The organism is uncultured Dietzia sp. (assembly GCF_937873725.1).
Lineage (GTDB): Bacteria > Actinomycetota > Actinomycetes > Mycobacteriales > Mycobacteriaceae > Dietzia.
The window spans coordinates 1-56,416 of record NZ_CALMYY010000077.1; the positions used below are offsets into that span (position 1 = coordinate 1).

Below are 56,416 nucleotides of genomic sequence, written 5' to 3' on the forward strand. Positions count from 1 at the left end.
GGGGGACGCGCCCCCGGCCGCCGGCGTGACCCCGAACTCCCGCCCACCCCCCCCCCCCAACCGCCCCAGCCCCCCCCGCGGATCGCCGCCGGACGGGACCCGCCAGCCGGCGATCCGCCCCTCCAGCCGCCGGATCGCCGGGCCGGCGGAGAGCGCGAAGGCGGAGAGCCGGATGGTGTTGCCCAGCCTGCGCAGGAACGGCTCGGGCGGCGCGGGGACCAGCTCCTCCACCACCCGCCCGCAGATCGAGGTGGAGAACTGCTCCAGGGAGTTGCCCACCATGCCCGAGCTCAGCGCCGTCCCCTCGGTGAGGTCGAGGAACAGGTGTCCGGAGAAGTAGCCCACCTGCAGCCACGGCCGCTCGTAGCCCGGCTGCGCCCGCGCCACCACCTGGATCGCCTGCATGGCGTGGTCGATCGCGAACCCGGAGACCGACGCCGTCAGGGGGCAGAACGCCCCCGGCATCATCTCGCCGATGTTGCAGCGCGTGTAGACGTGGTCCGCCCCGGCGACCGGGGAGTCCATCGCGCCCAGGTCGCCGGGCAGGGTGGTGATCGGCCGGGCCTGCAGCCACCACAGCCGCCCGTCCCGGTCGATCGCCCACTCCAGATCCATCGGCCGGCCCCAGTGGAGCGCCGCGCCCGAGGCGCCCGCCCGGATGGCCGCGATCTCCTCCGGCCCCAGCACCACCTCGTCGTCGTCGGGGGACTCGTGGACCACCACCTCGCCCCGGGCGTCCAGGACGAGGTGCTCCGGCGGGCGGGTGCCGTCCACCAGGGCGTCCCCGAGCCCGGCCACCGCGTCGATCACCATGAGGTCGCGACGCCCGGTCGCGGGATCGGCGGTGAACACCACCCCGGCGGCGCGGGCGTCGACCATCTGCTGCACCACCAGGTGCATCGCTGGCGTGGCGCCCCCGCCGTACGCCGAGGCCCGGCGGGAGTGCGTGGACCCGACGCAGGTCCGGACGGCGTCGGCGAGGGCCTCGGCCGAGTCCACGCCCAGGACCGTGTCGTACTGGCCGGCGAAGGACTGCTCGGCGCCGTCCTCGCCGACCGCGGAGGACCTCACGGCCACGGGCGTGGCGCCCGCCTCGGCCATGCGGGTGAACCACCGGGAGAGGTCGACGACGACGAGGTCGGCCGAGGCGTCCGCGATGACGAATCCCGGCGGCACATCCAGGCCGAGGCGCCGGAGCTCGGCCAGGCCCGCCGCCTTCCCGCCGTAGCGTCCGTCGCGGACGTCGTCGAGGTCGACCGCCGTCGGCGTCACCGGTCGGCCGCCAGCGCGTCGACGATCTGGGCCAGCGCGTCGGTCGCGATGGGGCCGGTCTGGTAGAGGCAGAGCCGGTCGGACACCCCCTCGACGCGGTCGCGGACGTGCGCGGCCACCTCCGCCGGGGTGCCGCACGCGGCGATCGTGTGGAGGATGTCGTCGCTGATCAGCGAGGTCATCTCCTGCCAGCGGCCCTGCTTGGACATGGCGTTGAGCTCGGGCTGCAGGTCCCCCCAGCCGTGGGCGTCCAGGACCGGCCTGTACGCGGGTGTGGAGCCGTAGAAGGCGAGCAGCCGGCGGGTGGACAGGTGGTCGTCGTCCCGGCCCGTGGCCACGGACACGATCACCTCGGGCACCACCTCGAAGTCCTCCTCGCGCCGGCCGGCGGCCGCGAGCCCGGCGCGCACGGCGGGCAGGGTGTGCTCGCGCAGGAACCTGGTGGTCCCGAACGGCATCACCAGCAGCCCGTCGGCCACCTCCGCGGCGGCGCGGGTCAGGCGCGGCCCGAGCGCGCCGAGGTAGATCGGCGGCGGCCCGTACGGGGTGGGCCCGGGGACGAAGGTCGGGGTCATGAGGGTGTGCCGGTAGAACTCGCCGCGGAAATCCAGCCGCTCGCCGGTCGCCCAGGTGTCGAAGACCGCCCGCAGCGCCCCCACCAGCTCCGTCATCCGCTCGACCGGGCGGTCGAACGCGGCGCCGTAGCGCTTCTCGATCTGCGCGCGCACCTGCGTGCCCAGGCCCAGGATGAACCGGCCCCCGCTGAGCGTCTGGAGGTCGTGGGCCTGGTGCGCGAGCTGGATGGGGTTGCGGGGGAACGCGATCGCCACGTTGGACATCACGTCCAGGCCCGCCACCTGCGAGGCCAGGACCAGCGGGGTGAACACGTCGTGCGGGCCCTCGAACGTGAAGACCCCGGAGGCGCCGGCCTCGCGCAGCGCCTCCGCGCGGTGCACCGCGTCGGTGGGCCCGAACAGGGCGGTCATGACCTTCATGGGGCTCTCCCTGGAGATACGATTCGCGCTGTATTGGAACTAGGGTGAGCCCATGACAGCAGATGCGGGCGCGGACCGCGGGGAATCGGCCGAGACGGCGCGGCCTCGTCCCGCTTCCGGCCGGTCCGGTTCGGGCCGGCCGCGCGACGGCAGGATCGACGCCGCGGTCATCGCCGCGACCCGCGAGCTGCTGCTCGAGACGGGCTACCCCGGGCTGACCCTCTCGGCAGTCGCCGTCCGCGCCGGGACCACCACCGCCGCCATCTACCGGCGGTGGTCGGGCAAGACGCAGCTGGTCCACGAGGCGGTGTTGTCCGCCGAGCCGATCCCCGCCCCCGACGAGTCCGGTGACGCCCGGTCCGCGATCAGGGCCCTGGTCGAGGCGGTCCGGGCGATCTTCGACCGGCCCGAGGTGCGGGTGGCGCTGCCGGGCCTGATCGCCGACACCGTCGCCGACCCCGACCTGCACGCGCGGATGATCACCCGGTTGTCGGGCAACCTCACCGCGTTCGACACCCGCGTCGGCCGTGAACACCGCGAGGGGGATCACCTGCCGGTGCTCGTCGAGGCGGTCGCCGGCGCGGTGATCTTCCGCATCCTCGTGCGCCGCGACGCCGCGCTGGACGAGGCCTGGGTGGACGAGCTGACGGAGCTGCTCACCGGGGGACGGCCGGCGGACCCCCCGCCCGACGCGGCGGGGCGCCGGTAGGTCCCACCTCGTTGCGCCCGTAGACCGTGCCCGGCGCGCGTGCCGGGTTCGGTTCACGGTGAACAAAACACTTCGCGGTCCGTGTCCGGTCTCGTTACCTTCGCCTGACGATGCCGCCCGGCAGACACGGCGAAAGTGGACAGCACATGATCAGCAGAAGGACCATCACGAGGCTGGGGACCAGCATCCTGGGTGTGGGGCTCACCGCGGCCCTCGTGGCAGGGTGCGGCGGGTCCGCGTCCGGCGACGAGTTGTCGATCGTCGGGTTCGCCGTCCCGGCCGAGGGCAACGCCGCCGTGCAGGCCGCGTTCGCCGAGACCCCGGACGGCGAGGGCACCAGCTGGCTCACCTCCTACGGGGCCTCGGGCGACCAGTCCCGCGCCGTGGCCAACGGGCAGCCGGCTGACGTCGTCCACTTCTCCGTGGAGCCCGACGTCACCAGGCTCGTCGACGCCGGCCTGGTGGACCAGGGCTGGAACTCCGGGGAGAACAAGGGTTTCCTCACCGACTCCGTGGTGGTGCTGGTGGTCCGCCAGGGCAACCCCAAGAACATCACCGACTGGGAGGACCTGGCCCGCGACGACGTCGAGATCGTCACCCCCAACCCCGGCTCCTCGGGTGCGGCGCGCTGGAACATCCTCGCCGCGTGGGCGTCGGTCCTGCAGAAGGGCGGCACCGAGGCGCAGGCCGCCGAGTTCCTCGAGGCCGTGATCGGCAACGTCGCGGCGTTCCCCGGCTCGGGCCGCGACGCCACCACCGCGTTCCTCGACGGCACGGGCGACGTGCTCATCTCGTACGAGAACGAGGCCATCCTCGGGAAGCAGCAGGGCCAGGAGTACGAGTACATCGTCCCGGACCGCAGCCTGCTCATCCAGAACCCCGCGGCCGTGACCACCTCCGCGCCGGAGACCGCGCAGCGCTTCCTGGACTTCGCCCTCAGCGCCGAGGGGCAGCAGATCTACGCGCGGTACGGGTTCCGGCCCCTGGCCTCGGTCGCCGACCGGGTCGACACCAGCCAGATCGACGGCGTGGCCGACCCCTCCGACCCGTTCCCGGAGGTCCCCGAGCTCTACACGGTCGACGGCGACTTCGGCGGCTGGAAGGCCGTCGTGGACACGTACTTCGACGACGACGGGATCATCACCGGGATCATCCGGAAGTCGGGCCTGAACTGACGATGACCGCCGTCGTCCCACCATCCGTCACGTCGCCGACGCCGGTCCCCCGGCGTCGGCGACGCGGGGCCCGCACCACGCTCACCCGGCCGGCGTCGGTCGCGCTCGGCGTGTCCGTGCTGTGGTTCAGCCTGCTGGTCCTCATCCCGCTGGCCCTGGTGGTTCTCTCCTCGGCGGAGGGCGGCTGGCAGGCCTTCTGGTCCACGCTGACCAACGTCCAGACCGCCAACGCGATCAGGCTGACGCTGCTGTCGGCGCTCGCGGCGACCGTGGTCAACGTGGTGGTCGGCACCCTCATCGCCTGGGTCCTGGTCCGCGACCGGCTTCCCGGCAAGCGGGTGATCGAGCTCGTGATCGACATCCCCTTCGCCCTGCCGTCGCTGGTGGCGGGTCTGGTCCTGCTCAGCCTCTACGGGCCCAACAGCCCGATGGGCCTGACCATCGCCGGCACGCCGTACTCGGTGTTCCTCGCGGTCCTCTTCGTCACCCTGCCGTTCGTCGTCCGCACGGTCGAGCCGGTGCTGCTCGAGCTGGACCCCCAGGTGGAGCAGGCCGCCCGGTCGCTCGGGGCGTCCCGCGCCACCACGTTCCGGCGGATCGTCCTGCCCACCCTGACCCCCGCGATCGCCGCCGGGGCCACCCTGTCCTTCGCCCGCGGGGTCGGGGAGTTCGGCGCGCTGGTCCTGTTCACCGGCAACCGGCCCAACATCTCCGAGGGCGCCCCGATCCGCATCCAGAGCTACATCGAGATCGACGACGTGGCCGCCGCCGCCACCGTCGCGGTGGTGCTGCTTCTGGTGGCGCTCCTGGCCATCGGGATCCTCGACCTCATCTCGCGACGGGTGGCACGGCATGGCTGAGCACGGCCCGACCGCCATGACCCCGGCCGGCGAGCCGGTTCGGCGGCGCCGGCCGGTGCCGACGTGGGGGCTCGTGCGCCTCGTCGTCGTCGTCACCTACCTGTTCCTCCTCGTCGGCTGGCCGCTGGCGATGATCGTGCAACGCACCTTCTTCGACGGCAACAACCACCTGGTCTCCGCGCTGGGCGACCCGTCCGTGCAGAACGCCCTGCTCGTCACGCTCTCCAGCGCGCTGTGGGCGGTGGTGCTCAACACGGTCTTCGGCATCACGCTGGGGATCCTGCTGGTGCGGCACGAGTTCCCCGGCAAGCGGCTGCTGAGCTCGTTCATGGACCTGCCGGTGTCGGTCTCGCCGATCATCGTGGGTCTGGCGCTGCTGCTGGCCTACGGGCCCGCGCACGGCTGGCTCGGCCGGCCACTGGCCGAGATCGGCGTCTCCGTGGTGTTCTCCTACACCGGCATCGTCCTGGCCGTCACGTTCGTCTCGCTCCCGCTGGTCCTGCGCGCCGTGGTGCCCGTGCTGCAGGAGATCGGCGACGACCAGGAACTCGCCGCGCGCAGCCTCGGGGCCTCCGGCCGGCAGACCCTGTGGCGCATCACCCTGCCCGCCATCAAGTGGGCCGTGGCCTACGGCGTGGTGCTCACCTTCGCCCGCGCGATCGGGGAGTTCGGCGCGGTGCTGATCGTCTCCGGCGGCATCGTCAACCGCACCGAGACCGCCACGATCGCCGTGCAGCGGCTCCACCAGGGGTTCGACACCGGCGGCGCCTACGCCATCGGCTTCCTGCTCGCGCTGATCGCCGTGGCCGCCCTGGTGATCGTCATGATCCTTCGACCGAAAGAGGACCCCCGTGGGGATTGAGATCTCAGGCGTCGGCAAACGCTACGGCGACTTCGTGGCGCTGGACGACATCAGCCTCTCCGTGCCCTCCGGCGGGCTCACCGCGCTGCTCGGCCCGTCGGGATCGGGCAAGACCACGCTGCTGCAGATCCTCGGCGGGCTCGAGACCGCGGACACCGGGACCGTCGAGATCGACGGCCGCGACACCACCGGGGTCCCCGCGCAGAAGCGCAACGTCGGGTTCGTCTTCCAGCACTACGCCGCCTTCAAGCACCTCACGGTGGCGAGGAACGTGGCGTTCGGGCTGGAGATCCGCAAGGTGCCCAAGCACGAGATCCGCCGGCGCGTGGACGAGCTGCTGCAGCTGGTCCAGCTGGCCCAGTTCGGCGACCGGCTGCCCGCGCAGCTGTCCGGCGGCCAGCGGCAACGCATGGCCCTGGCCCGGGCCCTGGCGATCGAACCGAGCGTCCTGCTGCTCGACGAGCCGTTCGGCGCGCTGGACGCCAAGGTGCGCAAGGAACTTCGGGACTGGCTGCGGCGGCTGCACGACGAGGTCCACGTGACCTCGGTGTTCGTCACCCACGACCAGGAGGAGGCGCTCGAGGTGGCCGACACGATCGTGGTGATCAACCACGGTCGGATCGAGCAGGTCGGCTCCCCGGAGGAGCTGTACGACCGCCCGGCCAACGAGTTCGTCTTCAGCTTCCTCGGCCCCACCACCCGGCTGGGCGGGGTCCTGCTGCGCCCCCACGACGTGCGGGTCTCGCGGGGCCCGGAGTCCGGCGGCGAGCCCGGCCGCGTGGTGCGGTGGAAGCGGGTCGGGTTCGAGGTCCGCTACGAGGTGGAGCTCGACGGCGCGCCCGGCGCCGAGCGGGTGCACGGGCAGCTGACCCGGACCGAGGCCACCGCGACCGGCATCGGCCCGGGCGACCGGGTCTGGGTGCGCGCGCACCCCGGCGCCGACGTGCTCCGGTCCTGACCCGGCCGTGACCGGACTCCTGGTGGCCTTCACCGCCGGGCTGGTGATCGCGACCCTCACCACCCCGGTGGGGATCTCCGGCGCGGTGTTCCTGCTGCCGGTCCAGCTCCAGTTCCTGTCGGTCTCGAGCCCGCAGGTGACCCCCACCAACCTGCTGTTCAACATCGTCTCCGCGCCCGGCGCCCTGTGGAAGTTCCACCGGCGCCGGGCGTTCTCCGACTCCGCAGCCCTGACCGTGCGCCTGCTCGCGGGCACCGTCCCGGGCGTGCTGCTCGGCGCCGCGGTCCGCGTCTTCCTGGCCCCCGGCGAGGACGTCGCGCGGCTGCTGGCCGTGGCGTTGCTCGCGCCGATCGGCTACGGCCTGGTGCGGCCCCGCCGGGCGGGCGACGCCGCCGGCCCCGGGCGGGTGTCGAGGTGGGTCACCGCGCACCAGCGGACGGCGGCGTTCGTCGTGGGCGCGTTCGGCGGCGTCTACGGCATCGGAGGGGGGTCGATCCTCTCGCCCCTGCTGGTCGCCGGTGGCCTGACCGTGGGGCTGGTGGCGCCCGCCGCCCTGGCCACCACCTGGATCACGTCCGTGGTCGGGGCGGCCGCCTTCACCGCGCTCGCACCGTTGTCCGCCGGGACCGTCTCCCCGGCGTGGGGGATCGGCCTGGCCTGTGGGCTGGGCGGGCTGATCGGCGGGTACCTGGGGGTGATGCTGCAGCCGCGGATCCCGGAGCGGGGACTGCGGGCGGGCCTCGGGGCGGCGGCGCTGGCCGTCTCCGCGCTGTACGCGGCCCAGCTCCTCACCTGACCCCCGCCCGCCGCGCCTTCTCTCCCCACCCGTGGGGGTGGGCGGGCTCCGGATGGAACGGCAGCGGCCCGTCGTGGTCCGCCGCGCCGGATCGGCGGGCGGGTCACGACGGGCCGCGGTGTAGCGTCGCGGAGCGGGGCTCAGTCCTTCATGGAGAAGCCGCGCACCACGTTGAGCGCGCCCAGGACGATGAGGGAGATGCCGGCGAGCCACCAGAGGAAGCCCGCGCCCCACAGCGGGGTGCTCACCAGCGAGATGCCGGCCAGCACGGAGATGATCGCGAAGAAGATCGTCACGCCCTTCGAGCTGGCCTCGCTGAGGGTGAACAGCGCGGTGAAGCCCTCGAAGATCCACATCACGCCGATCAGCACGGTGATGAAGATGCCGAGGAACGCGGCGGACTGCTGGAGGGAGGCGAAGGCGTAGATGCCCGCCACGATGTAGAGCAGGCCCAGCAGCCCGTGGCCCACGCGGCTGCCCGCGGACTGGCTCTTGGCGACGAAGGACATCGTGATGTAGACGATGCCGGCGACGATGGCGTAGACGGCGATGACGCCGGTGACGGCGACGGCGGTCTTGCCGGGCCAGAAGAGGACCGCGATGCCGAACGCGATGGCGATCAGGCCGCCAGCCAGCAGCGCGAATCGCACACCCCTGGCGACCGGGGTGAAGGTGGAAGTGGTCATTTCCGACAGACCTCGCTTGAGTGGGTCGTACGGACACGGTTGCGCCCAGCTCAAATTATCTTAATCTCGGCGTGTGCACCACGTGTCGCGGGGTGCACACGGTCAGTCGCGGGTGACCTCGCGCAGTGCGCCGGTCGAGACGTCGTAGACGAACCCGCGCACGGCGGCGCCGTGGAGCAGGAACGGATCCGACTCGACCCGGGCGAGCGACTGCCGGACGTCCGCCTCCGGCTCGGGGAACGACTCCGGCGCCCAGCGGGGCCGCAGGCCCGTGTCGGCCTGGATCTGGTCCTTGAACTCGTCGTCGCGGAAGGTGAGCATGCCGCAGTCGGTGTGATGGATCAGGACGATCTCCTCCGTGCCCAGGAGCCGTTGGCTGATCGACAGCGACCGCAGGACGTCGTCGGTGACCACGCCGCCGGCGTTGCGGATGACGTGGGCGTCGCCCTCGGTGAGCCCGAGGAGGCCGTACGGGTTGAGGCGGGCGTCCATGCAGGCCACCACGGCGATCCGGCGGCCGGGAGGCATGGGGAGGTGGCCCTTGTCGAAGTCGGCCTGGTAGGCCTTGGCGGCCTCGAGCAGTTCATCGGTGACGGTCATGTCCACCATCAAACCCACCTCACCGCGGGCCCGCCAGCATTCCCGCCACGCCGACCGGATTCCTTGCGGTGGGGCCGCGACCTGACCTCGCCCAATCCGGCCCGCTCCCAGCCCGACCTGGGTAGAACTTGCTCTTGTACGCGGGGTTGAGCAACTGACACAGGAGTGCGGAATGGGGACTCTGGACGGCCGGGTGGCGGTGGTCACGGGCGCGGGGATGGGCGTCGGTCGCGGCATCGCCGGGGCGCTCGCGAGGGAGGGTGCCTCGATCGTCGTGGCCGAGATCGACGAGGCGGCCGGCACCGGGACCGCCTCGTGGCTGCGCGACGAGTGGGGTGCGCAGGCCGAGTTCGTCCGGACCGACGTGACCGACAAGGCGCAGGTCGTCGGCATGGTCGACGGGGCGGTCAGTCGCTTCGGTCGACTCGATGTCCTGGTCAACAACGCCTGGAAGGGCTCGGGCTTCGCCCGGCTCGAGAACATGACCGACGACAACCTGCGCTCCGGCTTCGAGATGGCCGTGATGGCCGCCTTCTGGGCCATGCAGGCCGCCCTGCCGGAGTTGGAGAAGCGCGGCACCGGGCGCGTGATCAACCTCTGCTCGCTCAACGGCGTCAACGCCCACATGTACTCGGTGCAGTACAACGCGGCCAAGGAGGCGCTCCGTACGCTCACCCGCACCGCGGCACGCGAGTGGGCGCCGCGGCAGGTGTGCTGCAACGTGATCTGCCCGGGCGCGCAGAGCGAGGCGTACAGGCGCGTCGCCGAGGCCAACCCGGAGATGGCGGCGGCGATGGCCGAGGCCAACCCGATGGGCCGCGTGGGTGACCCGCTCGACGACATCGGGCCGGTCGCCGCCTTTCTCGCCGGGGACGCCAGCCGCTACCTCACGGGAAACACGCTGTATGTCGACGGCGGCTCGCACATCAACGGCGTGCAGTGGGCGCCGTCGGTCGACTAGGGGACGGCGTCGGCCGACACCCGTGACGGCGTGGGCCGACGTTCGGGCCGTCAGTCCTCGGCCTGGCGCAGCGGCATCTCGTGGACCTCGCGCACGAACTCCGGCAGCGGACCGGCCTCGCGCAGGACCCGGGCGATCGCCGGCTCGGCCAGGTGGAGGCGGCCCAGGGAGATGAGGTCGAACTCGCCGCGCTCCATGGCCGCCACCACGGCGTCGATGTTGTCCGCGGAGTGGGTCGGCTTGCCGGACTTCTGCTCGCGCAGGGAGGTGCCGATGCCCACCCCGCCCACCGCGCCGGAGGGCAGACCGGTCAGTCGGCGGGCCCATCCGGCCAGGGTCACCGTGCCGTCGTCCCCCTCGAGGTCGGGGAAGGCGGGATCGTCGAAGCGGCGGGTGGAGGCGTCGAACAGGTCGACCCCGGCATCGGCGAGGGCGCCCAGGTAGACGCCCAGCTCCCCGGGCGTGGTGGCCTTGCGGACGGTGTAGTCCTGCTGAGTGTGTTGGGAGAAGCGGTAGAACAGCGGGGTGTCCGGCCCGATCGCCTCGCGCACCGCGGCCACCACCGCGGCGGGGTAGCGGCTGCGCGCGGCCAGGTCCCCGCCCCAGGAGTCGGTGCGCCGGTTGGTGTCGGCCCAGACAAAGGAGTCGAGGAGGTAGCCGTGACCCCCGTGGAGGGTCACGCCGTCGAACCCGGCCCGGACGGCCAGCGCGGCGGACCGGGCGAAGGCGGCGATGGTCTCGGCGATGTCCGCCTCGGTCATCGGCGCCACCTCGGGCGACCAGCGGGCGATGCTGCGCTCGGAGTAGGTGGTGACCCCCGGGGTGCCCCACCGCCCGGACGGGCGCATCGGGTGCATCTGCATCAGACGATCCCGGTCGGGGCGGTCGAATCGCGCGTTGGCGCCCCACAGCGGACCCACGTGCCAGAGCTGCGCGAGGATCCGGCCGCCCGCGGCGTGGACCGCGTCCGTCACCACCCGCCACGCGGCAACTGACTCCGGGCCGTCGAGGCGGGGGATCATGGAATGGTCCACCGAGGTCGGGTGATCCACGCCGATGCCCTCGGTGACGATGAGCGCGGTCCCGCCGGCGGCGCGGTCGGCGTAGTAGTCCCGATTGACATCGTCCGGCAGCCCGCCCGGGCAACCCATCCGGGTCATCGGCGACATGACCAGGCGGTTGGCCAGGTGCATGCCCCGGACCTCGAGGGGTCGGAACAGGGCCTCGCGGGTGGGGGCGATCGGTGCCGTCATGGTGGTGTGACCTCTTCTTCCCCGGTGGCGGCGATCCGGGTGTCCGCGTCGCGGCCCGCCATCAGTTGACGAGTGTCAATGTTATCCGAGCAGGTCGGGTCGGGGCCACCCCGCCCGCGCCCGACCCGGGAGCCGCCCCGCGTCGGCGTCGGCGAGCAGCGCGTCCACGGTCTCCCGCGCGCAGGTCTTGTTGGAGCCGATGAACCCGCGCGGGCCGCGCTTGATCCACCCGACCACGTACGCGCCCGGGACCTCGTCCCCGCCGGGACGGTCGAGGACCCGGCCGGCCCGGTGGGGGATGGTCGCCGTGACCGGGTCGAACGGCACGCCGGGCACGGGCACGCCGCGGTAGCCCACCGACCGCACCACCAGTCCCGCGGACAGGACCTCCTCCGACCCCGGGATGACGGCCGCCCGCCCCCCGCCCTCCCCGGCCGTCGGCTCCGTCCGGGCGACCCGCAGTCCCTCCACCCGCTCGTCGCCGAGGATCTCCACCGGCGCGGTCTGGAACCGCAGGACTATCCGGGGGCTCCCCGCCCGCGGCGTGCGGGCGGCCACCTCCGCGAGGCGGTCCAGCAGGAGGCGGCCCTGACGGTCGGTGCCGGCGTCGGGGTCGATCGCGCCGGGGGTCTGGACCCGCAGGTCGATGTCCCGGCGCGACGCCAGGCCGACCAGTTCCGGGAGGGTGAACGCGGCGTGCGCGGGCCCGCGACGACCCAGCACGACGACCTCCCGGACGCGACTGCCCCGCAGCGCCGCGAGGGCGGTGGGCGAGATGTCGGTCCGGGCGAGCGAGTCCGCGGGGGTGACGAGGATCCTCGCGACGTCCAGGGCGACGTTGCCATTGCCCACGATCACGGCACGGTGGTGGTGGAGCGGCACCCGGGTGTCCACATGGTCCGGGTGCGCGTTGTACCAGGACGCGACCTCCGTCGCGGACATGCTGCCCGGGAGATCGGAGCCCGGGACGTCGAGGGGGCGATCGGTGCCGGCGCCGGTCGCGTAGATCACGGCGTGATGCCGCGCGGCCAGCTGATCGGCGGTCAGGTCCCGGCCGATCTCCACCCCGAGCCGGTACTCGAACCCCGGTTGGGCCTCGATGAGGGCGAACAGGTCCGTGACCGAACGCGTCCGCGGGTGGTCGGGCGCGACACCGTGCCGGGCCAGACCGTGGGGGACGGCCAGGCGGTCGAAGACGGTCACCTCGACGCCCGGCTGCCTGAGCAGCTCGTCGGCGGCGTAGAGGGCGGCGGGTCCGGCTCCGACGATCGCCACCCGCAGCGGCCCGCGCCCGGGCTCCAGCCGGCGGAGCCCGGGGACCGGTGCCTGCGGCGGGTAGGTCCGATCGGGATCGCTCAGCGCCGCGTTGAGGTCGAGGAAGACGCGCTGGTCGGGGGCGAGGCTGTCGCCGGGCACGATCGCCCCGACCGGGCACGCGCCCACGCAGGCCCCGCAGTCCACGCAGACGTCCGGGTCGATGTAGAGCATGTGGGCGGAGCCGAAGTCCGGTTCGTCCGGGGTCGGGTGGATGCAGTTGACCGGGCAGGCGTGGACGCACGAGGCGTCCGCGCAGCACGACTGGGTGACGACGTGGGGCATCAGGTGCGGGGAGAGTAGGTGACGGGCGGCTCGCTCCGGTAGCGCGAGGCGCGCCCGTCGATCTTCAGGGCCCGCCAGACGCGCCGGGCCAGGGGGTTCATCAGCCCGGACTGCTCGGCGAGCATGCGCACGTCGGAGAAGAGGTCGGACAGGAACGCCCGGGACTCCGGGCTGTTCCAGTACAGCTCGGACACGACCTCGCGGGGGATGTCGAACTCCTCGCGGAACTCCCTCGTCGGCTTGAGGACGGCGTCGCCCAGGACCCGCATGATCACGGGGAACGCGAGCGAGGCGACGATCCGGTCCACCCGGCCCAACCGCGGGGCGTGGCGGGCCACGAAGGTGTGCGCGAAGGAGATGTGCCGGGCCTCCTCCGCCACGTGGATCTCCATGATGCGGCTCAACACGGGCGGGAGATCCGCCGCGCTGCGGAGCACCTGCTTCTGCGAATGGTCGATGGGCTCTTCGCCGGCGAGGACCCCGATGAAAAAGCCCACCGGCGCGAGGGAGGCGAACAGGGGGATGACCGGGGAGGCCCGACGGATCCATCGCGGGAGCCCGGGCACGTCGGCCCCGATGACGTTGACGCCCTGCTGGAACATCTGGGTGTGATGGCACTCCTCGGTGGCCTCGTGCGTGAGGTAGCGGAACTCGGCCGAGCCGTTGTCCAGGGTCGAGACGTACTGCATGATCCCGCGGATGAGGATGTTCTCGAACTGCAGCCCGATCTTCATGATGTTGGCCTGGCGCCACAGGCCGATCTCGATCTGCGTGGCCACCGGCAGTTGCCGGTACCAGGGATGGCTGCCCAGCGGGTCGACCCCGGCGGGCAGCACCCACCGTTCGTCGCGGGGGTCCACCCGGAAGTCGGGATGGTCCCAGGGCACGTCGACGAACGCGTCGAAGTGGCGGCGCACGGACGCCTCGGAGAGCCGGAGCAGCGCGGCGTCGTACTCCTCGCGGGACATCGACGGTGCGGGCGTGTCCACGGTCATGGCGGTCCCTTTCGTTCCGGCCCGGGCGGGCCGGGGTGGCGAGACCCCGGGAGTACAGAGTGACAATCTGGGTCTCTTTGTACCTCAGGCTAGGCAGGGGGGATCCCGGTGTCAACGGCCTGCGGCGACCTACTGGTCCGAGGGACGACCCCGCGGCCCCTGCAGTTGCGGGCCGAGGTGCGTCCGCGCGAACGCCCGCGCCACGTCCGGGTCGTCGAGGTCGATCGTGGTGGACGGGGTGAGGACGAACGAGATCACCAACCGGACGGCGACCTCGGCGGCGACGAGCAACTCCTCGTGGGTCCGCCGGTCGTCCAGGCTCGTGGCCATCTCCGAGGCCAGGAACTCGGCGCTGCTGCGGACCAGTGGTTCGGCCAAGACGGTGAGGTAGGGGACCGACACCTCGGGCTCGCTCTCCAGGAGCCGGTTGAGCAGGCTGTGCCCCCGCAGGGTGTCCACGGTGTAGAGGAACCCCTCGGTGAGCTTGGACTCCACGTCGTCGTACCGGTCTATCTCCTTCTTCAGCCCCGCCAGGATCCGACCGGATTCGCGGAGCAGGACGGCGTTGACCAACTCCTGCTTGTTGGCGAACCGGCGGTAGAGGGACATCCGCGACAGGCCGGAGCGTCGAGTGATATCCCCCATCGTCGACCGGGTCACCCCGAACAGCTCGAACTGCCGCATCGCCGCGTCGATGATCTGCTCCCCCATCGCGTCGGTCGTCGCGGCCGGGACGTGCCGGTCGAGGGCGGCCCGGAGGAACGCCGCAGCCGTGAGGGGGAGATCCGACGTCATGCGGGAAGTATCCCCCACCGGGCCGGGCATCGCCGGGTCAGGCGTCGGCGTCGTCGGTGCCCTTGCCGGCACCCGACCGCGCCAGGGACGCGAGCTGGCGGGTCGTGGCACCGGGCAGGTACGCCCGCCCGATGGCCACGCCGATCCGCGGCAGGTCGGCCTCGTCGCGGAAGCAGAGGTAGACGGGCTCGATGCGGGGGTTGAACTTGCTCTTGAACTGGTGCAGCGACCGGAACCCGTAGTACGGCTCGAGTGCCTGGCCGAGCAGATCGAGGCCGCGGTCGAGGACGGCCACCTCGTCGTCGTCGCCACTTCGCGCCAACGGCGCTCCGGAGAGCGAGACGTAGTCCGCGCCCTCCTCCTTGAACTCCAGCGCGGACCGGGCGATGAGGAACTCGATCATGTTGTTGGCGCCGGGGCCGTTGCGCTTGCGCATCACGTCCAGCGTCCAGCCGCGGACGCCGCCCGCTCCAGCTCCCTCGTCGGCGCCGCCGCGGTAGACGGGCAGCCAGGACAGCGCGGCCTGGACGACCCCCTCGGCGTCCACCGCCAGGGCGATGCGGACGTCGCCGTCCAGCGCCTCCTCCACGGTGCCCAGGGTGAAGCCCATCTCGGGGAGCTCCTTGTCCCCGACCCACTGCTCGGAGATCTCGCGGACCTGGGCCAGGATCCCCGACGGCTGCTCGCGCAGCAGGCCGGACACGTAGGAGGTCCCGCTCTTCTCGGCCTTGTTCATGGCGGTGCGGATCTTCTGCCACTTCTTGCCGCCGAACGCCAGGTCCGGCAGGTCCATGAGGGTGTCCTCCGCGATCTGCAGCGACCGCCAGCCGTGAGCCCGCATCCGGTCGGCGGTCTCGCCGGACACCGAGAACAGGCACGGCACGGCCGCCTGCGCCTCGGCGAACCGGACGAACTCGGTGAGGAGCCGGTCGCGGTCCCCGGGCTCCGCGACGGGGTCCGCCAGGGCGATCATGGTGCCGAAGTGATGGCGATACCCCACGACCCCCGGGGCCCGGCCGTCCGGATCGGCCGGGCTCGCCGGGTCGTCCGCGCCCGGCCCGAAGAAGTAGTTCATCGGCTGCCAGGTGATCATCCACGACATGGTGCTGCCGCCGTGCCGCCGGATCAGGGTGCGGACGCGGTCCACCACGTCCTCGGAGTGCACGCCGGACCCGGTGACGCGGCGCCGGACCCGAACGCCGAACGCGTTCCGGCCGGACACCAGCAGTACGGCCTCGCCGGCCCAGAGCAGGCCGGTCCCGGCGGTGACGGCGCCGAGGCTCTCGAAATCGGCGGACACGACCAGCACCGTGACGACCAGCGTGGAGATCGCGGTGAGGAGGGCGTACGCGAGGGCCAGCATCCACGCCGCCCGGAAGCCGCGGCGCAGCAACTCCGCTGTGACCGCCGCGACGAGGACGGACAGGAGCATGCTGACCAGGCTCACGTCGTCGGCCTCGGTCGGGCCGAGGGGGCCGTCGGCGGGGACGAAGTAGACCACGATGTGGACGGCCGCGATGAACCACATGCCGGCGGAGACGATCAGCCGGGTCTCACGGCGGGTGCGGGGCCGCAGTCCGTGTTCGGTGGTGGAGAAGAAGCGCTCGCCGACGAGCAGGAACACCACAAAGGCGATGAGGTGCGTGAGGTCGGCGAAGCTCCCCAGGAAGAGGAACGAGACGATCACATAGCCGTAGAGCACGGCCCGCGCGCGCAGTCGCCAGGGGGAGACCAGCGTGGCCGTGGTGGCGGCGAGGACCGCGATCACCGCGGTCGAGCACCCCACGTCGAGCACCACCGACAGCTCCGTGGCCCACTCCCAGCCCACGGCGTCGCCGGGGACGACCACCGCGAACGCGCCCAGGACGCCGATGAGCTGGCCGCCGATCGCGACCATCGCCGTGCGGGCCGAGCCGAGCCGCCACTCGGACAGCCCGAAGCCCAGCGCCACCAGGATGAGCAGCGAGACGTGCTGCAGCGGGGTGAGCCCGAACCAGGGCCCGGTGAGCACCGTCCACCAGCGGCCGCCCTCCAGCGCGGGGACGCCGTAGGCCACGCCGTCGAACCACGGGGCCCGGTGGGCCGCGCGCCACAGCGACTCGGACACCACGCCGGTCACGAGCAGCGCGGCCACGACGACCGCGGTGACCGGCAGCCGGCGCGCGGCGAGCGCGACCGTGTGGGCCACGGTGGCCAGTGGCGACGGTTGTCTGGGTTCGTCGGCCTTCTCGGTGATCAGCTCGGTGCTCACGGTGTCCCTTCTCGGCGGCGCGGGTGACACCGATTATCGTCCGGGACAGGTGAGTAGGTCGTTATTTCACCCAGCGGGATCTCGCCGGCGCGGCGCGGCGGCGCCGGCTACAGCGTGAGCACCCGCCCGCACACCACCAGGTGGACCTCGTCGCAGCACTGGGCGACGGTCTGGTTGAGCGCGCCCAGCAGGTCCCGGAACAGTCCGCCCGACCGATGGGCGGGAACCACGCCCGAGCCCACCTCGTTGGTCACCAGGACCACGTTGTCCCGGCCGGACAGGGCCGCGCAGAGGGCGTCGGTGTGCTCGTCGACCACCGCGCGGGCGTGGTCCGACGGCGCGTCCCACAGCCCCAGGCCGTCGACCAGCGTGGTGAGCCACGTGCCCAGGCAGTCGATGAGCACGGGCCCGGGCGCCTCGGCGAGCGCGGTGGCGAGATCGGCCGACTCCACGGTCCGCCACACCTCCGGCCGGTGCGCGCGGTGGTGCTCGACCCGGGCGGCCCAGTCCGGGTCGTCGAGACGGTCGATCGGCAGGCCGGGGGCGACGAACGTCACCGCCCCGGCCTCCTCGAGGAGCCGCACCGCGTGCCGGGACTTGCCGGACCGCGCCCCGCCGGTGACCAGGATCCGCATCAGGCCCCGCGCCGCGCCCGGCCGCCGGCCATCGCCGGCCCCGAGAACAGGGCCAAGCCCAGGACGAACCCGAAGTCGTACCAGTTCCCGTCGTTGACCACCTCGTAGATGGTCACGGAGTCGGTGAACAGGGAGATGACAAAGGTGACGGGGAGGATGATGCCGTGCCACAGGCCCAGCCAGAACCCGGCGCCGCCGGCGGAGACGTCGGCGTTGGGTCCGGCCGCGCACGCCCCCAGGACCAGGACCACAACGAGGAGGACCCCTCCGGCCGCCCCCGCCCGCCTCCCGGTGGTCACGGCCGCCGGCCTCTGAGGAAGTAGAGGGCGGGGCCGACGAAGTTGATCGCGATGATCGCGGCCCACTTGCCCTTGCTGCCGTTCACCTTCTCGGCCGGCCTGGTGGCCAGGTCCGCCCACGCGGTGGCCGCCAGCGACACCTGGACGGACGCCAGGGTCAGGATGACGGTCTGCTGGCGGGGGGTCAGTTCTTTCCACTTCTTGTTGGCCACGGCGCACCTTCCTCGTCGGATGAGACCATCTTCCCCCCGCGGGGAGGGCGGGACAAGCGCCGGTGCCCGCGGATCGACCGCGCCCGGCCACGCCCGGGACTATGGTGTGGATCACACCGCTAGAATGGGAGATCGTCATGGCGGGCAGGCTCGAGGGCAAGGTCGCATTCATCACCGGGGTCGCCCGGGGTCAGGGCCGCGCCCACGCGGTCCGGCTGGCCTCGGAGGGTGCCGACATCATCGGCCTCGACCTGGCCGGACCGCTCCCCGACGCGGTGCCGTACGACCCGGCCACGCCGGAGGACCTGGACGAGACCCGACGGCTGGTGGAGGAGCTGGGCCGCCGGGCGCTGCTCTCGATCGGCGACGTGCGGGACCTGCCGGGCATGACGGCGATCGTCGACGCCGGGGTGGCCGAGCTTGGCCGTCTCGACGTGGTGGTGGCCAACGCCGGGATCTGCATCCCGCAGGTCTGGGACACGATCACCCCCGCGGACTTCGGCGCGACCCTCGACATCAACACCACCGGCGTGTGGAACACGGTGATGGCCACCGCGCACCACGTGATCGCCGCCGGCGGCGGGTCGATCGTCCTCATCAGCTCCTACGCGGGCAAGAAGATGCAGCCGTTCATGGTGCACTACACCACCTCCAAGCACGCTCTGGTCGGCATGACGCGGGCGTTCGCCGCGGAGCTCGGGCCGAGGAGCGTGCGGGTCAACAGCATCCACCCGGGCGGGGTCGCGACCCCCATGGGTGGCGGGGACATGGTGAGCCAGCTCGAGAAGGTGGGCGAGTCCAACCCCCCGCTCAACCTCATGGGCACGACCTTCCTCGAGCAGACCTGGGCCGAGCCGGAGGAGATCTCCAACGTCGTGGCGTTCCTGGCCTCGGACGAGTCGAAGTTCATCACCGCCGAGCACATCAGCGTCGACGGAGGCTCCCAGTACTTCTGACGTACCGTCGGGAGGATGACAGCCCAGCACCGGCCCGGCCTCGTCCTCGGTTCCCGCTTCGCCGGTGACTTCCCCGAGCTCGGCGTGCCGTGGAGGGCCGCGGAGGCGAGCGTCCCTCGCCTCCTCGTGCTCAACGAGCCGCTGGCGGCGGAGCTGGGCCTGGACGCCGACTACCTGCGTGGTGACGAGGGCGTGCGCCTGCTGGCCGGGACCCACGTCCCCGAGGGCGCCACCCCGGTCGCCCAGGCGTACGCGGGCCACCAGTTCGGCGGGTACTCGCCGCGGCTGGGCGACGGGCGGGCGCTGTTGATGGGCGAGCTCCCCGACGGGCGCGACCTGCACCTCAAGGGGTCGGGGCGCACCCCGTTCGCTCGCGGCGGGGACGGGCTCGCGGCAGTCGGGCCGATGCTGCGCGAGTACCTGGTCAGCGAGGCCATGCACGCCCTGGGGGTGCCGACCACCCGCTCGCTGGCGGTGGTGGCGACCGGGGACACGGTCCAGCGCGAGAGGCCCCTGCCCGGCGCCGTGCTGGCCCGCGTGGCCGGCAGTCACCTGCGGGTGGGCACCTTCCAGTACGCACGGGCGAACCACGACGACGAGGTGCTGCGCCGGCTGGCCGACCACGCCATCGCCCGGCACCACCCGGAGGCCGCCCGCGCGGAGAACCCCTACCTGGCGTTGTTCGATTCCGTCCTCGGCGCCCAGGCCGAGCTCGTGGCGCGGTGGATGCTCCTCGGGTTCATCCACGGCGTCATGAACACGGACAACACGACCATCTCCGGCGAGACCATCGACTACGGGCCGTGCGCGTTCATGGAGGGGTTCGACCCCGCCACGGTGTTCAGCTCGATCGACACCCAGGGCAGGTACGCCTACGCCAACCAGCCGCCGATCATGCAGTGGAACCTCGCGCGGTTCGCCGAGACCCTGGTCCCGCTCGTCGACCCCGACAGGGACGAGGCGGTCCGGCTCCTCACCGAGGTCCTGGGCACCTTCCCCGACCGCTACCAGCGGGCGTGGACGGCCGGGATGCGCGCCAAGCTGGGCCTGCCGGCCGGGGCCCCGGCCGGGGAGGCGGACGAGCTGATCGACGAACTCTCGCGCCTGCTCGGCGCGACCCGCCCCGACTTCACCGGGTTCTTCCGCGCACTCGGCGCCGCAGCGGAGGGCGACCCGACCGCCGTGCGCGGCCTGGTCGGGCACCTGGCGGATCCGTGGCTGGCGAGGTGGCGGGCCCTCGACCCCGACCCGGGATCGATGGCCCGTGTCAACCCGCTCTACATCCCGCGCAACCATCTCGTGGAGGAGGCCCTGGACGCGGCCACGGCCGGGGATACGGGTCCGTTCGAGGAGCTCCTCGTCGTCGTCGCCGATCCCTTCACCGAGCGCCCCGGACTGGGGCGCTACGCCGCCCCGGCCCCGCCCGACGGCGCCCCCCACGTCACCTTCTGCGGGACCTGACGCGGGACCGCCCCGGGTGCGCCGTCAACATGAGGAAGATGCTGAGAATCGTGACCCGAACGGGTCGGAGCACTTCCCCGGGTGGGGCGTTCGTAGGACAATGATGCTGTCGCGTCATATTTTTAGGGGCGCTACGAACTGGGGGAAATGTGCGCATACTCATCGCCGACAGTGACGGGGGATACGGGCCGCCGTCCGCCATACTCGGTCGTTTCCTGGAGTGACTGGTGGAACGCACCGGCGCCGCGCGCGCGGTGCGGGTCCAGTGGCCCGCGCCCGGGGTGATCACCCCGCGCCGCTCGCACACGTGGGAGACGGCGGCCGCCGCCGGGGTGGCGGACCTCAACCGGTTGGTCCGGCTGCACCCGTCGGATCTCCTGGTGCTCGTCGGCGTGTGCAGCGGGAGCCGGGTGATCTACGACTGGCTCGAGGCGAACCCCGAGCAGCTCGACCGCGTCGCGGTGGTGGGGATGGTGGGGGATCCGTTCCGGCCGCGCGACAAGTGGCTCCCGGGGACCCAGGATCCGGGCGGCCAGGGCGTCGCGGGCAGGCGCCTCGGGCCGATCCCCGACCGCACCTACTGGGTGGCGGTGCCGGGCGATCCGCTCAGCGCGATCCAGGCGGACAGCCTGCTGCGCAGCGCCGTGCGGGGGTCGGACCTCGCGCCGGACCAGGTGTACGACGACATCCTCGACGACCTGCCCGGGTCGCGCGCGAAGATGGCGGCCCGGCTCGACGTGCTGCACCATCCCGGCGACTGGGCCACCAACCTGCGGCGGCGGGTGAACGAGGCGCGGGAGGCGCTCGAACGGTATCGGAGCCTCGACTACGCCACTCGGTACGAGTCCAACGAGAACGGCCCGTCGCCCTACGAGCGGTTGGTGACCCTGTTGGCGGCGGAGGCCTCCCGTGGAGGCGTGGCTGGGAGCTCAGCGGCGCCGCCCCACGGCCGCCTCGCCTCCTGACACGGGCGACGCCGCCCGGTCGGTCCCGGACCGGTCGTTCCGCCCGCTCTGCTCGGGCCGGCTCGGCTCCGTGTGATCGTTCCGTCCCGCGCTCACGGTGAGCAGAACGGCGACGATCCCCAACACCATCGCGATCAGCTGCGGCGCACCGATCCGGTCGCCCAGCATCGCCCACGCCCAGATCGCCGCCACCGGCGGCGTGAGGTAGAGCAGCATGCTCGTGTGGGTGGCCCCGAGGTGGCGCAGCGCGAGGAGGTACGCCCCGTAGCCCCCGAGGCCGGCCGGGATGACGAGCCACGCGAGCGAGGCGGCCAGTCGGGGGGTCGGCTCGACCGTCATTCCCGAGGTGAGCAGCGCGGCGGTGACAAAGACGATCGCGGCGACGCCCACCTGGATCGTCAGGGCGGTCACCACGTCGACCCGCGGTGTCCAGCGACGCTCCAGCAGCGCCGAACAGGTCAGGCCGAGCAGGCTGATCACCGGCAGGGCGAGCGCGGGGCCGAGATCGCTCACGCCGCCCACGCAGATCGCCACGGCTCCGAGCCCCAACCCGACCCCTGTCCACTGCCGCGGTGTCAGCCGGTCGCCCCAGAAGGCGGCCCCGGCGGCCGCCACGAGCAGGGGCTGGGCCGAGCACACCAGGGCCGTCGTCCCCGCGCCGACCCCGGACGCCGCCGCGGCGAACAGGCCGCCGAGGAACACCACGTGCGCGGTCAGGCCCAGGACGCACTGCCGGCCGAGGTCCCGGCGGCCGAATCGGGCGCGGATGAGCGGGGTGACGGCGAGCAGCAGTCCGGCGGTGATGACGTACCGCCACGCCAACAACGCCGCGGGTTCGGCTGCCGCGGTCCCCCACGCGGCACCGACGAATCCGCAACTCCACAGCAGGACGAATCCCACGGCCACCGATGTCCTGGTCATGGGAGGGAGCAAAGCATACCGACCGGTATACTGTCAGTGCACCTGCCGGCACCCGAGGGGAGACGCCCGTGGCCCTTGAACCGTGGCCGATCGTCGCCACGACCGACGTGGGGGAGCGCATCCTCGCGGCCGCCGACGACCTCTTCTACTCACGGGGGATCACGGCTGTGGGCGTGGAGCTCATCGCCGAGGAGGCGCGGACCACCAAGCGCACCCTCTACCAGCGCTTCGGATCCAAGGACGGATTGGTCGAGGCCTACCTGCGCCGGCGCGGGCATCGCTGGCAGCGGTACCTCGTCGACCACCTCGACGCGACCGACTGGACCGTCACCGAGTTCTTCCGGCGGGCCGAGCAGTGGGCGGAGTCGCACGATCGCGGCTGCGCCTTCGTCAACGCGTGGGCTGAGGTGGGGGGCGCCGGGGAGACGGGCGCCGCGGAGGCCGTCCGGGATGAGAAGCGGTGGATGCGCGAGCTCTTCCTGACGTTCGCCGGCGGGGACAGGGCCACCGCGACGGCGATCCACCAGCTCTACGAGGGTGCGCAGGTCGCGGCGACGGTGCTCGGGGAGACCGACGCGTTCCGGATCGCGGACGAGGCGGCCGGTGTGGTCATGGGGCGCGCTGCGCGGCGGGCTCGGGCGCACGACCGGCCGCCGGGCGCCGCCGGACCAGGTTGACCACGGCCGCCACCAGCACCACGGCGGAGGCGATCGCGGCGACCCCCGCCGGAGCGGCGGACTCGAAGCGGCCCTTGCGGCGGCCCGGAAATCCACCTATCGGAGTGCGATCCACCTACGGAGGTCCATAGGTGGATCGCACTCCGATAGGTGGATTTCGGGACTCAGGCGCGTGGGCGGGGTGGCGCTGGCGGTGTGGTCCATTGGGGCAGCGCAGGTCGGGGGGCAGGCAGGCAGGGCAGGGCAGGGCAGGGCATCTGACCCGGCCTCCCGGCGTACGCCCGCACGCGAGCGGTCGCAGCGGTGAGAATGGCGGGCGGGGACAACCCACAACCCAGGGACCGCAGACGACGACGAGGAGCCGCCATGGCCACCGAGCACCACACCATCGCCGATTTCCAGGCCAGCCTGACGGACGGGAGCGAGAAGGACCTGGCCGACTACGCCGGTCAGGTCGTGCTGGTGGTGAACACCGCCAGCAAGTGCGGGTTCACCCCGCAGTACAAGGGCCTGCAGGAGTTGTACGAGGAGTTCCGAGACCAGGGCTTTGTGGTGCTCGGCTTCCCGTGCGATCAGTTCGCCCACCAGGAGCCGGGGACCGACGAGCAGATCGGCGCGTTCTGCGAGCGCAACTTCGGCGTGGAGTTCCCGCTGTTCTCCAAGATCGAGGTCAACGGCTCCGGAGCGCACCCGCTGTACGGCTGGCTCAAGTCGCAGAAGTCCGGGCTGCTGGGCGGTCGGATCACGTGGAACTTCACCAAGTTCCTCATCGGCCGCGACGGGAAGGTGGTGGGGCGCTTCGGTCCCAATCGCAGGCCGGAGGACCTGCGTGAGGCGGTCGTGGGGGCACTTCGGGGGGAGTGAGGGCTGTCAGCCGGGTAACAGATCCGTCTCAGACGCGATTAAGATTGTGATGTCACCTATCACAACATTTGGAGCTACATGTCGATCAAACTCCGCCGCCTGGCCTCCGCGACCGCCGGCGCCCTTGCCGTTGCCCTGACCCTGGGTTCGACGGCGCCTGCGTACGCGCAGCTGGACGCGATCAACCCGGCCTCGCTCAGCCCGGAGGAGTACGACACTCTCCTGAGCGTCTCCGGTGCCCTTCCTCTCGGCTCCGTCCTCGGCTCCGTCGGCTCGGTCGGGCTGTCGGACTACCCCCTCACCGGGTCCACGGACCCGAGCGGCCCGCCTCCCAAGCCGATCGACACCTCCATCACCGAGGCGAAGTACGTCGCCAAGCTCAATGCGAGCGACTACACCTCCCGGACCGGGTACGAGTACTGGGAGGTCCAGTCGCTGGTCATGAAGCGGAAGGTCATCCTCGAGGTGGTCCCGTCCCGGGTCGCCAACAAGGGGTCGGCGCCGGTGCTGTACATGCTCGACGGGGTCGATGCCCCCGAGGGCAATTCGGGCTGGAACCACCAGGGCGACATCGCCGCGCGACTCGACGGCGAGAACGTCCATGTGGTGATGCCGACCGGCGCCTTCGCCGCGTACTACGCCAACTGGAACGCCGAGGACCCCAAGCTGGGTTACAACCAGTGGGAGACGTTCCTCACTGACGAGCTTCCGGGCATCGTCAACCAGGGGCTCGCGGCCAACGGTCACGTGCCCGCCTCCGGCAAGGCCGGCATCGGCGGCATCTCGATGGGAGGCCAGGCGGCCATGCACCTAGCGGCCACCCGCCCGGATCTCTACCAGGGCGTCATGTCCTTCAGCGGCTACTACTCGACCATGGACGACATCGGGTACCAGACCATCCGCGGCACCGTCGAGACCCGCGGCGGGACCTTGGAGAACATGTGGGGACCGCGCGGCAGCGAGGAGTGGAAGCGCCATGACACCATCGCGCACGCACAGGACCTGAAGGACACCGCCGTGTACATGTCCTCCGGCGCGCCCGCCATCGACGACAATGACCTCAAGAACTACGAAGGTCAGGCGACTCGAGAACTCAACATGTTCCTCGGCCTCCTGCTGGAGAGCGGCGTCCGCGAGGGAACCAAGGCGTTCGAGAAGGCCCTCGACCGTGCCGGTGTCGACAACGTGAAGGTCGACTACGCGACGAGCGGTCTGCACAACTGGCCGAACTTCCTCAAGAACTTCGATTCCGGCTGGGACTACATCAAGCCCGCCCTCTACGGCGACGATGTCGACCCCGAGACGGGCACTCCGGGCTCCGGGTCTGCGGGCTCGTCCGGTTCCCTGGGCTCGTCGGGCTCGTCGGGCTCGTCCGGTTCCTGAGACCTCTTCCGGCAGGCGGTCCTGCGCACTCCCGACCAGGATGCGCAGGACCGCTTCTGTATGACCGAGCCATGCACGTTGAGGGGATCCCGATGAACACCCGCCTCCGTCGCCGCGCCGCGGCCGGCGCCCTCGCGGCCGCGATGCTCCTCGGATCGTCTGTGCCCGCATCCGCCCAGATCGGAGGCGGTATCGACACCTCGTCCCTGGGGCTCGAGGAGGTGGAGATGATCGGGTCGGCCGTCGGTTCCCTCCCGCTGGGTTCGACACTCGGGTCACTCGGGTCGGCCGGGTCCACCAACATCCCGCTCGGTGGTGCCGGGTCATACGTGGAGCTCCCCAACCCGCCGCGACCGCCCGATGAGTCGATCACGTCGACCGACCTCCGTTCCATCACCCAGCACGGTGACTACGAGCACTGGCTCGTCACCTCCGCCGCCATGCAGCGCGAGATAGTGCTCGAGGTCCTCCCGTCCCGCGTCAGGGACGCGGGGCCGGCACCCGTGCTGTACCTACTCGACGGGGTCGACTCCGTCGAAGGGAATTCGGGCTGGAGGCGTGCCGGGAACTTGCCCGTGCGCATGGCCGGCGAGAACGTCCACCTGGTGACGCCCACGGGAGGACCCTCCACGTACTGGTCCGACTGGCAGAGCAACGACGAGGTCTTCGGCTACAACAAGTGGGAGACCTTTCTCACGAAAGAGCTTCCGGGGCTCGTCACGCGTGAACTGAACTCCCGGGAGACGAAGCACAACGGCAAGAACGGCATTGCCGGGGCGTCGATGGGTGCCCAGGCCGCCATGCATCTGGCGGCCACCCACCCGGAGCTGTACCGGGGCGTCATGGCGCTCTCCGGCTATTACTCGACCACGGATGAGTTGGGCTACCAGTCGATCCGCGCTTCGGTGGATGGTCGCGGCGGCGATTCCGCCAACATGTGGGGCCGGCGCGGCAGTGACCTGTGGAAGTACCACGACACGATCTCCCATGTCGAAGGACTGGATGGCACCGCCGTGTACTTCGCGACCGGGGGCCTGGCCATCTCGGAAGGGGATCGCCGGAATTACGGCGACGACTACTTCAGCATGCTGCAGGGCCTGTTGCTGGAGAAGGGGGTCATCGAGGGAACCAAGAGCTTCTCCCGAGAACTCGACCGCCACGGCATCGCGCATCACGTGGACTACGGCGAGGAGGGCCTCCACGGATGGCAGACCTTCGTCGACTACATCATGCCCGGTTGGCACCACATCGAGTCCGCTCTCCAGGGGTGAGCGGGCACAGACGCACTCCCAGATTCCGTGATCGCCGCCCAGCGCCTTCACGCCGGTGATTGAATCCTGACAGCAGTCAAGTCACGGGATCGGGAGCGGTGCACGCATGGAACAGTCACTCGAGGGCAAGGTCGCCTTCATCACCGGCGCGGCGAGGGGCCAGGGACGCAGCCACGCCGTGGAACTCGCTCGGCGTGGGGCGCGAATCCTCGCGATGGACATCTGCGAGGACATCGCCACCGTCCCCTACGGTCTCGGCACCGCGGACGACCTGCAGCAGACGGTCGCCGAGGTCGAGGCGGTCGGCGGGGAGATCGTCGCCGTGAAGGGGGACGTGCGCGAACCGGCGGACGTCGCGGGAGCGGTCGACGCCTGTCGCGAGCGCTTCGGCGTCCCGGACATCGTGGTGGCCAACGCGGGCATCAACTCGCAGCGGGGCGAGGAGCCGGACCCGCACGGTGCGTTCGTGGACACCGTCATGGTGAACCTCGTGGGCGTGTGGAACACCGTCCACGCGATCGCGCCGCTGATGATCGAGCGGGGAGAGGGCGGGTCGATCGTCCTCATCTCGTCCACCCAGGGGTTGAGCGGTCGCGGTGGGGACGGGTCCGGTGCGGCCACCGGGTACACCGCGAGCAAGCACGGGGTCGTGGGGCTCATGCGGAGCTTCATGATCTGGCTCGCGCCGCACAGCATCCGCATCAACACCATCCACCCCGCCGGGGTGTTCACCCCGATGGTGGCGCACGAGGAGATGGGGCGCTGGTTCGAGGCCAATCCGGAGGGCCACACGATGGGCAACGCGCTGCCCGTGCCGATGCTCGACCCCCTCGACATCTCACGCGCGGTCCTCTACCTGGTGGAGGAGTCCGGCCGGCACATCACCGGAGTCGCGCTGCCGGTGGACGCCGGGTTCACGGCGAAGTAGGCCGCGCGGCCGGGCGCCGCGATCGCCGCGATCGCGGCACCGGCCCGGCACACCGGCCCGGCACACCGGCCCGGAGCGAGTCCGGCGTGCCGACGCGAGTTCGGCATTCCGTCGCCAGCGGGTGCGGGCCGCCGCGCACCGACCTACAGTTGCCCGCGAGAGAAGCGTCCTGCTGGCGCAGACCCGCGAACGGTGGTCCGCGGGGCGGTGGTCCGTGGGGCCCGCACCGAGCCCGGAGGAGACGCGCGATGGGCACATCATTCTGGCGGCGCACGCCGATCGATCCCCCGGCGGACGGGTTCCCCGAGGGCGAGCACGTGGACCTCGTGGTGGTGGGTGCGGGGTTCACCGGCCTGATCACCGCGCTGATGGCGGCCGCGCGCGGCAGCTCGGTGGTGGTCCTGGAGGCGCACACCGTCGGCGCCGGCGCCAGCGGCGCGACCACGGCCAAGGTCTCCGTGCTGCAGGGCACCCGACTGTCGACCATCCGGTCGGCCCACGGGCTCGACACCGCTCGTGCGTACGCGGAGGCCAACCAGCACGGGCTGGACTGGTGGGCGGACTTCTGCCAGGTCCACGGCGTCGACTCCCAGCGCCGCCGCGCGGTGACCTTCGCCAAGGGGCGCAGGGGCATCTCCACCCTGCGCGAGGAGATGACGACCCTGGTCGACCTGGGCCTGCCCGCGCGCTGGCACGACTCGCTCGACGTCCCGTTCCCGGCCCGGGCCGCGGTGGAGCTGCCCGACCAGTTCCAGCTCGATCCCGTGGAGGCGCTGGCGGCCCTGGCCCTGGCCGCGGCGGGGCTCGGCGTGCGGATCGTCGAGCATTCCCGGGTCACCGGACTCAAGGCACGCGGTCAGGGGGAGGACGCCCACGTGGAGGTGCGCAGCGACGGCGGAACCTGCACGGCGCGCAACGCGGTCCTGGCCACCGCCTCCCCTGCCCTCGACCGCGGCCCGACGGTGGCGTCGATGGAGGCCGAGCGGTCCTACCTGTGCGCGTTCGAGTACCCCGGCGGCCTGCCGTCCGGGATGTACGGCTCCGTCGAGAGCCCGGTCCGCTCGTTGCGCACGGTGCCCACACCCGGTGGTGAGGTGCTGTTCGTGGGCGGAAACGGCCACCGCACGGGCACCGCGAGAGGAACCGCGTCCAGGATCGACTCGCTGCGGGAGTACGCGGAGAAGTACTTCCCGGGCGCCGAGTTCACCCACGGCTGGTCGGCGCAGGACTTCCACCCGGTGACGCTGCTGCCCAGGTCCGGGCCGATGCCGTGGGGCCGCGGCCGGGTCCACTTCGCGGGGGGGTACAGCAAGTGGGGGCTCACGGGCGCGCCGGCGGCGGCGGGGATCATGGTCGACCGGCTCGAGGGCCGGCAGCCGCGAGTGTCCTTCGGCAAGCCCACGCTCACCGGCGTGCTGCGCACGTCGGTCTCGCTGTATGCGGACCTCCCGGCCCAGCTGGCGGCGACCGCGGCGCAGGCGGCCGTCCGGAAGCCGCGGCCGACCCTCCGCCCGATCGGGGAGGCGACGGGTGACGACGGCGAGACCTGCCGCGTCGGGCTGCTGTGCCCCCACATGGGAGCCGCCCTGGCCTGGAACGAGGCCGAGAGGTCGTGGGACTGCCCGTGGCACGGGTCGCGGTTCTCGGCGTGCGGCGAGCTCCTCGAGGGGCCCGCGACCGGCGACCTCACGAGGCACGACGAGGCCTGACCGCCTCCCGTGACACCCTGGGGACGTGAAGACCCCCGTCCCCGACTACCTGCTCGAGATCCGCGACCTGTGCTCGACCGGGCAGGACGGCCACCTCGCCGACTACATCCCCGAGCTCGCGGCCGTGGACCCGGATCGCTTCGCCGTGGCCGCGTGCACCATGGACGGCGTCGTCTACACCGCCGGCGACGCGGAGGCCGAGTTCACCATCCAGTCCATGAGCAAGCCGTTCGCCTACGCGCTCGCGTTGCGCGACCGGGGGATCGAGGGGGTCCTGGAGAAGGTGGCGGTGGAGCCGTCGGGGGACGCGTTCAACCAGATCTCCCTGGAGAGGATCAGCGGCCGACCCCGGAACCCGATGATCAACATCGGTGCGATCACCACGCACACGATGGTCGGGCCTGTCGGGGCGTCCGAGGCCGAGCGCGACCGGGCGCTGGCGGACGGGCTGGCCGCGTTCGCCGGTCGTCGCCTCGAGGTGGACACCGCCGTCCTGGACTCCGAGCTGCGGACCGCGTTCCGCAACCGGGCCATGGCCAACCTCGTGCGGGCCGGCGGGATCATCGAGGACGATCCCGACGAGGCTGTCCGTGGCTACACCCGCCAGTGCGCCTACCGGGTGACGGTGCGCGACCTCGCGGTGATGGCCGTGACCCTGGCCACGGGCGGGGTCAACCCCGTCACCCGCGAACGCGTGGTCTCGGCGCCCGTGGCCCGCCAGGTGCTGGCCGTCATGGCGACCTGCGGGATGTACGACGCGGCCGGCGACTGGATGTCCACCGTCGGGATCCCGGCCAAGAGCGGGGTGTCCGGTGGGATCTTTGGAGCGCTGCCCGGGCAGGTCGGGCTCGGGGTCTTCTCCCCGCGACTCGACGAACACGGCCACAGCGTCGAGGGGGTGCGCACCTTCGAGCGGCTCTCGCACGACCTGGAGTTGCACCTGATGAACACCACCATGACCGACGTCGAGGCGGTCCGCTCGGTGCGGTTCGACGAGATCACCGGTCGGCGCACCTTCCGGCTCCAGGGGCCGATGACCTTCGCGAGCGCCGAGCAGGTGCTGCGGCGCCTGGCCGAGATCCCGCCGGGGCCGGGTGAGGTCACGCTCGATCTGAGCCGCGTGAGCTCGGTCAATTCCAGCGCCCGCCGGATGATCCTCGAGGCCATGCGACGGCTGGGCGTGGACGGGCACCTCGTGGGTCTCGCGGACCCGGGTCGTCGCCTGCCCGCCCCGGACCTCGGGGACGGGACCCGGCCGGTCACCAGGCGAGCAGCCCGCTGACCCCCTGCCGGATCGGGTTCACGCGACCTGACCGGCCGCGGACAACGCGGCCCGGACCGTGCCCGGGGCGGTCGTCATGGAGGACTCGAACGCCGCCACCCGTCGGGACCTGCTCATGAAGTACGCGCCCAGACCCGCGAGATCGGTGGCCGTGGGCAGGATCGGGACGACGGTGGTCCCGCGCGCACGGACGGCGGCGACCTCGGAGGCCAGGCCTCGGGACATCGGGCCTCGGAGCAGCCGGTACTCGACCCGGCCCCCGGCTCCGGGGACGCGGAGCCCGGGCTCCGAGGCCATGGGGGCCAGGACGTAGACCAGATCCGCGTCCTCGGGTGCGAGCAGGTCGACCGATGCCGTGGAGCCCATCCCGCCGTCCACGAAGATGCGGTCCCCGATGGGGACAGGGGTCATCCACCCGGGGGTCGACCAAGACGCGCGCAGCGCCTCGCTGACGGTGGCGATCGGCGACCCCGGCGCACCGAACACCACCCGCTCGCCGGCCAGGACGTCGTAGGCGACCATTCGCGCGGAGGGGTGGGGAAGCCAGGCGCCCACCTCGAACCCCTCGGCCAGACGATGCAACCACCCCAGGTCGCCGCGCCCGCTGGGGGCGATCCCGGCGTACGCGGCCAGCCCGGAACGCGTGCGCAGGAGGCGGGGATTGAGCAGGGGCGGCCGGGGCGTCGGCGGCCGCCCGGGAGGGGTGGACGCGATGTGCTCGCGAAGCCGCAGGTCGCCCACCCGGCCGCGCTGCATGTCCACCAACTCGTCGACCCCGACGCCGCCGGCGAGCATGGTCACCAGTTCCGCCCCCGCCGAGGTGCCCAGGAGGACGTCGGCGTCGCGGGGGTCGAGACCGGTCTGCTCGGCGAGGGCATGCAGGGCCGCGATCATCCACGCCGCGCCGATCGTGCCCCCGCACCCGAGGACGATGGCGGTTCGGCTCATGTGGCGACTCTCCGGGGTGGGCTCGGGAACGAAGGACTTTCCGATTGTGCCGCTAGGCGGGGTCCACCGCGACCGCGCGCTCCCCCCGAGTCTCCGGCCCCGGCTCAGACCAGCCGGTCGGTGAACCGCGCGACCGCGTGGACCACGGCGAGGTAGCGGGGTGAGCGCACCACGTCGAACCCGTGTTGCGCGCCGGGCAGTTCCGCGTAGACCACCGGGTTCGGCGACCCGGCGCGGAGATGCCGCACGAGCCGCCGTGACCCCCTGACCGGCGTGTAGGTGTCATGCGTGCCGTGGATGACGGCCACCGGCGGCGCCCCGGATGCCGGGTGCCGCACCGGGTCCGACGCGTCCCTGGTCTCGCTGCCCAGCCGGCCGTAGTAGCCGTAGAGTCCGATCGCACCCGCGATCGCGGTGTCGGCGTGCTCGAAGCCCGGCTGGAACCGCGGGTCCCCCGTCGTGAGCGCGGTCATCATCGCGATGTGCGCGCCCGCCGAACTGCCCGCCACCACGATCGGCGCGTCCGCCCCGATGCCGTGCGACGGACCCTCGCTGCGGATCCAGTGCAGGAGCCGCTTGATGTCCACCAGGTGCTGCGGGAATCCGGACTCGGGCGTGGGGGACAGGTGATAGGTGGCGCTGATCGCCGCCCACCCGCGGTCCGCGTGGTCGAACAGCATCGCGCGGGACTCGCGACTCGGCGCGCCCGCCCGGAAGTGGCCGCCGTGGATGTGCACCAGCACGCCGCGGACGGACCGGGCCGCGGCGGGGTCGGCCGGGTCGCCCCCGCCCGGACGCCGCCCGTCTGTGCGGGTGTAGAGATCGAACCGGTTGGCCGCCGGGTCCGGCCCGTAGACCAGGCCTCTGCGGGCCCGTACCGTGCGGGGACGCAGCGGCCACGGGCGGCCCAGCACCGTCAGCCAGGGAGTGCGGTGGCGCGGGGTGGTCCTTGTCGTCGTCGTACCTCCGGCGTCGTCCCCGAGGTCCGCCCGCAGCGCGCGGTCGAGGACGTCGGCCGCGGCGAGGTGGCGGGAGACCACCATCCCCAGCCCCGCCCAGGTCAGGGCGGCCATCGCGACCCCCACCCGGTCGGCGGTGCGGGCGGGCCGGCGGGTCAGCGTCGGGGCGGTCGCGGCGGCGGCGAGCGCGCCGACGTGCAGCGGAAGCTCGAGTGCGGGCAGGCTCGCCACCCACGCCGCGGTGGCCACGGCGAACGGCCGGCGGACCGGGCGCAGCGCCAGCGCCGTGGACACCGCGGCGGGCGCGATCAGGACGGGCAGCGGGACGCGGGTGGGGCGACGGTCGGGACGGGTGCTCCACGGGCGCATCCGGCGAGTATAGGGCGCGGCTCGGGCGCGGCGCGGGCCCCGTTTGGTCGACGCGGCGCGGAATTCGGTCGACGCAGTGCAGGCGACGCGCGGGTCCCAACGCGATTCCTGTCTACCTGATGCGGCGGGGTGTCTACCGAACTGCGGCCAGGGCCGCGTGGTAGAGCCCGGCGTGGGCGGCGGACACGGCGGCGTCCTCGGCCTCGGGAGGGCGCGGCGGCACCGGCGGGCCGTCGAGGGCGGTGCGGAGCGCCCCGCGCAGCGAGTCGGCGGTGGGGTGAGCGGGGTCGTAGGTTCCCGCGCCGCGCCCCCACTGCTCGACCAGGTACCCGACCCGGGGGATCACCGGCGGCAGACCCAGGTCGCGGCACAGCTCCAACCAGCCCGAATGCGTGCCGTGGCGGTGCGGCAGGACGAGCGCGTCGAACCCAGCCAGCCGGGCGCAGAGCGCGGAGTCGGTCAGGAGCTCGTGGGGGCGGACCTCCACCGCCGAGTTCGCTGCCAGCCCGTCCAGCGCCAGGGCCGCGCGGTGCCGGTCGTGGCCGGGATCGCGCGCGGCGGCCAGGGCGTCCGAGCGCACCATGACCTCCAGGCGGTCGCCGGGCGGGAGGGCCTCGGCGAGGACTGGCAGGAGATCCTCGGCGGCGACCCCCGCGCGCAGCGATCCCAGCACCACGCCCACCGTGCGCGTGCCGCCGCTGCCCACGCCGCCCCGCCCGAGCCGCTGCAGCCTGCGTCGTCGGTGCGGCTCGGTCACCTCGGCTGCCATGAGCCGGGGATGCGGGACGACCCGCGCATCCGCCCCCCAGAGACGCCGGATCTCCGCCGCCGCGCCGCTGGTCAGGGTGATGACCACGTCCGCCCCGCGCGCCAGGTGTCCGGTCCGCGCCAGGTGCGCGGTGGGGTCCGCCTCGTGTGGATTCCGCAGGTCGTGCACGGTCACCACCAGCGGCAGCGCGCGGCCCCGCACCGCCGAGACGAACCCCGCCACCTGGTCGGGGGTGCGGTGTTCGTAGCCGAAGTGCACGTGCACCAGGTCGGCGCCGTCGAGCACCTCGGGTCGCTCCGCCGCCTCCAGCGCCGGATGCGGCCACCACTGGGACGGATCGGCGGGGTCCACCAGCGGGTCGTCGAGGAGCACGATGCCCGGCGCGGAGCCGACGGCGTGGCGGACGTAGTCGTGGCCGGCGGGGATCGACCGGACCCGGATCGCCGCCGGGGCGTCGCTGGAGTTCACGACAGCCACCCTGCCACCCGCCCGGCCGCCCGCACCGAACCCCCACCGAACCCGCGCCGGCCGGTTGCCGCGACCCCGGGGCCTGCCTACGCTCGGCGCGGTGAGCACCACCGAGGCCCCGACCGTCATGGTGATCGGCAACTGCCAGGCCGACGTCTACCGCGACCTCCTGCGCGGCGCCGACGGGGTCGAGGTGACGGACGTCCGGCCGGTGTACGAGATGACGGCCGAGGACCTCCCGGGCCTGCACTCCGACCTCGCCCGCACCGACGTGCTGATCATCCAGCCGATCCGGGACGACTACCGGGACCTGCCGCTCGGGCACCGTCAGCTCGCCGCGCGGCTCCCGCCGTCCGCGACGGTCGTGCTGGTGCCGGTCCTGCGCTACGCCGGGCTCCACCCGTACCAGGTGCTCATCCGCCCGCCGCGCGACCGCTCACTGGTCCCGCCGATCGCGCCGTACCACGACCTGCGCGCGGTCCTCGCCGCCGCGACCGGGGACCGGGACGTGCTCGGCGCCACCCCGACACGCGAGCAGGCCCGCGCCGCGGCGCGCGAGTCGGTCGACGCGCTCCGGGCCCGCGAACTGGCCCACGGGACCCTGCCCGCCTCGGACCTGCTCGACGGCGTGCCGCGCTGGCACACCATCAACCACCCGGACCGCCGCACCCTGGCGGAGGTCTTCGACCGGATCCTCTCCGAGCTGCCCGCCGGGCTGATCGACCCGGCGCCCCGGCTCGGGGACCGCGAACCGCTCGGCGCCACCCGGGCCCCCGTGGACCCGGCGGTCGAACGGGCGCTGGGCCTGCCCGCGATCGGCCCGCGCGAGTGGCTGGTCGACGGCACGCCCGTCCCGGCGCACGAGGTGACCGAGGCGCACCTGGCCTGGTACGCCGCCACCCCGGGCGTGGTCGAGGAGGGGCTGCGCCGGCACGCCGCCCGCCTCGACCTGCTGGGGCTGACATGAGCGTCCCCCTGACCATCGCCCTGGGCCCGCCCGAGCACGGGGTGACGCGCTTCGCCGTGGACTGCGCCCGGGCAGCCGGGACGCCGCTGCTCGAGGTGGCGGACGTGTCCGGGCTCGAGCGCGAACTGGCGGCCCGGCCGGGGGTCCCGGTGCACCTGCACGTCACCGACCCGCTGTTCGGGCCCACCCCGGACGAGGCGGCCGCTCTGATCGACTCGCTCGCGCGGGATCGCCCCCTCGCGGTGACGCTGCACGACGTCCCGCAGCCGGCCGAGGGCGCACAGCGGTGCCGGCGGCGGACCGACGCGTACCGGCGCATCGCGGCGGCCGCGGGCCTGGTGGTGGTGAGCTCCGAGCACGAGCGCCGGCTCTGCGAGGCGGCCGGGATCGACGTCGACGCCGTGATCCTCCTGCCGGTTCCCGAGCTGCCGCGGGCCGAGTCCCCCGACGGGCCCGCGACCCGCGACGCGCGATCGGTGGGCGTGTTCGGTTTCCTGCACCCCGGGAAGGCGGTCGACCTCGTGGCGGCGGCGGTCGCCGAGCTCGCGGCCGCGGGCGACGGCGCGGTGACTCTACGACTGTTGGGGAGGCCCGCCGACGGCCACGAGGACTACGTGCGGGAGGCCATGGAATCCGTGCGGTCGGCCGGGGGTCGCGCCGAGCTGACCGGGAGGATCGACGACGACGAGCTCGCCCGCGTCCTGGGTGAGGTGACCGTGCCCGTCGCCCTGTTCCGCAACGTGTCGGCGTCGGGCTCCCTCAACACCTGGGCAGCCGCCGGGCGTCGCCCGCTCGTCAGCGACTCGGACTACACGCGCGAGATGGAGCGCCGCCGGCCCGGCTCCCTGCTCCTCACCGACGGCCGCGACCTCGCCGGTGACCTGCGGCGACTGCTCGACGACCCCGCCCCCACCCGGCGCCCGAGGCCGGAGCCGGGGATGGCCGAACTCGGCCGGTCGTACCTTCGGGCGTGGGAGGGGTGGCGGGCGTGAGCGTGGACGTGGTGATCCCGTACTACCGGAACCAGCGGATGCTCGACCGGATCCTCGCCGCGCTGGGGCGCCAGACCGGGCTCGCGGACGCGCCGCGGGTGATCGTCGCCGACGACGGCTCGCCCACCCCGCCGGAGGTCCCGCCCGGGGTGACGGTGGTGCGCCAGGACGACCGCGGCTTCCGGGCCTCCGCCGCGAGGGATCTGGGGGCGGGGAGCGGCCGCGGCGAGCTCCTGCTGTTCCTCGACGGCGACACCGTCCCGGGGCCCGGCTACGTGTCCGCGATGGTGGCGGCGCTGGAGGGTCACCCGGACCTGCTGGTGGTGGGGCGGCGGCGGTACGGCCGGTTCGCCGACCCCGGTTCCGATGCGGACGGCGCCGGCGACCGCGTCGCGGCGGACCCCGCCGAGGCCCTGCCCGACCCCGACTGGCCCGCGAGCTTCTACGCCGAGACCGACGACCTCACCCGCGGCACCGGGCAGTGGCGGGTGGGGCTGTGGCGCGGGGTGATCTCGGCGGTCATGGGACTGCACCGGCGGCTCTACGACGCCGCGGGCGGGTTCGACCCCGGGATCGTGGGTTACGGCGGCGAGGACTGGGACATGGCGTGGCGCTGTGAACAGGCCGGCGGCCGCTTCCGCTACGTTCCCGAGGCCGTGGCCTGGCACGACGGGCCCGACTGGGGCGGCCGCGGCGTGGACGATCCGCACCACCTCGCGCAGAAGAACACCGAGTCCGCGCGCCTGGCCCCGCTCGTCGCGAGCCCGCTCACCCGGCCGGCGGGCGGCGTCTTCGCCGTCCCGCTCGTCGCGGTGCACCTCCACGCGCCGGGATCCGGCGGCGGCGGCAGTGTCGGCGCCCGCACCGGCGCCGACAGCACCGGCGCCCGCACCGGCGCCGACAGCACCGGCACAGGCGCCGTGGCCGCGACCTGCGCCACGCTCCTGCGCTGGGGCGATCTGTCCGTGACCGCGGACCCGGCCACCCCCGACGCCGCCCTGATCGCCGACCTCTGCGCGGCTGATCCCCGGGTCAGACTCGACGCGCGCGGCCCGTGGTGGGAACCGGAGCCGGCGGGGGCGGGTCCTCGTCGTCGTCCGGAGGTCCTCGTGGACGTGCTCCGCCCCTGCACTCTCGGCGCGGCGGACCTCGAGCGGTTGCGCGGGCTGTGCCCCCTCACGGGGAGCCTCACCCTGGACGACGACGAGGGGAACGTCCTCGCGCGGCTGCGCACCTCGCGCGCCCTGGCCCGGGAACAGGTGTGGGGCGAACGCCCCGGTGCCCCGGTCGCGATCCGCGCGTCGAGCGTGGGCGTCGCGCCGCTGGGGGCCGGGGGCGTGGGGGTGAGGCTGGAGCGCGTCCTGGGTGGGTGGTGAGCGGGGGTCAGCCCCTCCGGTGGCGGGGGGCCCCTCGGGGGGCCACCATCGAAAGGCTCCGGGACAGCCGGGCAGACCGGACGACCGACACCGAGGGGGACCGTGGACGCCTACCGTGACCAGCCGCTGGACATCGCCGTGATCGCGCCGTCGCGGTTCCCCATCAGCGAGCCGTACGCCGGCGGGCTCGAGGTGGTGGTGGCCAAGGAGGTCCGCGCGCTTCGCGAGCGGGGGCACCGGGTGAGCCTGTTCGCCGCCGCGGGCAGCGACGGTCACGTCCGTAGCGTCGAGTTCACCGTCATGGCCGCGGCGTCCGGGTCGGGGGACATCTCGTACCCGCCGGGCGGAGTCGAGGCCGACGCCGCCGAGTTCCACCTGGTGATGGACCACCTGGCGGTGTCCGGGGTCGACGTGGTCCTCAACCACAGCCTCAGCCACGTGCCGCTGGAGCGGGCGGCCGACCTGGATGCCGTCATGATCACGACGATGCACTGCCCGCGGGTCGACCCGATGCAGGACGCGCTCGACCGGCACGGCGCGGCCGCGGGCCGGGTCATGGCGGTCAGCAGATCGGTGCTGGGGTCGTGGCGGATCCCGCAGGGGGCGGACGTCGTGCTCAACGGGGTCGAGACACGGATCTGGCGGCCCCGGCCACTGCCCGAGAGGCCGCCGCGCGCGGTGTGGTGCGGGCGGATCGTCCCCGAGAAGGCGCCGCACCTGGCGATCGACGCCGCCCTCGCCGCCGGCCTGACCCTCGACCTCGCGGGGCGGATCGGCGACCCGGACTACATGAGCACGGTCGTGGCCCCGCGGTTGCGGGACGCCGGCGACGCGGTGCGGTTCCACGGCGCGCTCGGCCGGGACGCGCTGGTCCCGCTGGTCGCCGGGGCGTCGGTGGCGCTGGTGACCCCCTGTTGGGAGGAGCCGTTCGGGCTGACCGCCGTCGAGGCGCTGGCCTGCGGGACGCCGGTGGTGGCCCTGGCCCGCGGCGGGATCCGGGAGATCCTCAGCGGCCAACCGGGCGTGATCCTGGTGGAGGCGGGGCGGGACCCGGTGCCGGCGCTGGCGGCGGCGATCCCCGCGGCCCTGACCCTCGACCGGGTGGCCACCGCCCGGGCGGCCGCCGCGGCGTTCTCGCACGAGGCCCGCATCGACCGTCTGGAGGGGCACCTGCGGGACCTGCTGGTGGGCGCCGCGTCGTGATCGGGGTCTACGCCCACCACCACGGCAGCGGCCACCTCCTCCGGGCGTTCGCGGTGGCGGCGGCCCTGGACCGCGAGGTCACCATCCTCACCTCCGCCACCGTCGCGGACGGGACCAACCCCGACCCCGAGCGGATCACCATCCTGCCGCTGCCGATGGACCACGACGGACCGGGCGCGGTGTCCGATACGCCCGCCCCGGCCGCCGCACGGACCGCCGAGCCGACCGCCGGCGGTCGGCTGCACTGGGCGCCCCTCGGGCAGCCGGGGCTGCGACGCCGGATGGCGATGCTGGCCGGATGGATCGACCGCCACCAGCCCTCGGTGCTGTGGACCGACGTCTCGGTGGAGGTCACGCTGGCAGCCCGCCTGACCGGCACCCCGGTCGTGACCACCGTCCTGCCGGGCGTCCGCGACGACGCGCCACACGCCCTGGCCCACGGCGTGTGCTCGGCGCTGGTCGCCTGCTGGCCACGGTCGGTCGGGGCCCCGGTGCCCGCCGGGGCGACCGGGCCGCTCGTCCCGGTGGGCGGGGTCTCCCGGTTCGCCGGGCGCGACCCGGAACCGGCCCCGAGGGGGGCCGGGCGCCCCCGCGTCCTGCACCTGCGGGGCAGCGGCGGCGACGGCCGCGACCGGCGGTGGGACGCCGTCCGGGACGAGCTCACCGAGTTGGAGTGGGTCGGGCTCGGCGGGCACGGTGGCCGCTGGGTGGCCGACCCGTGGCAGGAGCTGTGCAGCGCCGACGTGGTGATCAGCGCGGCCGGGCAGGGGTCGGTGGCCGACCTCGCCGCCGCCGACGCCCACGTGGTGGCGGTCCCCGAGGAGCGGCCCTTCGCCGAACAGGACGCCACGGCCGCCCAGCTCGACAGGCTGGGCCTCGGCGCGGTGGTCGATCGCGACGCCCCGGTCGCCGAGGCGGTCCGCGCGGTGCGCCGGACCCTCGAGCGATCACGGTCGACCCCGGGGGATGGCTCTGGCCTGCGACGGGCGTGGGAGGTCGACGGCGCGGCCGAGCGTCTCGCGGCGGTGCTCGGGGGGATCCGATGACGCGGTGGGCCGCGGCGCCGGAGACCGCCGTGGTGACGGTGTGCACCCCGGCTCGCGCGGAGCACCTGCGCTCGCAGCGCCGGGCCCTGGCCGCCCACCTGCCCGCCGCCCGGCACGTGGTGGTGCTGCCCGAGCGGCCCGGCAGCGCGGGCCTGGCCGACGAGCTCGCCGCGGACGGGGCGGTCCCGGTGAGGGTCGCCGCCGGCCCCGACCTGCCGGTGGCGCGCTGCCGCAATGTCGGCGGCGACCGCGCCGTGGACCTGGGCGCCGAGCTGATCATCTTCCTCGACGTGGACTGCATGCCCGGTCCGGGCCTGGCCCGCCGGTACGCCGAGGTGCCCGCCGACGCGGTGGGGCTCGGCCCGGTGACCTACCTGCCGGAAGCGGCCGGGGCGCCCGATCCGGCCGAGCTGGCCGCCCTCACCGACCCGCACCCCGCGCGTCCGTTCCCGACCAGCGGCCTTCGCCGGCTCGAGCCGGACGAGTTCGGGATGTTCTGGTCCCTGTCCTTCGCGCTCCGCGCGCGCCTGTGGAGGCGGATCCGCGCGGACTTCGGCGGGTTCGACGAGGCGTTCACCGGCTACGGCGCGGAGGACACCGACTTCGGTCGTCGCCTGCTCTTCAGGCGGGTCCCGGTGGTCTTGGTGGCGGGCGCGCACGCCTACCACCGCTGGCATCCGGTGTCCGATCCACCGGTGGACCACCTCGGGGACCTGCTGCGCAACGGCGCCCACTATGCGCAGCGCTGGGGCGAGTGGCCGGCCCCCGGCTGGTTCGCCGAGTTCGAGCGGCGCGGCCTGGTCCGCCGCCGCGGCGACGAATGGAAGGCCGCGGACGGCGGCCCGCCGCTCGGGTGATCGGCGGGGCCCAGCCCAGGAAGGCCCGGCCCAGGAAAGCTCAGCCCAGGAAGGCCTTGTCGGACAGGGTGGCGCCCTTGATGTTGGCGAACTCCTTGAGCAGGTCCTGCACGGTGAGCGAGGCCTTCTTCTGGTCGTCCGCCTCGTAGACGATCCGACCCTCGTGCATCATGATCAGCCGGTTGCCCAGGCGGATGGCCTGCTCCATGTTGTGGGTGACCATGAGAGTGGTGAGCCCGCCCTCGTGGACGATCCGCTCGGTGATGGTGGTGACCAGCTCGGCCCGCTGCGGGTCCAGGGCCGCGGTGTGCTCGTCGAGCAGCATGATCCGCGGCTGGGTGAACCCGGCCATGAGCAGAGAGAGCGCCTGCCGCTGACCGCCGGACAGCAACCCGACCTTGGCGGTGAGCCGGTCCTCGAGCCCCAGCTCGAGCATCGCCAGCTGCTCGACGAACGTGCCCCGACGCTTCTTGCTCAGCCCCGGGCCGAGCCCGCGCCGCTTGCCGCGCAGGAACGCCAGCGAGAGGTTCTCCTCGATGGTGAGGTTGGGCGCGGTCCCGGCGAGCGGGTCTTGGAACACGCGGCCCACGTACTTCGCGCGCCGGTAGTCGGGCATGCGGTTGACGTTCCTGCCGTCGATCTCGATGCTGCCGCTGTCGGCGATCAACCGGCCGGATACGGCGTTGAGCAGCGTCGACTTCCCGGCGCCGTTGGAGCCGATCACGGTGACGAAGTCGCCCTCGGCCATCGTCAGGTTGAGCCGGTCCAGGGCCGTGCGCTCGTTGACGGTGCCCGGGAAGAAGGTCTTGGACACATCGGTCACGGTCAGCATCGTCACGCCTCCTTGGCGCTGGTCGCGGCGACACTCGTCGCGGTCGATCTCCGCCCGACACGCCCGCCCACGGCTTTCCACCGGGGCACGAGCAGGGCGATCACCACGAGGAGGGCCGTGATGGCCTTCATGTCGTTGGGGTCCAGGCCCACGCGGAGCGCGGCGAAGATGATGAGGCGGTACAGCACCGCGCCCACGATCACGGCGAACACGGCGAGCAGCAGCCTGCGCTGCCCGAGGATCGCCTGCCCCAGGATCACCGACGCCAGGCCCACCAGGATGAGGCCGATGCCCATCGAGATGTCGGCGAAGCCCTGGTACTGGGCGATGAGCGCCCCGCACATCCCCACGAACCCGTTGGACAGCGCCAGGGTGAGGGTCTTGGTGAAGTCGGTGGAGACGCCGAAGGAGGAGATCATGGGGCCGTTGTCGCCCGTCGCGCGGATGGACAGGCCGAGGTCGGTGGTGAGGAACCACACCACGACGAGGCCCAGGAGGACCACGGCCAGGGCGAGGACGGCGACGCCTCCCCAGGTGCCGAGGATGCCGGCGTCGCGCAGCGGGGTGAAGGCGGTGTCCCGGCGCAGCAGTGGGACGTTCGCGCCGTCCATGATGCGCAGGTTAATGGACCACAGGGCGATCATGGTGAGGATGCCGGCCAGGAGGCCGTCGATCTTGCCCTTGGTGTGCAGGAGCCCGGTGACCGTGCCTGCCAGGAACCCGGTGACGAAACCCGCGAGGGTCGCGAGCACCGGGTTCCAGCCGGCGATGATGGCTACGGCCGCGGTGGCGGCCCCGGTGGTGAAGCTGCCGTCGACGGTGAGGTCGGGGAAGTTGAGCACGCGGAAGGTCAGGTAGACCCCCAGCGCCATGACCCCGTAGATGAGGCCTACCTCGACGGCGCCGATCACTTGCGGTCGGCCTTGGCGAGGATGTCCTGGGGGATGGTGACGCCCTGGCGCTCGGCGGCGGCCTCGTTGACCACGTAGGTGAACTCGGTCGCGGTCTCGACCGGCATGGTGGCCGGGTCCTCGCCGTCACGCAGGATGCGCAGCGCCATCTCGCCGGTCTGGCGGCCCAGCTCCTCGTAGTCGATGCCGAGGGTGGCCACGGCTCCACCCTCGACGGTGCCCTCCTCCGCCGCGATCACCGGGATCTGCTTGTCCTCGGCCACCTGCACCAGCGAGGCGATGCCGGAGACGATCATGTTGTCCGTGGGGACGTAGATGGCGTCGACGTCACCGAGGGCCTCGACGGCCTGCTGGATCTCGTTCACGGTGGTGACGGTCTGGGTCTCGATCTCCAGGCCCAGCGGGCCGGCGGCCTCCTCGGCCTGGTCCACCTGCACCTGGGAGTTGACCTCGCCGGAGGCGTAGACGATCCCGATCCGCTTGGCGTCCGGGACGATCTGCTTGAGCAGCTCGAGCTGCTCGTCGATCGGCGCGGCGTCGGACGTGCCGGTCACGTTGGCGCCGGGCGCCTCCATCGAGTCCACGAGCTCGGCCGAGACCGGGTCGGTGACCGCGGTGAACAACAGCGGGATGGTGGTGATGTTCTGCGCCATGGCCTGGGCGGCCGGGGTGGCCACGGCCAGCGCGAGGTCGAGGTCGTCGGCCGCGAACTGCTGGGCGATGGTCAGGGCGGTGGCCTGCTCGCCGTTGGCGTTCTGCTCGTCGAACTCGACCTCGACACCGGCCTCGTCGAAGGCGGCCTTGAACCCGGCCGTGGCCGAGTCGAGCGCCGGGTGCTGGACCAGCTGGTTGATGCCGATCCGGTAGGGCTCGTCACCGCCGCCGGTCGAGTCGTCGGCGCCGGAGCAGCCTGCGAGGACGAGCGCCGAGGTGGCCACCAGTCCGGTGATGAACGTCGCGCGGGAGAATGCCATGTGCCATGCCTTGTCTACGGTCACGGGTGAACGTGAGGGGCCGGATGCGGTGAACGGTGCTGGCACATGAGGGTACTAGGTCTTTCCGACACGGTGACCCGTGACTCACCTGCCGGGCGGTGGATCCGGTTCCGAGTCCGCGAGTTCGCGTTTCCAGGTGCGGAAACCCTCCTCGGTGCGGCCACGGCGCCAGTACCCGGAGATGGAGGCGCGGTCGGACGGCACCCCGCGCTCGCGCCGGAGGTACGGCCGCAGGTGCTTCATCACGGTCTCCGCCTCGCCGTGGACGAACACCTGCACGTCCCCGCCCGGCCACGGCATCCCCCGCACCGCCGCGACCAGCGGGGCGTCGCCGTCGACCAGTCCGGCGCCGGCGTCCGTGGTGGGCGTGCCCCGGCGTACCCACGTGACGGGCACCCCCACCGGGGCGGTCAGCTCCAGCTCGTCGTCGTCGACTCCCACCTCGAGGAACGCCGCGCCGACGGCGTCGGCCGGCAGCGACTCCAGCGCGACGGCGATCGCGGGCACGGCCGTCTCGTCCCCGGCGAGCAGGTGGAAGTCGGCCCCCGGGTCGGGCCGGTAGCCCCCTCCCGGTCCGCGGACGGTGACCTCGGTCCCCGGTGCGACCGAGCGCGCCCACGGGCCCGCCACGCCCTCGTCGCCGTGGACGACGAAGTCGATCCACAGCTCCTGGGCCGCCGGATCGACCCGGCGCACGGTGTAGGTCCGCACCACCGGGCCGTCCTCGGACGGCAGCTCGAGCTTGACGTAGCTGTCGGTCTCCTCGCGGGGGAGGAAGGAGTCGAACCCGGCGCCGCCGAGGACCACGCGCTCGAGGTGCGCGCCCACGGTCTCGGTCCGGAGGACGGTGAGGGTGACCGGTGCGGGTCGGGTGCGATCTGGGGGCATGGCGCCGTCCTCGGTGCGGGGGTGGACTCAACTGACTTAGGCAAGCCTAACAGTCAGGGGCCCCACCGGCCGGGGGGCCGCGGGTCAGGCGAGCGAGAGCAGCAGCTTCTCGAGCTCCGCGGCGGTGAGGCCGGACCCGTCCCCCGCCGCGTCGTCCCCGGTTACGGCGCACTGGCTCATGGCGTTCGAGACGAGCGCGAAGCCGACGCCGTTGAGGTCGCGGGAGACCGCGACGAGCAGGTCGACCGTGGCGCGACAGGAGTCCCGGCCCTCGACCGCCGCGATCACGGCGTCGAGTCGCTCGCGCGCACTCTCCAGTCGGGCGGTGACCTCGGTCCCGGTCCGGGGCGGGGTGGCGCTCACCGTCGTGACCCGGTCCGGGCGGGCTCCAGCGAGGGGTCGCCGGGGGCCCCGAGGTCGGGGCCGGAGGACGTGTCGTCCGTGGCGTCGGCGGGGCGTCGATCGGACGTGCGGAGCGGGCACCGGTCCCCGGCGACGAGCAGGCAGCCCACCGCCGCGAGGACGACCACCCCGACCGCCCCGAGGATGATCGGCCCGGCGGGGAAGGGCAGTTCCTGGGAGAGGACGAAGGCGCCCATGAGCAGGACGAAGTAGCCGAAGCCCTTGCGCAGCGCCTGCTCCGGCACCACGGAGGTGAGCCGGACGCCGATGAAGGAGCCGGCGATCGCGGCGGCGGTGACGGCGGCGACCAGCGGCCAGTCCAGGCTCACCGAGGTGAGGTATCCGGCCAGCCCGGCGAAGGACTTCATGCTTATCACGAGCAGCGAGGTGCCCACCGCGGCGGTCATCGGCAACCCGGCCAGGAGCACGAGGGCCGGGACCACGAGGAAACCGCCGCCGGCCCCCACCAGGCCGGTCGCGGCTCCCACGACCAGGCCGTCGAGCAGGATCCGCCACAGGGGATGGTCATGCGACCCGGCCCCACCGCCGTCGTTCTTGCGGCCGCGGATCATCGCGCCCGCGGTGGCGATCATCATCGCGGCGAACGCGATCATGAGGATCGCGCCCGGGATGTGTCCGCCGGCGAGGCCGCCGAGGAACGCGCCGAGCATTCCGGCCGCCCCGAAGATCAGCCCCGTCCGCCACTGGACCCGACCCTTCCGGGCGTGCCCGACGAGGCTGGCGAGCGAGGTGGCGCCGACGACGAACAGGGAGGTCGCGATCGCCTCCTTGGGGTCGAGGCCGCCCACGTAGGTGAGCAGCGGGACGACGAGGATGGAACCGCCCCCGCCGAGCAGGCCCAGGGACAGGCCGACCAGGACGGACAGTGCCACGACGATGATCATGGTGATCTCCATGGCATGCGCCTTTCTCCGGCGGGGGCGCCGGCGTTACTTCGGGGAGACGGTCCGGGGTGGGTGGGTCTGGGGGTGAGCCCGGTCAGACCGTCGCGAGGTTGCGCTCGGACCACGCGGCGTAGCTGCCCTCGAGCTCCACGACCCGGTAGCCGGCGCGACGCAGGGCGCTGGCCGCGACCGAGTTGCGGACGCCGCTCTGGCAGTACGTCACGATCGGGCCGTCGGTCGGGAGGCGGTCGAGGTTCCAGAGGACCCGGCCGCCACTGAGCTGCTCGGAGCCCGGGATGTGGCCGTCGGCGTGCTCGGTCTTGTTCCGCACGTCCAGGACCATGGAGGCCTCGAACGACCCGAGCTCGTCGGGGCCGATCATCTCGGGGGTCGTCATGGGCAACCCGTCGAGGCTCGTGGTGTAGCCGGTGACCGTGTCGATGCCCACCCGGAGCAGGTGGTCGCGGAACTGATCGGCGACCTCGGAGTCCTCGGCGAGGACCACCAGGGGTGTGGTCTCGCGCTCGGGGTCGTAGACCCAGGCGCCGAAGGACGCGGCCTTGGCGACGCCGGGCACGTTGAGCGACCCGGCGACGGTGCCGGCGTGGACCTCGTCCTGGCCGCGGGTGTCGACGACGACGACCCGGTCGGCCTCGAGCGCGGCGGCGAGCTCGGCCGACTCGTACCGGTGCAGCGGGGCCAGCGGTCCGAGGACGGCCGGGCCCTCCTTGTTCTGGCGCTTCATCCGTCCGAAGTACGCGTGGGCGTCCGGCTGGCCGTCGAGCAGCTCGTCGACGAAGCCCTGCTCGTCGTCGCGCTCGAGGTAGCCGGCCCACCAGGCGAAGCGACGCTCGTAGCCGACGCTGGTGGACGGGAGGGCGCCCAGGGCCTTGCCGCAGGCGCTGCCGGAACCGTGGCCGGGGAAGACCTGGACGTGGTCCGGCAGGGTGAGGAAGGACTTCTTCAGGCTCTGGAAGATCTGCTTGGCACCGCCGAAGCGGGTGTCGACCCCGCCCGCGGCCTCGTCGAGCAGGTCCGGTCGGCCGAGGTCGCCGGAGAAGACGAAGTCGCCGGTGAGCATGTACCCGGGGGCATCGGCGAACGCCCCGTCGGTGATCAGGAAGGACAGGTGCTCGGGGGTGTGGCCCGGGGTGTGCACGGCCTCGACGGTGATGTTCCCCAGCGCGAGCCGGTCACCGTGATGCAGGCGCTCGGCCTCGAAGCCGTACTGCCAGTCCGCGCCGCCCTCGCCGGAGACGTAGATGCGCGCGCCCGTGGCCTCGGCCAGTTCGCGGGTGCCCGACAGGTAGTCGGCGTGGATGTGGGTCTCGGTCACGGCGGTGATGGTCATGCCGTGCTTCGCCGCGAGGTCGAGGTACTGGCGGACGTCGCGGCGGGCGTCGACGACCACGGCCTCGCCCTTGGCCTGACAGCCGATGAAGTATCCGGCCTGGGCCAGGTCCTCGTCGTAGATGCGTTCGAGAAGCATGGGGCTCTCCTTGTGGATCGGGGTTCCCGGCGGTGGGTATGCCACGAGAATACATACCCCTGGGGGTATCCACAAGATGCCCCAGGGGGTATCTACGATCGGCGACGAACGGCCCTGCGAACCCCCGAACCCCCGCGCCCCCGGGTCGCGCGGCTCAGCGCCCCGTCTCGTCGGCGACCATCCGGTGAACCGACCGGCGCAGCTCGGAGTTCAGCCGGTCCAGGTCGACGGTCTGCCGGGTGAGGTCGGCGACCGTGACGGGCCGGTCGATGACCGATCGGGCGTGCTCGGTCTCCGCCCGCAGGAGGAGGTCCTGGAACGCGACGTCGTGGACCGCCCGGCGTTCGAGACGGTCGAAGGACTCCTGCAGCGGCGTCCCGATCGCCCGGGTGACGGACAGGTACCGCCACGCGGCGAGGGAGGAGGCGAGGGCCTCCTGCGCGGCGGAGTGCGAGCCCGCGGCGATCCGCTGGGCGCGGGTCCCGGAGGCCTGCAGCGGCTCGGTGCCCTGGGTGAGGCGGGCGCGTCGACGCAGATCGGCCACCGCGGAGGAGAGCAGCCACCCGGCCGCCCCGAGGCCGGCCACCACCGCGGCCACACCGACCAGGAACACGATGAGGCTGATGATCATCGAGACCACGATGAGCAGGCCCACCGCGCCGACGCAGCCGACGCCTCCCCTGGACCCCACGGGGTCAGCCCGCCATTCCGGAGATCATCGCGACCGCGACGCCGATCGCGACGGCGGCGGCGAGGACCGCGCCGATGATCCTGGCGACCGCCGACCAGAGGAGCCGCCGCCGTTCCTCCTCGGCGCGAGCCGGGGTCAGCGGTTGCGCGGCCGACCCGGCGGCGACCAAGTCGACGGCCCGGTCCTCGGCCCACCTCGGGGCAGCGGCGGTCGCCGGATCCGTGCCCAGCGGCAGGAGGCAGACCCGCGTGCGGTCGGCGTCGCGGACCCGGGTGAGCGCCTCGAAATGGGCCAGCGCGACGCCGGCGTCCGCCTGTGCGCGCGCCGCCTCGGCCCGGGCCCTCTCGGCCGCCGACGGGACGTTCGGTGTGGTCACGGCGTGCGCCTCCTGTCCTCGATCGGTCCCCGATCGAGCTCACCCGCAGGGTAGGGCGGGGGTCCGACATCCCCCTCGCGAGCGGGCGCGGGTCAGGGCGACGTCGGACCGGAGGCGACGACCTCGCCGTCGAGTCCCGCCCGGGCGCCGTGCTCGGCCAGGCGCGCCGCCAGCCTGTCGAGAGGGGGGTTGTGGTGGCCCAGGTGCACGGCCACCACGTCGGTGTGGTGGTCGACCGCCCCGGCCAGCCGGAGCGACGCGAGCATGCGGCCGAACCGGGCCAGCCCGAGGTGCGCCTGCGAGACGTCCTCGCGGTCGCCGAGGGTCTCCTCGAGGAAGACGGCGTCGAACCCGGCGCCGCGGACGGCGTCGAACCAGTCGTCGGGCCACGGCCCGGTGTCGGTCGCCCAGAGGATGCGCGCGCCGTCGGGGCCGGTCACGTCGTAGAGCACCGCGTCCCCGTCACTGAACACCCGGTGCCACGCGGGCAGGACGCGCACGTCGTAGGCGCCGACCGCGATGCGGTCCCCGGCGGTGACGGGGGTGAAGCGCACGGGGTCCCCGGGGCCGACCCAGGGTCGGCACAGGTCGAGGGCGTCGGCCGGGCCGACCACCTCGAGCCGGCCGACCCCGGGGACCCAGGAGCGGGAGAGCAGCGCCTGGGGGCCCAGGTGGTCGGAGTGGGCGTGCGTGATGAGCAGATGTCCGACCCCCGCCAGCGTCCGCCCGAGACGCGACGCGGCCCCCGGCGCCTCCGGTCCGCAGTCGATCAGCAGCTCGTCGTCGACCAGCGCGGAGGTCTGGCCCCGCAGCACGCCGCACCGGCGTGCGTCCTCGCACGACGCGCACCGGCAGAACGGGTTGGGCCACCCGTCGGCGGCGCCGGTCCCCAGGAGGACGACCTCCATCAGGTCCCCGCCCCCGGCTCCCGCAGCGGCAGGACCGCTGGGCCGTCGCGGCGACCCAGGACCTCGACGCGGGCCCCGTACACCCGGGCCACGCGCTCGACGGTGAGCACCTCCCCGGGCGTCCCGTCGGCGATCAGCCTCCCGCGGTCGAGCAGCACCAGCCGCTCGCCGTAGTGCGCGGCCGAGGTGAGGTCGTGCATGGCGGCCACCACGGTGAGCCCGGTCTCCCGGCGCATCGAGTCGACCAGGTCCAGCACCTGCTGCTGGTGCCCGATGTCGAGGGCGCTCGTCGGCTCGTCCAGGAGCAACACCCGCGGCTCCTGCGCCAGCGAGCGACCGAGCACGACACGCTGGAGCTCGCCGCCGGACAGGGTGGTGGCGGTGCGGGAGGCGAGATCGCGCAGGCCGAGTCGGTCGATCACGTGCTCGACCACCTCGTCGTCGCGGGGTGACTCCGTGCCGAACCGGGGGATGTGCGGGGTGCGGCCCAGGCGGATCAGCTCCCGCGCGGTCACGCCCTCGGGGACGATCGGGCGCTGCGGCATCATCGCCACGGTCCGGGCGATCTTCCGCCGGCCCGCCCGGCGGGGGGACAACCCACCGATCTCGACGTGGCCGGCGGAGGGGATGAGGCCCGCGAGGGCGTGGAGCAGGGTGGTCTTGCCCGAGCCGTTGGGGCCGACGAGCGAGATCCAGGCCCCGGTGGGGACGGTGAGGTCGATCCCGTGGAGGACCGGGGACCGGTCGCGGGAGACGCGGAGGCCGCGGCAGGACAGGGCGACCGTCATATGTGGCCCCGGCTCCGGCGGAGGACGAACAGGAAGAACGGGGCGCCGATCGCGGCGGTGACGACGCCGATGGGCAGCTCGGCCGGGCTCATGGCGGTCCGGGCGACGATGTCCGCGAGGATGAGGAACGTGGCGCCCACCAGCAGCGACAGCGGCAGGAGCAGCCGGTGGCCGGGGCCGATCACCAGCCGGACGGCGTGGGGGATCACGATGCCGACGAACCCGATCAGGCCGCTCACGGAGACGACCGCGGCGGTGCCGAGCGTGGCCGCGCTGATGAGGACCAGCCGCACCCGGGCCGGCGCGACGCCCAGGGTGGAGGCCTCGAGGTCGCCGACGGCCATCACGTCGAGGGTCCGGCGGAACAGCGCGATCACCCCGACCGACACCACGACGTACGGGAGCACGGTCCACACCTCCGACCAGCCGCTGGTCGTGAGCCGGCCGAGCATCCACGAGTACACCTGACGCAGGGTCTCGTCGTGACGTTGCATGAAGAAGGTCTGGATCGCGCTGGCGAACGCGGCGACGGCGACGCCGGCGAGGATGATGACGACCTCCGCGCGTCCGCCGCCGACGCTCTGACCGAGCGCGTAGGTGGCCATCACCGCGATCATGCCGCCGGCGAAGGCCGCGGGCGGCACGAGGCCGGAGCCCATGGCCCCGCCCGCGACGATCGCCAGCGTCGCGCCCAGCCCGGCGCCGCTGGACACGCCCAGGAGGTACGGATCGGCGAGCGGGTTGCGGAACACGCCCTGGTAGGTGGCGCCGGCGAGCGCCAGCATCGCGCCGACGATCCCGCCGAGCACCACCCGCGGGATCCGGATCTCCCACAGGATCACCTGCTGGCGGGGCGTGAGCCCCGAGTCGACGGCCACCACCGGCAGCTGGTCGAGCAGGTCCAGCAGGACGCCGCGCGGGGTGAGGCCGGCCGGGCCGACCAGGGTGCCCGCGAGCAGCGCCGCGAGGAAGAGCAGCGTCGCCCCGCCCAACACCAGGGCGGGGCGGGGCGACGGGCGGGTCACGACGCGGGCTGGCCGGACGGGATCCGGTTGACGATCCCGGCCACCTCGCGCATGAAGTCCACCACGCGGGGGCCCCATCGGCTGGCGACGTCCTCGTCGACCACCACGACGCGGTCCTCCCGGACCGCGGTGAGCTCGCCCCAGCCGGGCCGCTCGGCCACAAGCTCCGGGGTGATCCCGCAGCACTGACCGTCGGCGAGCAGGACCAGGTCCGGGTCGGCCTCGAGGATGAGCTCCTCCGACAGTTGCGGGTAGCCGTTGCCCCCGGTGGCGATGGAGGTCATCCCCAGCAGGGAGTAGATCTCGCCGATGTAGGTGTCGTCGGTGACGGTGTAGAGGGTGTCGTCGAGCTCGTGGAAGTAGGTCAGCGGGGTCTGTCGCGCCGGGACCGAGGCGACGATCTGATCGATCTCCACCCGCATCCGCGACACCAGTTCGGCGGCCTCGCCGACGTGTCCGGTGGCGGCGCCGACCTGCTCGAGCTGGGTGTAGGTGTCGTCGAGGGTGGCGGCGGCGGGCAGGAGCAGCACCTCCACCCCGGAGCGTTCGAGCCCGGCCACGATGTCGCCGGTGTCGTCCGTGGCCACCACCAGGTCGGGCTGGTAGCCCAGGATCGCCTCGAGGTTCGGGGTGTACCCCGACAGCTCGGTGCGCGGAGCGCCGGCCGGGAAGTCGGAACGGTCGTCGACGGCGACCACCTGCTCGCCCGCGCCGACCGCGTACAGCATCTCGGTGGTGGTGGGGCTGAGCGAGATGATCGCCCGGGGCTCGCCGGGCGGGGGACCGTCGGCGGCCGGGGTGGAGTCGTCGGGACCGGTGCACGCCGCGGCGACCAGCGCGACGGCCGTCAGGGCCGCGACGACCAGCGAGCGGGCTCGTGGGTGGTGCACAACATCCTCCGGGGCTCGGAGGACGAGGGCGGCTCGGGCCGCGACGCGGACGCCGCTGCACGCAACCGCCCTTCGTCCGAGGTCAGTTCGTACGGCACCGCGGCACCGGCCGACCTGGCTCGCCCGCGCGAGGCGGGATCACAGTTGCGGGACAGCGTCGGATTCGCACCGACTTCCGCCGCGTACCACGGACGTCCCGCGCGGGCGCAGGACCAGTCGAGCGTAGCCGACCCCGGGGCCCGCGGCAGAACCGTCCGCCACCGCGCCCCGACCGTCGGGCCCCTACAGCCCCACCGCCTGCGCGGCCGTGTCCGCGGTGTCCCAGCGGCGCAGCTCGGCGCCCGCGACCCACGTGGAGTGCGTGCCGCTGGAGATGCGTTCGGGCAGGCGGAGGGTGCAGACCGGGCCGTCGGCGACCCGGGAGGCGTCAAAGACCAGGGCGAAGGACGCGTCCTCGTTCATGTCGGTGGTGAGCGTCACCAGGTAGCCGTCGTCCTCTCCGGTGCTGCCGACGCGCGGGGCCATGGAGGTCTCGCTGCCGTACACGCCCTCGCCCAGGGCGTAGTGCTCCTCGGCGCCGGTCTTGACGTCGTGCCGGACCAGGCCGTTGAACAGGAAGCGGCCCGGGACGCCGGTGGCGGCGTAGACGTAGCGGTGCTCGCGGCCGCCCAGTGCGCCGTTGATCATCCCGAACTCGGTGATCGTGTCCGTGAGGCGCTCCTCGCGGGTCTGGCCGGTGCGCAGGTTGAAGCGCCAGCGGTGCAGACGGGTCTGGAGGTTGTCCAGGGCCAGGTAGCGGAAGATGCGGTTCATCATGTCGCCGCTGCCGTCGTCCTGCGGCTCGGGGCAGCCCTGGTGGAAGCCCTCGAGGACGATCTCCTCGCCCTCCTCGTAGGCGTTGGTGAAGTGCAGGACATAGGTGGGATCGGCCTCGAACCACCGGATCTCGGCCGTGGTGCCGCGGCGCGGGATGACGGCGAAGCGGGCGGGGAGCTCCCTGTGGAATCGGGGGACGTGCAGGTCGTGCGTGAGCAGTTCCGCGTCCCAGAACATGGGCAGGTCGTTGAGGATCGAGTAGTTCTCCGTGAACGCCATGTCGTGCGGCAGGCGCGGGCCGGGCAGGGGGATCTCGGCGCGGTGGACCACGCTGCCGGTCTCGTCCACCACGCCGTAGTTCATGTACGGCGTCTGCTTGCCGTAGTTGAAGAACAGCAGCTCGCCGGTGTTCTCGTCGACCTTGGGGTGGGCCGAGACGCCCCAGTCGCGCGGGAATCCGCCGTTCCAGTCCTCCTTGCCGAGGGTGCGCCCGCTGTACGGGTCCAGGCTGTAGAGGTCGCCGCACATCCAGAAGCTGGTCAGGGCCCGGCCGCGGTGGACCGTGACGTCGGTGCTCGAGGCGTCCTTCATCCGGCCGCGGGCGCCCCAGCCGTCCTCGCGCAGCGCCCAGTCCGGCATCTCGGTCATGCCGGCCCACAGCGAGCGGCCGGCCTCCTGCTCGTCGAGCAGCCCCTCGGTGCGGATGAAGCGGTTGCGGTAGAAGGCCTTGCCGTCGCGGAAGCCCACCACGTGGATCATCCCGTCGCCGTCGAACGGGTGGTAGTGCTTGATCGCCGGGTGCAGGGGGTTCTCGGTGTTGCGCAGGTAGATGCCGTCGAGGTCGGCGGGGATCTCGCCCGAGACCACCTCGAGGTCGTCGGCCTCCCACTCGGTGTCCTGCGGCCGCCACGGGCCGGAGCGGTAGGGGTGGTCGTCGTCCTCGGGGAGGGTCGACAGCAGTTTCCCGACGAGCTCGACGTCCATACCTGGTTCTCCTTCTGGGGGCGAACGATCTACGCTACAACTAGAAGAGTGACTAGGTGGGGCGGTGCTGTCAAGCCCCGCGACGACACCTCGACCAACTGGAAGGTGGGCCCGCGATGAGCGACCCCGTGTGGATCGTCGGCGGATACCAGTCGGACTTCGCCCGCAACATCGCCCGGGCGGGCCTGGAGGTCTCCGATCTGGTGGGCGAGGTCGCGCAGCGGACCCTCGAGTCCGCCGGCGTCGAGCCCGGCGAGGTGGGCGTGATCCACCTGGCCAACGCCTTCGGGCAGGTCTACACCGGTCAGGGGCATCTCGGGGCCATGCCCGCCACCATGCTGCCCGACCTGTGGGGCGTGCCGGCCACCCGCCACGAGGGGGCGTGCGCGTCCGGGTCGTTGGCCGTGCTGGCCGCGATGGCGGACCTGGAGGCGGGTCGCTACGACTGCGCGCTCGTGCTGGGCGTGGAGATCGAGAAGAACGTCCCCGGCGACCTCGGCTCCCGCTACATGGAGGGCGCGGCCTGGCTCGGCCACGAGGGCACCGACACGGCGTACATGTGGCCGCACATGTTCAGTCGGATCGCGGACGAGTACGAGCGCCGCCACGGACTCGATCCGCGGCACCTGTGGGCCATCGCCGAGCTCAACACCCGCAACGCCAAGGCCAACCCCAATGCACAGACCCGCGCGTGGGCGCACCCGGCGGAGGCGTTCACCGACGACGCCGCGGCCAACCCCGTCGTCGAGGGCCGGCTGCACAAGGCGGACTGCGGGCCCCTCACGGACGGCGGCGCCGGGGTCGTCCTGGTCTCCGATCGATTCCTGCGCGCGCGGGGCGGGCCGGGGTCGGTGCGGTCCTCGCGGATCCTCGGCTGGGGGCACCGCACCGTCGGGTTGCCGCTGGACGAGAAGCTGCGCCGGAGCGAGGGCTCACCGCTGATGTTCCCGCACGTCGCGCAGGCCATCGGGGACGCGTTCGCCCGCGCGGGTGTCCCGGGCGTCGACGGCGTGGACCTGGTGGAGACCCACGACTGCTTCACCTCCTCCGAGTACATGGCCATCGACCACCTCGGCATCACCCCGCCCGGCGAGAGCTGGCGGGCGATCGAGTCGGGAGAGCTCGAGATCGGCGGCCGCATCCCCGTCAACCCGAGCGGCGGGCTGCTCGGCGGCGGGCATCCCGTGGGCGCGACCGGAGTGCGCATGCTGGTGGACTGCCACAAGCAGGTGACCGGCACCGCCGAGGGCTACCAGGTGGCAGACGCGCGCCGGGCCGCGATGCTCAACATCGGCGGCAGCACCACCACCACGGTCAGCCTGGTGGTGGGGCGGGACGACTAGAGGCCCGGACCGACCGAGGCTCCGGTGCCGGTCGGGCGGTACTGGCCGCGGGTCCGTGCGGGTATAACGAGGGGACGAGGTCTCCGACCGAGGAGCGCGACATGACCACCACCCCCTGGCCCCGACTCCGCACGGATGACTGGGCGGCCACCCGGGACACATTGCACCTGTGGACCCAGATCGTCGGCAAGGTGCGGATGGCGCAGTCGCCGCTGGTCAACCACTGGTGGCACGCCACGCTGTACGTGACCGCGCGGGGGCTGACCACCGGGTCGATCCCGTCGCGGGCGGGAATCGTGGACGTGGAGCTGGACCTGGTCTCCCACCGGTTGTCCGCCCGCTCGTCCGAAGGTACCCACGGCGGCTTCGCCCTGGAGGGGCAGTCCGTGGCACGGTTCTACGCGCAGACCCTCGAGGTGCTGGCCGACCTCGGGGTGGACCGCCCGGCGTTCCAGCCCGCCCCCAACGAGGTCGACCCCGCCGTCCCCTTCGCCCGGGACACCGCGGGCCGCGAGTACGACCCCGACGCGGCCCACCGGTTCTGGCAGCAGCTCGTCCGCGCCGACCGCGTCCTGGGCGAGTTCCGGGCGCGCTTCGCGGGCAAGGTCTCGCCGGTGCATTTCTTCTGGGGGTCGATGGACCTGGCGTGCACCCGCTTCTCGGGCCGCCCGGCGCCCGCGCATCCGGGCGGGGCCCCCAACTGCGCCGACTGGGTGATGGTCGAGGCGTATGACCGGGAACTGAGCAGCTGCGGGTTCTGGCCCGGCGGCGGTGACGAGGGCGCGTTCTACTCCTACGCCTACCCCACCCCGCCAGGCTTCGCCGAGCGGGAGGTGAGCGTGGGCGGGTACCGGGCCGACCTCGGCGAGTTCGTGCTGCCGTACGAGGTCGCGGCCGGGTCCGCGGATCCGGAGGCCACCGTGCTCGGTTTCCTCCAGGAGACCTATGAGGCCGCGGCGGAGCCGGCGGGGTGGGACCGCGGGCTGCTCGAGGCGGATCCGGGTCGGCTCGACGCGCACCGCTACCGGCGAGGCCGGTGACAGCCCGGACCGGGAGCACGGCGCTCGGGCCGGGCGGCCCCAACGCCATCGCCGTAACCCTCGGCCTGCTCGGCGACGAGTGGAACCTGTGGATCCTGCGCCACGCGGTGGACGGCTGCCGCCGCTACGGGGACTGGATGGGGCGCGGCCCCATCTCCAACACCGTCCTCACCGGCAGGCTGGGCAGGCTCACCGAGGCCGGGTTGTTCGACCGGGTCCGCTACTCCGACCGGCCAGCCCGCCACGAGTACGTCCTCACCCGCCGCGGTCGCGACCTCTGGCCGATCCTGCTGGCAATGTGGGCGTGGGAGAAGGACCGCGACCCCACGGCCGCGCTGCCCGAGATGCGCCACGGCCGGTGCGGGGAGCTGTTCTCCCCGGTCACCGCGTGCGCCGACTGCGACCGACCAGTCACCCGCGCCGCCGTCACGGCGGCCCTCGGCCCCAGCGGCGACTGGACCCGGAGCGTCCCCGCCTCCGTGGGTCGTCGCAGGTCCACCGGCGCGCGGCGGCCGTCGCCGTACCTCGACCGCACCATGGAGCTGCTCGGCGACCGGTGGTCGGCCGCCCTGCTCGGGGCGCTGATGATGGGCGGGAGCAGGTTCACCGAGCTCGCCGACCGGACCGGTGCGCCGCCGGCCGTCCTCGCCGACCGACTGCGCCGCTTCGAGGACGCCGGCGTGGTCACCGCCGTCGAGAACCCGGAGCGGCAGGACCGGGTGGGGTACGTCCTCACCGCCCGGGCGGAGGCGTTCTTCCCCGTCATCACGCTGATGATCGCGTGGGGCCAGCGCTGGTTCCGGGCGCCGGAGGGGCCGGCGATCTCCCTCACCCACGCCTGCGGCGCGC

At 73.0% G+C, this 56,416-nt stretch carries 56 protein-coding genes and 1 riboswitch (1 of these 57 cut by a window edge); of the genes, 26 read left to right on the forward strand and 30 right to left on the reverse strand.

The genetic code is table 11. From position 1 onward, the window contains the following. Positions 1-1,272: PEP/pyruvate-binding domain-containing protein (locus Q0444_RS07720; protein WP_299022696.1), on the reverse strand; the 1,272-nt coding region annotated here is incomplete at its 3' end. Then, positions 1,269-2,267, reverse strand: coding sequence for a TIGR03617 family F420-dependent LLM class oxidoreductase (locus tag Q0444_RS07725; RefSeq protein WP_291082340.1), 999 nt, complete (start codon positions 2,265-2,267; stop codon positions 1,269-1,271). The genes Q0444_RS07720 and Q0444_RS07725, both read right to left, overlap by 4 nt. A 52-nt stretch (positions 2,268-2,319) precedes the next feature. Between Q0444_RS07725 and Q0444_RS07730 the strand changes: the two genes are divergently transcribed. From Q0444_RS07730 to Q0444_RS07755, 6 genes are all read left to right on the forward strand, one after another. Further along, on the forward strand, positions 2,320-2,976 hold the full coding sequence (locus tag Q0444_RS07730; protein ID WP_299022700.1) for a TetR/AcrR family transcriptional regulator: 657 nt from the start codon (positions 2,320-2,322) through the stop codon (positions 2,974-2,976). A 146-nt stretch (positions 2,977-3,122) separates the two neighbouring features. Next, positions 3,123-4,151 (forward strand): sulfate ABC transporter substrate-binding protein, encoded by a 1,029-nt coding sequence (locus Q0444_RS07735; RefSeq protein WP_299022703.1) that lies wholly within the window; start codon positions 3,123-3,125, stop codon positions 4,149-4,151. Positions 4,152-4,153: 2 nt separating this feature from the next. Next, complete coding sequence (gene cysT, locus Q0444_RS07740; protein WP_291082349.1) at positions 4,154-5,011, forward strand: sulfate ABC transporter permease subunit CysT; 858 nt, start codon at positions 4,154-4,156, stop codon at positions 5,009-5,011. Then, positions 5,004-5,873 (forward strand): sulfate ABC transporter permease subunit, encoded by an 870-nt coding sequence (locus tag Q0444_RS07745; RefSeq protein WP_291082352.1) that lies wholly within the window; start codon positions 5,004-5,006, stop codon positions 5,871-5,873. The genes cysT and Q0444_RS07745 overlap by 8 nt, the downstream gene beginning before the upstream one ends. Further along, positions 5,863-6,831 (forward strand): sulfate/molybdate ABC transporter ATP-binding protein, encoded by a 969-nt coding sequence (locus Q0444_RS07750; protein ID WP_299022707.1) that lies wholly within the window; start codon positions 5,863-5,865, stop codon positions 6,829-6,831. Before Q0444_RS07745 ends, Q0444_RS07750 begins: the two co-directional genes overlap by 11 nt. A 7-nt stretch (positions 6,832-6,838) precedes the next feature. After that, on the forward strand, positions 6,839-7,627 hold the full coding sequence (locus Q0444_RS07755; protein WP_291082357.1) for a TSUP family transporter: 789 nt from the start codon (positions 6,839-6,841) through the stop codon (positions 7,625-7,627). A gap of 140 nt (positions 7,628-7,767) precedes the next feature. On the opposite strand, the gene Q0444_RS07760 is transcribed toward Q0444_RS07755, so the two are convergent. Both Q0444_RS07760 and Q0444_RS07765 read right to left on the reverse strand, forming a co-directional pair. Continuing rightward, a complete protein-coding gene (locus tag Q0444_RS07760) occupies positions 7,768-8,313 on the reverse strand; it encodes an HdeD family acid-resistance protein (RefSeq protein ID WP_291082359.1) in 546 nt (181 codons plus the stop codon). A 102-nt stretch (positions 8,314-8,415) separates the two neighbouring features. Then, positions 8,416-8,913: a carbonic anhydrase gene (locus Q0444_RS07765; RefSeq protein WP_299022712.1), complete on the reverse strand. Its 498-nt coding sequence runs from the start codon at positions 8,911-8,913 to the stop codon at positions 8,416-8,418. 172 nt (positions 8,914-9,085) lie between these two features. Between Q0444_RS07765 and Q0444_RS07770 the strand changes: the two genes are divergently transcribed. Continuing rightward, the gene (locus tag Q0444_RS07770; protein ID WP_299022715.1) at positions 9,086-9,874 is read left to right on the forward strand and encodes an SDR family NAD(P)-dependent oxidoreductase; all 789 of its coding nucleotides are present in this window, start codon (positions 9,086-9,088) and stop codon (positions 9,872-9,874) included. A 50-nt stretch (positions 9,875-9,924) separates the two neighbouring features. Here the strand turns inward: Q0444_RS07770 and Q0444_RS07775 are convergent, their stop codons facing one another. The 8 genes from Q0444_RS07775 to Q0444_RS07810 form a co-directional block, all read right to left on the reverse strand. Continuing rightward, on the reverse strand, positions 9,925-11,127 hold the full coding sequence (locus tag Q0444_RS07775; protein WP_291082646.1) for a 12-oxophytodienoate reductase: 1,203 nt from the start codon (positions 11,125-11,127) through the stop codon (positions 9,925-9,927). Between the two features lie 81 nt (positions 11,128-11,208). After that, positions 11,209-12,726: an FAD-dependent oxidoreductase gene (locus Q0444_RS07780; RefSeq protein WP_299022719.1), complete on the reverse strand. Its 1,518-nt coding sequence runs from the start codon at positions 12,724-12,726 to the stop codon at positions 11,209-11,211. Next, the gene (locus Q0444_RS07785; protein ID WP_291082654.1) at positions 12,726-13,694 is read right to left on the reverse strand and encodes a diiron oxygenase; all 969 of its coding nucleotides are present in this window, start codon (positions 13,692-13,694) and stop codon (positions 12,726-12,728) included. Before Q0444_RS07785 ends, Q0444_RS07780 begins: the two co-directional genes overlap by 1 nt. A 156-nt stretch (positions 13,695-13,850) precedes the next feature. Further along, positions 13,851-14,516, reverse strand: a complete 666-nt coding sequence (locus tag Q0444_RS07790) for a TetR/AcrR family transcriptional regulator (protein WP_291082640.1) — start codon at positions 14,514-14,516, stop codon at positions 13,851-13,853. A gap of 37 nt (positions 14,517-14,553) precedes the next feature. Beyond that, complete coding sequence (locus tag Q0444_RS07795; RefSeq protein WP_291082637.1) at positions 14,554-16,767, reverse strand: bifunctional lysylphosphatidylglycerol flippase/synthetase MprF; 2,214 nt, start codon at positions 16,765-16,767, stop codon at positions 14,554-14,556. Positions 16,768-16,874: 107 nt separating this feature from the next. Further along, positions 16,875-17,402 carry a bifunctional adenosylcobinamide kinase/adenosylcobinamide-phosphate guanylyltransferase gene (locus Q0444_RS07800; protein WP_291082633.1) on the reverse strand — a complete coding sequence of 176 codons (528 nt, stop codon included), beginning with the start codon at positions 17,400-17,402 and terminating at the stop codon, positions 16,875-16,877. Continuing rightward, positions 17,402-17,701, reverse strand: a complete 300-nt coding sequence (locus Q0444_RS07805; protein ID WP_291082629.1) for a hypothetical protein — start codon at positions 17,699-17,701, stop codon at positions 17,402-17,404. The genes Q0444_RS07800 and Q0444_RS07805 overlap by 1 nt, the downstream gene beginning before the upstream one ends. Then, a complete protein-coding gene (locus Q0444_RS07810) occupies positions 17,698-17,913 on the reverse strand; it encodes a hypothetical protein (protein WP_291082626.1) in 216 nt (71 codons plus the stop codon). The genes Q0444_RS07805 and Q0444_RS07810 overlap by 4 nt, the downstream gene beginning before the upstream one ends. A gap of 137 nt (positions 17,914-18,050) precedes the next feature. Between Q0444_RS07810 and Q0444_RS07815 the strand changes: the two genes are divergently transcribed. The 3 genes from Q0444_RS07815 (at position 18,051) to Q0444_RS07825 (ending at position 21,295) form a co-directional block, all read left to right on the forward strand. After that, the gene (locus Q0444_RS07815) at positions 18,051-18,869 is read left to right on the forward strand and encodes a mycofactocin-coupled SDR family oxidoreductase (RefSeq protein WP_291082651.1); all 819 of its coding nucleotides are present in this window, start codon (positions 18,051-18,053) and stop codon (positions 18,867-18,869) included. A gap of 15 nt (positions 18,870-18,884) precedes the next feature. Next, on the forward strand, positions 18,885-20,330 hold the full coding sequence (locus tag Q0444_RS07820; RefSeq protein WP_299022725.1) for a YdiU family protein: 1,446 nt from the start codon (positions 18,885-18,887) through the stop codon (positions 20,328-20,330). A gap of 227 nt (positions 20,331-20,557) precedes the next feature. Beyond that, positions 20,558-21,295, forward strand: coding sequence for a hypothetical protein (locus Q0444_RS07825; protein WP_299022728.1), 738 nt, complete (start codon positions 20,558-20,560; stop codon positions 21,293-21,295). Here Q0444_RS07825 and Q0444_RS07830 read toward each other — a convergent pair. Beyond that, positions 21,260-22,216, reverse strand: coding sequence for a DMT family transporter (locus tag Q0444_RS07830; protein WP_299022731.1), 957 nt, complete (start codon positions 22,214-22,216; stop codon positions 21,260-21,262). The genes Q0444_RS07825 and Q0444_RS07830 overlap by 36 nt on opposite strands. Positions 22,217-22,284: 68 nt before the next feature. On the opposite strand from Q0444_RS07830, the gene Q0444_RS07835 reads away from it, so the two are divergent. The 7 genes from Q0444_RS07835 (at position 22,285) to Q0444_RS07865 (ending at position 30,330) form a co-directional block, all read left to right on the forward strand. Then, positions 22,285-22,893 carry a TetR/AcrR family transcriptional regulator gene (locus Q0444_RS07835; protein ID WP_291082614.1) on the forward strand — a complete coding sequence of 203 codons (609 nt, stop codon included), beginning with the start codon at positions 22,285-22,287 and terminating at the stop codon, positions 22,891-22,893. Between the two features lie 366 nt (positions 22,894-23,259). Then, entirely contained in the window at positions 23,260-23,757 is a 498-nt protein-coding gene (locus Q0444_RS07840) for a glutathione peroxidase (protein ID WP_291082611.1), read from the forward strand. Positions 23,758-23,835: 78 nt separating this feature from the next. Beyond that, on the forward strand, positions 23,836-25,140 hold the full coding sequence (locus Q0444_RS07845) for an alpha/beta hydrolase family protein (RefSeq protein ID WP_291082608.1): 1,305 nt from the start codon (positions 23,836-23,838) through the stop codon (positions 25,138-25,140). Positions 25,141-25,232: 92 nt separating this feature from the next. After that, the gene (locus Q0444_RS07850; protein ID WP_291082605.1) at positions 25,233-26,411 is read left to right on the forward strand and encodes an alpha/beta hydrolase family protein; all 1,179 of its coding nucleotides are present in this window, start codon (positions 25,233-25,235) and stop codon (positions 26,409-26,411) included. 106 nt (positions 26,412-26,517) lie between these two features. Continuing rightward, the gene (locus tag Q0444_RS07855; RefSeq protein ID WP_291082602.1) at positions 26,518-27,339 is read left to right on the forward strand and encodes a mycofactocin-coupled SDR family oxidoreductase; all 822 of its coding nucleotides are present in this window, start codon (positions 26,518-26,520) and stop codon (positions 27,337-27,339) included. 248 nt (positions 27,340-27,587) lie between these two features. Continuing rightward, positions 27,588-29,048 (forward strand): FAD-dependent oxidoreductase, encoded by a 1,461-nt coding sequence (locus Q0444_RS07860; protein WP_291082599.1) that lies wholly within the window; start codon positions 27,588-27,590, stop codon positions 29,046-29,048. 25 nt (positions 29,049-29,073) lie between these two features. After that, positions 29,074-30,330 (forward strand): glutaminase, encoded by a 1,257-nt coding sequence (locus Q0444_RS07865; RefSeq protein WP_291082597.1) that lies wholly within the window; start codon positions 29,074-29,076, stop codon positions 30,328-30,330. 18 nt (positions 30,331-30,348) lie between these two features. Here the strand turns inward: Q0444_RS07865 and Q0444_RS07870 are convergent, their stop codons facing one another. The 3 genes from Q0444_RS07870 to Q0444_RS07880 form a co-directional block, all read right to left on the reverse strand. Next, complete coding sequence (locus Q0444_RS07870) at positions 30,349-31,278, reverse strand: patatin-like phospholipase family protein (RefSeq protein WP_299022739.1); 930 nt, start codon at positions 31,276-31,278, stop codon at positions 30,349-30,351. A gap of 104 nt (positions 31,279-31,382) precedes the next feature. Next, a complete protein-coding gene (locus Q0444_RS07875) occupies positions 31,383-32,606 on the reverse strand; it encodes an alpha/beta hydrolase (protein WP_299022742.1) in 1,224 nt (407 codons plus the stop codon). Between the two features lie 133 nt (positions 32,607-32,739). Further along, positions 32,740-33,843, reverse strand: coding sequence for a hypothetical protein (locus Q0444_RS07880; RefSeq protein ID WP_299022745.1), 1,104 nt, complete (start codon positions 33,841-33,843; stop codon positions 32,740-32,742). A 100-nt stretch (positions 33,844-33,943) separates the two neighbouring features. Between Q0444_RS07880 and Q0444_RS07885 the strand changes: the two genes are divergently transcribed. From Q0444_RS07885 to Q0444_RS07910, 6 genes are all read left to right on the forward strand, one after another. Next, positions 33,944-34,810: a WcbI family polysaccharide biosynthesis putative acetyltransferase gene (locus Q0444_RS07885; RefSeq protein ID WP_299022748.1), complete on the forward strand. Its 867-nt coding sequence runs from the start codon at positions 33,944-33,946 to the stop codon at positions 34,808-34,810. Beyond that, a complete protein-coding gene (locus tag Q0444_RS07890; protein WP_299022751.1) occupies positions 34,807-35,802 on the forward strand; it encodes a glycosyltransferase in 996 nt (331 codons plus the stop codon). The genes Q0444_RS07885 and Q0444_RS07890 overlap by 4 nt, the downstream gene beginning before the upstream one ends. Continuing rightward, positions 35,799-37,178: a glycosyltransferase gene (locus Q0444_RS07895; RefSeq protein WP_299022754.1), complete on the forward strand. Its 1,380-nt coding sequence runs from the start codon at positions 35,799-35,801 to the stop codon at positions 37,176-37,178. The genes Q0444_RS07890 and Q0444_RS07895 overlap by 4 nt, the downstream gene beginning before the upstream one ends. Before the next feature lie 102 nt (positions 37,179-37,280). After that, the gene (locus Q0444_RS07900; protein WP_299022757.1) at positions 37,281-38,381 is read left to right on the forward strand and encodes a glycosyltransferase; all 1,101 of its coding nucleotides are present in this window, start codon (positions 37,281-37,283) and stop codon (positions 38,379-38,381) included. After that, positions 38,378-39,427 (forward strand): glycosyltransferase, encoded by a 1,050-nt coding sequence (locus Q0444_RS07905; protein ID WP_299022760.1) that lies wholly within the window; start codon positions 38,378-38,380, stop codon positions 39,425-39,427. The genes Q0444_RS07900 and Q0444_RS07905 overlap by 4 nt, the downstream gene beginning before the upstream one ends. Next, positions 39,424-40,284: a glycosyltransferase family 2 protein gene (locus tag Q0444_RS07910; RefSeq protein ID WP_299022765.1), complete on the forward strand. Its 861-nt coding sequence runs from the start codon at positions 39,424-39,426 to the stop codon at positions 40,282-40,284. The genes Q0444_RS07905 and Q0444_RS07910 overlap by 4 nt, the downstream gene beginning before the upstream one ends. Positions 40,285-40,324: 40 nt before the next feature. On the opposite strand, the gene Q0444_RS07915 is transcribed toward Q0444_RS07910, so the two are convergent. The 14 genes from Q0444_RS07915 to Q0444_RS07980 all read right to left on the reverse strand — a co-directional run bounded on the left by Q0444_RS07915 (position 40,325) and on the right by Q0444_RS07980 (position 53,184). Further along, positions 40,325-41,116, reverse strand: a complete 792-nt coding sequence (locus Q0444_RS07915; RefSeq protein WP_291084230.1) for an ABC transporter ATP-binding protein — start codon at positions 41,114-41,116, stop codon at positions 40,325-40,327. 2 nt (positions 41,117-41,118) lie between these two features. Further along, complete coding sequence (locus tag Q0444_RS07920) at positions 41,119-42,027, reverse strand: ABC transporter permease (protein ID WP_291084227.1); 909 nt, start codon at positions 42,025-42,027, stop codon at positions 41,119-41,121. Next, positions 42,024-43,001 (reverse strand): ABC transporter substrate-binding protein, encoded by a 978-nt coding sequence (locus Q0444_RS07925; protein ID WP_291084224.1) that lies wholly within the window; start codon positions 42,999-43,001, stop codon positions 42,024-42,026. The genes Q0444_RS07920 and Q0444_RS07925 overlap by 4 nt, the downstream gene beginning before the upstream one ends. Before the next feature lie 105 nt (positions 43,002-43,106). Further along, positions 43,107-43,910, reverse strand: a complete 804-nt coding sequence (locus Q0444_RS07930) for a siderophore-interacting protein (RefSeq protein WP_291084221.1) — start codon at positions 43,908-43,910, stop codon at positions 43,107-43,109. Positions 43,911-43,994: 84 nt separating this feature from the next. Continuing rightward, positions 43,995-44,273, reverse strand: a complete 279-nt coding sequence (locus Q0444_RS07935; protein WP_291084218.1) for a metal-sensing transcriptional repressor — start codon at positions 44,271-44,273, stop codon at positions 43,995-43,997. Continuing rightward, the gene (locus tag Q0444_RS07940; protein WP_291084215.1) at positions 44,270-45,229 is read right to left on the reverse strand and encodes a sulfite exporter TauE/SafE family protein; all 960 of its coding nucleotides are present in this window, start codon (positions 45,227-45,229) and stop codon (positions 44,270-44,272) included. The genes Q0444_RS07935 and Q0444_RS07940 overlap by 4 nt, the downstream gene beginning before the upstream one ends. A gap of 82 nt (positions 45,230-45,311) precedes the next feature. Beyond that, the gene (locus Q0444_RS07945; protein WP_291084212.1) at positions 45,312-46,706 is read right to left on the reverse strand and encodes a rhodanese-like domain-containing protein; all 1,395 of its coding nucleotides are present in this window, start codon (positions 46,704-46,706) and stop codon (positions 45,312-45,314) included. 154 nt (positions 46,707-46,860) lie between these two features. After that, on the reverse strand, positions 46,861-47,397 hold the full coding sequence (locus Q0444_RS07950) for a hypothetical protein (protein ID WP_291084209.1): 537 nt from the start codon (positions 47,395-47,397) through the stop codon (positions 46,861-46,863). Positions 47,398-47,401: 4 nt separating this feature from the next. Continuing rightward, positions 47,402-47,773: a hypothetical protein gene (locus Q0444_RS07955; protein WP_291084206.1), complete on the reverse strand. Its 372-nt coding sequence runs from the start codon at positions 47,771-47,773 to the stop codon at positions 47,402-47,404. A gap of 92 nt (positions 47,774-47,865) precedes the next feature. After that, entirely contained in the window at positions 47,866-48,681 is an 816-nt protein-coding gene (locus Q0444_RS07960; protein WP_291084203.1) for an MBL fold metallo-hydrolase, read from the reverse strand. Continuing rightward, positions 48,681-49,469, reverse strand: coding sequence for an ABC transporter ATP-binding protein (locus Q0444_RS07965; RefSeq protein ID WP_291084201.1), 789 nt, complete (start codon positions 49,467-49,469; stop codon positions 48,681-48,683). Before Q0444_RS07965 ends, Q0444_RS07960 begins: the two co-directional genes overlap by 1 nt. Next, positions 49,466-50,494, reverse strand: a complete 1,029-nt coding sequence (locus tag Q0444_RS07970; RefSeq protein ID WP_299022779.1) for an iron ABC transporter permease — start codon at positions 50,492-50,494, stop codon at positions 49,466-49,468. Before Q0444_RS07970 ends, Q0444_RS07965 begins: the two co-directional genes overlap by 4 nt. Next, complete coding sequence (locus Q0444_RS07975; protein WP_291084197.1) at positions 50,491-51,384, reverse strand: ABC transporter substrate-binding protein; 894 nt, start codon at positions 51,382-51,384, stop codon at positions 50,491-50,493. The genes Q0444_RS07970 and Q0444_RS07975 overlap by 4 nt, the downstream gene beginning before the upstream one ends. A 113-nt stretch (positions 51,385-51,497) precedes the next feature. Further along, positions 51,498-51,557, reverse strand: a riboswitch (cobalamin riboswitch). A 109-nt stretch (positions 51,558-51,666) separates the two neighbouring features. Beyond that, positions 51,667-53,184 carry a carotenoid oxygenase family protein gene (locus tag Q0444_RS07980; protein WP_291084194.1) on the reverse strand — a complete coding sequence of 506 codons (1,518 nt, stop codon included), beginning with the start codon at positions 53,182-53,184 and terminating at the stop codon, positions 51,667-51,669. A 116-nt stretch (positions 53,185-53,300) separates the two neighbouring features. Here Q0444_RS07980 and Q0444_RS07985 point away from each other — a divergent pair, with 116 nt between their 5' ends. The 3 genes from Q0444_RS07985 to Q0444_RS07995 form a co-directional block, all read left to right on the forward strand. Further along, on the forward strand, positions 53,301-54,527 hold the full coding sequence (locus Q0444_RS07985; RefSeq protein WP_291084191.1) for an acetyl-CoA acetyltransferase: 1,227 nt from the start codon (positions 53,301-53,303) through the stop codon (positions 54,525-54,527). A 101-nt stretch (positions 54,528-54,628) separates the two neighbouring features. Continuing rightward, a complete protein-coding gene (locus tag Q0444_RS07990; protein ID WP_291084187.1) occupies positions 54,629-55,567 on the forward strand; it encodes a DUF5996 family protein in 939 nt (312 codons plus the stop codon). Beyond that, a protein-coding gene (locus tag Q0444_RS07995) for a helix-turn-helix domain-containing protein (protein WP_291084185.1) crosses the window boundary here: on the forward strand, positions 55,564-56,416 show its 5' portion. Its footprint extends 77 nt past the window's final position; 853 of the gene's 930 nt are visible here — the first part of the coding sequence; it begins with the start codon at positions 55,564-55,566; its stop codon lies off the right edge, out of view. Before Q0444_RS07990 ends, Q0444_RS07995 begins: the two co-directional genes overlap by 4 nt.

Bases quoted from the DNA above. Each gene is read 5' to 3' on its own strand.
- Q0444_RS07725 (WP_291082340.1), bottom strand. From the start codon at position 2,267: ATGAAGGTCATGACCGCCCTGTTCGGGCCCACCGACGCGGTGCACCGC.
- Q0444_RS07730 (WP_299022700.1), top strand. From the start codon at position 2,320: ATGACAGCAGATGCGGGCGCGGACCGCGGGGAATCGGCCGAGACGGCG.
- Q0444_RS07735 (WP_299022703.1), top strand. From the start codon at position 3,123: ATGATCAGCAGAAGGACCATCACGAGGCTGGGGACCAGCATCCTGGGT.
- cysT (WP_291082349.1), top strand. From the start codon at position 4,154: ATGACCGCCGTCGTCCCACCATCCGTCACGTCGCCGACGCCGGTCCCC.
- Q0444_RS07745 (WP_291082352.1), top strand. From the start codon at position 5,004: ATGGCTGAGCACGGCCCGACCGCCATGACCCCGGCCGGCGAGCCGGTT.
- Q0444_RS07760 (WP_291082359.1), bottom strand. From the start codon at position 8,313: ATGACCACTTCCACCTTCACCCCGGTCGCCAGGGGTGTGCGATTCGCG.
- Q0444_RS07765 (WP_299022712.1), bottom strand. From the start codon at position 8,913: ATGACCGTCACCGATGAACTGCTCGAGGCCGCCAAGGCCTACCAGGCC.
- Q0444_RS07770 (WP_299022715.1), top strand. From the start codon at position 9,086: ATGGGGACTCTGGACGGCCGGGTGGCGGTGGTCACGGGCGCGGGGATG.
- Q0444_RS07775 (WP_291082646.1), bottom strand. From the start codon at position 11,127: ATGACGGCACCGATCGCCCCCACCCGCGAGGCCCTGTTCCGACCCCTC.
- Q0444_RS07780 (WP_299022719.1), bottom strand. From the start codon at position 12,726: ATGCCCCACGTCGTCACCCAGTCGTGCTGCGCGGACGCCTCGTGCGTC.
- Q0444_RS07785 (WP_291082654.1), bottom strand. From the start codon at position 13,694: ATGTCCCGCGAGGAGTACGACGCCGCGCTGCTCCGGCTCTCCGAGGCG.
- Q0444_RS07790 (WP_291082640.1), bottom strand. From the start codon at position 14,516: ATGACGTCGGATCTCCCCCTCACGGCTGCGGCGTTCCTCCGGGCCGCC.
- Q0444_RS07800 (WP_291082633.1), bottom strand. From the start codon at position 17,402: ATGCGGATCCTGGTCACCGGCGGGGCGCGGTCCGGCAAGTCCCGGCAC.
- Q0444_RS07815 (WP_291082651.1), top strand. From the start codon at position 18,051: ATGGCGGGCAGGCTCGAGGGCAAGGTCGCATTCATCACCGGGGTCGCC.
- Q0444_RS07820 (WP_299022725.1), top strand. From the start codon at position 18,885: ATGACAGCCCAGCACCGGCCCGGCCTCGTCCTCGGTTCCCGCTTCGCC.
- Q0444_RS07830 (WP_299022731.1), bottom strand. From the start codon at position 22,216: ATGACCAGGACATCGGTGGCCGTGGGATTCGTCCTGCTGTGGAGTTGC.
- Q0444_RS07840 (WP_291082611.1), top strand. From the start codon at position 23,260: ATGGCCACCGAGCACCACACCATCGCCGATTTCCAGGCCAGCCTGACG.
- Q0444_RS07845 (WP_291082608.1), top strand. From the start codon at position 23,836: ATGTCGATCAAACTCCGCCGCCTGGCCTCCGCGACCGCCGGCGCCCTT.
- Q0444_RS07850 (WP_291082605.1), top strand. From the start codon at position 25,233: ATGAACACCCGCCTCCGTCGCCGCGCCGCGGCCGGCGCCCTCGCGGCC.
- Q0444_RS07855 (WP_291082602.1), top strand. From the start codon at position 26,518: ATGGAACAGTCACTCGAGGGCAAGGTCGCCTTCATCACCGGCGCGGCG.
- Q0444_RS07860 (WP_291082599.1), top strand. From the start codon at position 27,588: ATGGGCACATCATTCTGGCGGCGCACGCCGATCGATCCCCCGGCGGAC.
- Q0444_RS07870 (WP_299022739.1), bottom strand. From the start codon at position 31,278: ATGAGCCGAACCGCCATCGTCCTCGGGTGCGGGGGCACGATCGGCGCG.
- Q0444_RS07875 (WP_299022742.1), bottom strand. From the start codon at position 32,606: ATGCGCCCGTGGAGCACCCGTCCCGACCGTCGCCCCACCCGCGTCCCG.
- Q0444_RS07890 (WP_299022751.1), top strand. From the start codon at position 34,807: ATGAGCGTCCCCCTGACCATCGCCCTGGGCCCGCCCGAGCACGGGGTG.
- Q0444_RS07910 (WP_299022765.1), top strand. From the start codon at position 39,424: ATGACGCGGTGGGCCGCGGCGCCGGAGACCGCCGTGGTGACGGTGTGC.
- Q0444_RS07915 (WP_291084230.1), bottom strand. From the start codon at position 41,116: ATGCTGACCGTGACCGATGTGTCCAAGACCTTCTTCCCGGGCACCGTC.
- Q0444_RS07925 (WP_291084224.1), bottom strand. From the start codon at position 43,001: ATGGCATTCTCCCGCGCGACGTTCATCACCGGACTGGTGGCCACCTCG.
- Q0444_RS07930 (WP_291084221.1), bottom strand. From the start codon at position 43,910: ATGCCCCCAGATCGCACCCGACCCGCACCGGTCACCCTCACCGTCCTC.
- Q0444_RS07940 (WP_291084215.1), bottom strand. From the start codon at position 45,229: ATGGAGATCACCATGATCATCGTCGTGGCACTGTCCGTCCTGGTCGGC.
- Q0444_RS07945 (WP_291084212.1), bottom strand. From the start codon at position 46,706: ATGCTTCTCGAACGCATCTACGACGAGGACCTGGCCCAGGCCGGATAC.
- Q0444_RS07960 (WP_291084203.1), bottom strand. From the start codon at position 48,681: ATGGAGGTCGTCCTCCTGGGGACCGGCGCCGCCGACGGGTGGCCCAAC.
- Q0444_RS07965 (WP_291084201.1), bottom strand. From the start codon at position 49,469: ATGACGGTCGCCCTGTCCTGCCGCGGCCTCCGCGTCTCCCGCGACCGG.
- Q0444_RS07980 (WP_291084194.1), bottom strand. From the start codon at position 53,184: ATGGACGTCGAGCTCGTCGGGAAACTGCTGTCGACCCTCCCCGAGGAC.
- Q0444_RS07985 (WP_291084191.1), top strand. From the start codon at position 53,301: ATGAGCGACCCCGTGTGGATCGTCGGCGGATACCAGTCGGACTTCGCC.
- Q0444_RS07990 (WP_291084187.1), top strand. From the start codon at position 54,629: ATGACCACCACCCCCTGGCCCCGACTCCGCACGGATGACTGGGCGGCC.